The sequence below is a fragment of the Propionimicrobium lymphophilum DSM 4903 genome, assembly GCF_000423485.1.
GTDB classification, from domain to species: Bacteria; Actinomycetota; Actinomycetes; order Propionibacteriales; family Propionibacteriaceae; genus Propionimicrobium; species Propionimicrobium lymphophilum.
This window is the reverse complement of sequence record NZ_KE384026.1, coordinates 286,926-344,596: the sequence shown is the minus strand read 5'-3', so window position 1 is coordinate 344,596 and position 57,671 is coordinate 286,926. Positions and strand designations below refer to the sequence as shown.

Annotated in this window: 45 protein-coding genes (2 of these 45 cut by a window edge); 16 read left to right on the top strand and 29 right to left on the bottom strand. The window is 51.6% G+C overall.

Translation table 11 applies throughout. The features are described from left to right. The 3 genes in view from recD to G556_RS0109025 are tightly spaced (each overlapping or abutting the next) and all read right to left on the bottom strand, a layout consistent with a single transcriptional unit that may run on beyond the window. Positions 1-1,766, bottom strand: the 5' portion of a protein-coding gene (recD, locus tag G556_RS0109035) for an exodeoxyribonuclease V subunit alpha (RefSeq protein ID WP_028822549.1). It extends 79 nt beyond the left edge of the window; the window shows 1,766 of its 1,845 coding nt (coding positions 1-1,766); the start codon lies at positions 1,764-1,766; the stop codon falls past the left edge of the window. Further along, a complete protein-coding gene (locus G556_RS11150; RefSeq protein WP_051176823.1) occupies positions 1,763-4,957 on the bottom strand; it encodes a UvrD-helicase domain-containing protein in 3,195 nt (1,064 codons plus the stop codon). Before G556_RS11150 ends, recD begins: the two co-directional genes overlap by 4 nt. Beyond that, positions 4,954-8,136, bottom strand: coding sequence for an exodeoxyribonuclease V subunit gamma (locus G556_RS0109025; RefSeq protein WP_081675573.1), 3,183 nt, complete (start codon positions 8,134-8,136; stop codon positions 4,954-4,956). The genes G556_RS11150 and G556_RS0109025 overlap by 4 nt, the downstream gene beginning before the upstream one ends. A 72-nt stretch (positions 8,137-8,208) precedes the next feature. Here G556_RS0109025 and G556_RS0109020 point away from each other — a divergent pair, with 72 nt between their 5' ends. Next, the gene (locus G556_RS0109020; RefSeq protein WP_233418212.1) at positions 8,209-10,254 is read left to right on the top strand and encodes an ATP-dependent DNA helicase UvrD2; all 2,046 of its coding nucleotides are present in this window, start codon (positions 8,209-8,211) and stop codon (positions 10,252-10,254) included. A gap of 51 nt (positions 10,255-10,305) precedes the next feature. Here G556_RS0109020 and G556_RS11580 read toward each other — a convergent pair whose 3' ends face one another. The 3 genes from G556_RS11580 to G556_RS0109005 form a co-directional block, all read right to left on the bottom strand. Then, positions 10,306-10,467: a DUF5679 domain-containing protein gene (locus G556_RS11580; RefSeq protein WP_016456182.1), complete on the bottom strand. Its 162-nt coding sequence runs from the start codon at positions 10,465-10,467 to the stop codon at positions 10,306-10,308. A 164-nt stretch (positions 10,468-10,631) separates the two neighbouring features. Next, positions 10,632-11,873, bottom strand: coding sequence for a S49 family peptidase (locus G556_RS0109010; protein WP_028822546.1), 1,242 nt, complete (start codon positions 11,871-11,873; stop codon positions 10,632-10,634). A gap of 9 nt (positions 11,874-11,882) precedes the next feature. Beyond that, positions 11,883-13,220 carry a zinc-dependent metalloprotease gene (locus tag G556_RS0109005; protein WP_036916269.1) on the bottom strand — a complete coding sequence of 446 codons (1,338 nt, stop codon included), beginning with the start codon at positions 13,218-13,220 and terminating at the stop codon, positions 11,883-11,885. Positions 13,221-13,436: 216 nt separating this feature from the next. On the opposite strand from G556_RS0109005, the gene G556_RS0109000 reads away from it, so the two are divergent. Genes G556_RS0109000 through G556_RS0108990 form a run of 3 tightly spaced genes read left to right on the top strand, consistent with a single transcriptional unit; the run spans position 13,437 to position 17,828 of the window. Continuing rightward, positions 13,437-14,411, top strand: a complete 975-nt coding sequence (locus tag G556_RS0109000) for a YlbL family protein (protein ID WP_162139778.1) — start codon at positions 13,437-13,439, stop codon at positions 14,409-14,411. Continuing rightward, complete coding sequence (locus tag G556_RS0108995) at positions 14,405-14,917, top strand: PPA1309 family protein (protein WP_028822543.1); 513 nt, start codon at positions 14,405-14,407, stop codon at positions 14,915-14,917. The genes G556_RS0109000 and G556_RS0108995 overlap by 7 nt, the downstream gene beginning before the upstream one ends. A 55-nt stretch (positions 14,918-14,972) precedes the next feature. Next, positions 14,973-17,828: a UPF0182 family membrane protein gene (locus G556_RS0108990; RefSeq protein ID WP_028822542.1), complete on the top strand. Its 2,856-nt coding sequence runs from the start codon at positions 14,973-14,975 to the stop codon at positions 17,826-17,828. 61 nt (positions 17,829-17,889) lie between these two features. Here the strand turns inward: G556_RS0108990 and G556_RS0108985 are convergent, their stop codons facing one another. From G556_RS0108985 to G556_RS0108960, 6 genes are all read right to left on the bottom strand, one after another. Next, on the bottom strand, positions 17,890-19,224 hold the full coding sequence (locus tag G556_RS0108985; protein WP_081675572.1) for a M16 family metallopeptidase: 1,335 nt from the start codon (positions 19,222-19,224) through the stop codon (positions 17,890-17,892). 1 nt (position 19,225) lies between these two features. After that, a complete protein-coding gene (locus G556_RS0108980) occupies positions 19,226-20,497 on the bottom strand; it encodes a M16 family metallopeptidase (protein WP_028822540.1) in 1,272 nt (423 codons plus the stop codon). Next, positions 20,479-21,297 carry a PP2C family protein-serine/threonine phosphatase gene (locus G556_RS10820; protein ID WP_051176820.1) on the bottom strand — a complete coding sequence of 273 codons (819 nt, stop codon included), beginning with the start codon at positions 21,295-21,297 and terminating at the stop codon, positions 20,479-20,481. The genes G556_RS0108980 and G556_RS10820 overlap by 19 nt, the downstream gene beginning before the upstream one ends. A gap of 85 nt (positions 21,298-21,382) precedes the next feature. Further along, complete coding sequence (locus tag G556_RS0108970; RefSeq protein WP_028822539.1) at positions 21,383-22,282, bottom strand: hypothetical protein; 900 nt, start codon at positions 22,280-22,282, stop codon at positions 21,383-21,385. 4 nt (positions 22,283-22,286) lie between these two features. Next, on the bottom strand, positions 22,287-22,886 hold the full coding sequence (locus tag G556_RS0108965; protein WP_028822538.1) for a rhomboid family intramembrane serine protease: 600 nt from the start codon (positions 22,884-22,886) through the stop codon (positions 22,287-22,289). A gap of 228 nt (positions 22,887-23,114) precedes the next feature. Continuing rightward, a complete protein-coding gene (locus G556_RS0108960) occupies positions 23,115-24,581 on the bottom strand; it encodes an Hsp70 family protein (protein ID WP_028822537.1) in 1,467 nt (488 codons plus the stop codon). A 48-nt stretch (positions 24,582-24,629) separates the two neighbouring features. Between G556_RS0108960 and G556_RS0108955 the strand changes: the two genes are divergently transcribed. Continuing rightward, positions 24,630-26,939: an HAD-IC family P-type ATPase gene (locus G556_RS0108955; RefSeq protein WP_036916268.1), complete on the top strand. Its 2,310-nt coding sequence runs from the start codon at positions 24,630-24,632 to the stop codon at positions 26,937-26,939. A 134-nt stretch (positions 26,940-27,073) separates the two neighbouring features. Beyond that, positions 27,074-27,829 carry a DUF981 family protein gene (locus G556_RS0108950; RefSeq protein WP_016456169.1) on the top strand — a complete coding sequence of 252 codons (756 nt, stop codon included), beginning with the start codon at positions 27,074-27,076 and terminating at the stop codon, positions 27,827-27,829. Positions 27,830-27,874: 45 nt separating this feature from the next. On the opposite strand, the gene G556_RS0108945 is transcribed toward G556_RS0108950, so the two are convergent. The 9 genes from G556_RS0108945 to G556_RS11790 form a co-directional block, all read right to left on the bottom strand. After that, the gene (locus G556_RS0108945; RefSeq protein ID WP_028822535.1) at positions 27,875-28,642 is read right to left on the bottom strand and encodes a sulfite exporter TauE/SafE family protein; all 768 of its coding nucleotides are present in this window, start codon (positions 28,640-28,642) and stop codon (positions 27,875-27,877) included. Continuing rightward, positions 28,643-29,296 carry a GDSL-type esterase/lipase family protein gene (locus tag G556_RS0108940; protein WP_028822534.1) on the bottom strand — a complete coding sequence of 218 codons (654 nt, stop codon included), beginning with the start codon at positions 29,294-29,296 and terminating at the stop codon, positions 28,643-28,645. 34 nt (positions 29,297-29,330) lie between these two features. Beyond that, on the bottom strand, positions 29,331-32,129 hold the full coding sequence (locus G556_RS0108935; RefSeq protein WP_036916267.1) for a DNA methyltransferase: 2,799 nt from the start codon (positions 32,127-32,129) through the stop codon (positions 29,331-29,333). 73 nt (positions 32,130-32,202) lie between these two features. Then, the gene (locus G556_RS0108930; RefSeq protein WP_233418211.1) at positions 32,203-32,553 is read right to left on the bottom strand and encodes a hypothetical protein; all 351 of its coding nucleotides are present in this window, start codon (positions 32,551-32,553) and stop codon (positions 32,203-32,205) included. A 213-nt stretch (positions 32,554-32,766) separates the two neighbouring features. Next, a complete protein-coding gene (locus tag G556_RS0108925; RefSeq protein WP_028822531.1) occupies positions 32,767-33,921 on the bottom strand; it encodes a glycosyltransferase family 4 protein in 1,155 nt (384 codons plus the stop codon). Next, positions 33,921-35,141, bottom strand: a complete 1,221-nt coding sequence (locus tag G556_RS0108920; protein WP_028822530.1) for an NAD-dependent epimerase/dehydratase family protein — start codon at positions 35,139-35,141, stop codon at positions 33,921-33,923. Before G556_RS0108920 ends, G556_RS0108925 begins: the two co-directional genes overlap by 1 nt. A 37-nt stretch (positions 35,142-35,178) precedes the next feature. Beyond that, the gene (locus G556_RS10815; protein ID WP_016456162.1) at positions 35,179-36,147 is read right to left on the bottom strand and encodes a PAC2 family protein; all 969 of its coding nucleotides are present in this window, start codon (positions 36,145-36,147) and stop codon (positions 35,179-35,181) included. A gap of 60 nt (positions 36,148-36,207) precedes the next feature. Further along, positions 36,208-36,744 (bottom strand): DUF421 domain-containing protein, encoded by a 537-nt coding sequence (locus G556_RS0108910; RefSeq protein WP_028822529.1) that lies wholly within the window; start codon positions 36,742-36,744, stop codon positions 36,208-36,210. A 10-nt stretch (positions 36,745-36,754) separates the two neighbouring features. Beyond that, positions 36,755-38,146: a peptidoglycan DD-metalloendopeptidase family protein gene (locus G556_RS11790; protein WP_028822528.1), complete on the bottom strand. Its 1,392-nt coding sequence runs from the start codon at positions 38,144-38,146 to the stop codon at positions 36,755-36,757. A gap of 167 nt (positions 38,147-38,313) precedes the next feature. Here G556_RS11790 and G556_RS0108900 point away from each other — a divergent pair, with 167 nt between their 5' ends. After that, positions 38,314-39,828 (top strand): DUF1846 domain-containing protein, encoded by a 1,515-nt coding sequence (locus G556_RS0108900; RefSeq protein WP_028822527.1) that lies wholly within the window; start codon positions 38,314-38,316, stop codon positions 39,826-39,828. A gap of 648 nt (positions 39,829-40,476) precedes the next feature. On the opposite strand, the gene G556_RS0108890 is transcribed toward G556_RS0108900, so the two are convergent. Next, positions 40,477-41,682, bottom strand: a complete 1,206-nt coding sequence (locus G556_RS0108890) for an alpha-amylase family glycosyl hydrolase (protein ID WP_028822525.1) — start codon at positions 41,680-41,682, stop codon at positions 40,477-40,479. 566 nt (positions 41,683-42,248) lie between these two features. Further along, positions 42,249-43,160 carry a cation diffusion facilitator family transporter gene (locus G556_RS0108880; RefSeq protein ID WP_028822523.1) on the bottom strand — a complete coding sequence of 304 codons (912 nt, stop codon included), beginning with the start codon at positions 43,158-43,160 and terminating at the stop codon, positions 42,249-42,251. 185 nt (positions 43,161-43,345) lie between these two features. Between G556_RS0108880 and ahpC the strand changes: the two genes are divergently transcribed. From ahpC to G556_RS10795, 6 genes are all read left to right on the top strand, one after another. Beyond that, a complete protein-coding gene (gene ahpC, locus G556_RS0108875; protein ID WP_028822522.1) occupies positions 43,346-43,915 on the top strand; it encodes an alkyl hydroperoxide reductase subunit C in 570 nt (189 codons plus the stop codon). A gap of 3 nt (positions 43,916-43,918) precedes the next feature. Then, positions 43,919-45,487, top strand: coding sequence for an alkyl hydroperoxide reductase subunit F (gene ahpF, locus G556_RS0108870; protein WP_028822521.1), 1,569 nt, complete (start codon positions 43,919-43,921; stop codon positions 45,485-45,487). A gap of 218 nt (positions 45,488-45,705) precedes the next feature. Continuing rightward, the gene (locus tag G556_RS10800) at positions 45,706-46,395 is read left to right on the top strand and encodes a methionine ABC transporter ATP-binding protein (protein ID WP_051176819.1); all 690 of its coding nucleotides are present in this window, start codon (positions 45,706-45,708) and stop codon (positions 46,393-46,395) included. Next, entirely contained in the window at positions 46,392-47,048 is a 657-nt protein-coding gene (locus G556_RS0108860) for a methionine ABC transporter permease (RefSeq protein ID WP_028822520.1), read from the top strand. The genes G556_RS10800 and G556_RS0108860 overlap by 4 nt, the downstream gene beginning before the upstream one ends. A gap of 89 nt (positions 47,049-47,137) precedes the next feature. Beyond that, entirely contained in the window at positions 47,138-47,974 is an 837-nt protein-coding gene (locus tag G556_RS0108855) for a MetQ/NlpA family ABC transporter substrate-binding protein (RefSeq protein WP_028822519.1), read from the top strand. Between the two features lie 74 nt (positions 47,975-48,048). Continuing rightward, the gene (locus G556_RS10795) at positions 48,049-48,705 is read left to right on the top strand and encodes a YigZ family protein (protein WP_036916266.1); all 657 of its coding nucleotides are present in this window, start codon (positions 48,049-48,051) and stop codon (positions 48,703-48,705) included. A gap of 45 nt (positions 48,706-48,750) precedes the next feature. Here the strand turns inward: G556_RS10795 and lpdA are convergent, their stop codons facing one another. Beyond that, positions 48,751-50,151 carry a dihydrolipoyl dehydrogenase gene (gene lpdA / locus G556_RS0108845; RefSeq protein ID WP_028822518.1) on the bottom strand — a complete coding sequence of 467 codons (1,401 nt, stop codon included), beginning with the start codon at positions 50,149-50,151 and terminating at the stop codon, positions 48,751-48,753. Positions 50,152-50,227: 76 nt separating this feature from the next. Between lpdA and G556_RS0108840 the strand changes: the two genes are divergently transcribed. Continuing rightward, positions 50,228-51,769 carry a helix-turn-helix domain-containing protein gene (locus tag G556_RS0108840; RefSeq protein ID WP_036916264.1) on the top strand — a complete coding sequence of 514 codons (1,542 nt, stop codon included), beginning with the start codon at positions 50,228-50,230 and terminating at the stop codon, positions 51,767-51,769. 3 nt (positions 51,770-51,772) lie between these two features. Here G556_RS0108840 and pdxY read toward each other — a convergent pair whose 3' ends face one another. Beyond that, positions 51,773-52,594 carry a pyridoxal kinase gene (gene pdxY / locus G556_RS0108835; protein ID WP_028822516.1) on the bottom strand — a complete coding sequence of 274 codons (822 nt, stop codon included), beginning with the start codon at positions 52,592-52,594 and terminating at the stop codon, positions 51,773-51,775. A 23-nt stretch (positions 52,595-52,617) separates the two neighbouring features. On the opposite strand from pdxY, the gene G556_RS0108830 reads away from it, so the two are divergent. Together G556_RS0108830 and G556_RS0108825 are read left to right on the top strand one after the other, a co-directional pair. After that, entirely contained in the window at positions 52,618-53,424 is an 807-nt protein-coding gene (locus G556_RS0108830) for a glycerophosphodiester phosphodiesterase family protein (RefSeq protein ID WP_028822515.1), read from the top strand. A gap of 74 nt (positions 53,425-53,498) precedes the next feature. Next, the gene (locus tag G556_RS0108825) at positions 53,499-53,837 is read left to right on the top strand and encodes an RNA polymerase-binding protein RbpA (protein WP_016456141.1); all 339 of its coding nucleotides are present in this window, start codon (positions 53,499-53,501) and stop codon (positions 53,835-53,837) included. Positions 53,838-53,889: 52 nt separating this feature from the next. Here the strand turns inward: G556_RS0108825 and G556_RS10790 are convergent, their stop codons facing one another. The 4 genes in view from G556_RS10790 to metX are tightly spaced (at most 2 nt apart) and all read right to left on the bottom strand, a layout consistent with a single transcriptional unit that may run on beyond the window. Further along, positions 53,890-54,642, bottom strand: a complete 753-nt coding sequence (locus tag G556_RS10790) for a polyprenol monophosphomannose synthase (protein WP_036916263.1) — start codon at positions 54,640-54,642, stop codon at positions 53,890-53,892. Next, entirely contained in the window at positions 54,635-56,173 is a 1,539-nt protein-coding gene (lnt, locus tag G556_RS0108815) for an apolipoprotein N-acyltransferase (protein WP_155941793.1), read from the bottom strand. The genes G556_RS10790 and lnt overlap by 8 nt, the downstream gene beginning before the upstream one ends. Positions 56,174-56,175: 2 nt before the next feature. Further along, positions 56,176-56,781: a methionine biosynthesis protein MetW gene (gene metW / locus G556_RS0108810; RefSeq protein ID WP_028822513.1), complete on the bottom strand. Its 606-nt coding sequence runs from the start codon at positions 56,779-56,781 to the stop codon at positions 56,176-56,178. Continuing rightward, a protein-coding gene (gene metX, locus G556_RS0108805; protein ID WP_028822512.1) for a homoserine O-acetyltransferase MetX crosses the window boundary here: on the bottom strand, positions 56,769-57,671 show its 3' portion. 291 nt of this gene lie beyond the right edge of the window; 903 of the gene's 1,194 nt are visible here — the last part of the coding sequence; its start codon lies off the right edge, out of view; it ends in the stop codon at positions 56,769-56,771. Before metX ends, metW begins: the two co-directional genes overlap by 13 nt.

Below are 57,671 nucleotides of genomic sequence, written 5' to 3'. Positions count from 1 at the left end.
ACCGCTTGCTGAGTGCCGATAATTCGGATAGCTTTCTTCGCCCTAGTCACTGCTGTATAAAGCAGTTCTCTGGTGAGAATCGGGGACTCATGGCTGGGGAGAATAAGAGTGACTTTTCCGTACTGACTTCCCTGAGATTTGTGAACAGTCATTGCGTGTACTAACTGATAAGAGTCCAACATCGATGGCGGTATCAGCTTGAAATCTTCCTTAGAACCTATTGCCGCCTGCAGCGTTCCGTCTTTGAGAACCACCACTCCAGTGTCGCCATTGAAAATCCCTAGATCTGGAGAATTCGAAGTAATTATCAAAGGCATTCCAGGATAAATCTCTTCTGTGCTGGACCAGCCAGCTAATTGGGTTCGCAAGAACGCATCGATAGTTGCCTGCCAATTGCTAGCTCCATAAATTCCATTTGCGTGTGCGCACAGTAACCTGTGCGAATCTAGGGCCTGTAGCGCCTCACTGACGAGCCCCGAATTAGCGCATTTGAGCATTTGTCGAGCAGAAACTAGCACGTCGCTAGCGGCGGATTCGTTTGTGCTAAATGAGATTTCGCTGGCATCGGTATCGATGTATTCGATCCCTCCCTCGTTCTTATTGAGGATCTCAATGGCACCCTCACAATCACCCAAGCGAATTCTCTCTGCGAGCTCAGGGATATTGCCCGAACTCCGTAAATTGATTTCTAGTCTCGAGACTAGGGGAATTTCATTGAATTTATTGCCTGGAACATCTGCATCCACGATGTCGGCAAGGACGGTTCCGACATCGATTGATGTCAGCTGATCTGGGTCTCCGATCAGGATCAGCCGGGTATTACTGCGTAGCGCAGACAGAAGCCGCTTCATCATCGGTAACGACAACATAGAAACTTCGTCAACGATGACTACATCATGAGGGAGCCGGTTAGTTGCATCGTACGTGAACCCGTTCAGCGTCCCTCTGGAGCCAAGAAGCTTATGGAGAGTAACGCCTCTATCTATCCGGATGTTAGCTAAACCGGTCGAAAGGACGTTCTGGGCTAACGACTCGTTCATACGTGCCGCCGCTTTACCACTGAACGACGTCAACGCGACGTGCAGTTTGGTAGGGCTAGAAGCTGATAGCGCAGATAACAGCGCTGCAAGAGTATGAGTTTTTCCAGTACCTGGGCCACCTGCGATTACTGATATCCAACTGGTAATGCAGTTTCTTACTGCATTGCGCTGATCGACGAGCGCACTGCGTAGGGGCTCAGGTTTCTCAGCTCCGTCGAATATTTCTTCTAACTCTTTTTCCAGAGCAGCCTCGTCGACCTCGGGCGGGGGAGTTTTAATTTTTTCTACCAGGTCGTCAACAACATCTGACTGATAAAGCCAGTTACTCTCTAAATACAAGTTGCTGTCAATAAAACGAAGAGGCAGTTGGTTAGGAGCGTCTTCTTGTGAAGTGGAGACTATCTTTGATGAGCAGAGAACTGCACGCCAACTAGAAAAATCGGGCCAGTCCAATTCGTAAAGAAGATTGAGGCGTTCCGGATCAGACAATTCTTCTTCGGAAAGCAATAAATCTCTTAGGGAGTCTTTAGATTCCATCGGCAAACATGCAGAGCCAAGTTGCGCTGCCTGGACACACAGGCTAGTGGCTAGCAGCACTAACTCGTCAGATTCTCCGTAGAGCAATTCGATCGAGCGTGAAGCGTGAACCGCGGCCTGCCCGATCAGTCCAGCGGAATTGAAGCGGGCCAGCAAGCCGCGTGCGATTACACTTTCTTTGTTTTTCATAATTGCGCTCCAGAGATTATTTCGGAAGCTCGTACAGCTATCTCGGGGTTGGGACGCCACGTGAAGACGCCGTAATGCATATCCGATTCAGTGCTCGATTGTCCCACCATTCCACGGACGAATAAGTAACCTGCGCCGCGAAGATGCTTTGCCGGATCGTACGAAGGAAGTCTCCAGCTAAGGAATCTGTGCAGAGCAACCATGTATATGAGTGCTTGAAGGGGATAGTGAGATTCGCGCATGATCTTCTCCATGCCAGCTGAATCGTATTTATCGGCTGTCAAAACTTCGTCGCCTTGCAAGGGAATGCGGTTCGTCTTGTAGTCAACCACCGCGAATGCGTCTTTCACCTTTAAAACCGCATCTATCGAACCTGTTAGGAAACCGTGCAGCGTGCTGCTCGCCGCGCTAGTCGCAGCAAGTTGTTTGCCATAGCCAACTAGCACTCCGCTAGGGTCTGCCAGAGACTCATCGTCGAAGAGCCCAGCCAACTGTTTTAGAGTCGAATAGCCTCTATCACTTCCCATAGACATCTCGAATTCCAATTCTGCGAGCCTGTTTTTTGCGCCGATGTCTCGGAGCGAAAAACCCTCAGTGAGATCTCCAAGTCCGGTTGTCACAACTTGGGATAGTCCCGCAGCTAGTGTGTCTGCGTCAACTCCTTCGATAGGGAGTCGGTTAAGAGCGGTGCTGCTTTTTTCAAGCAGATCCGCTTTCAGATCTTTGGCTGCAGGATCGTTCTTTTCAAGAATCGAGTGGACCAATGTGCCAAAGTTAACCCCACCCGGAAGACCAGCTAGGGCCGAGATAGGTTTATCGGTCTTTTCGTGCATAGCGGATTCCGCATTGACCACTTCTTCTAGTGGTTCATCAACATCTTCAAGTAGAGGTACGCCATGAATTTCTGCAGTTAACCCTGAGTACGAAGTTCTACGGAACGAATTATCGATGACGCGTGTGAACTGATTGACATGAAGAGATTTCTGGGTTCCCTCAGCTTGGTCGAATAAGACGCGTTTAGGGGGAGCGCTCGTAAAGGAATCACAGAAAAGAACATGTTTTCGATCGGTTCCGGGGCTTAGCTCGTACAGAAGTCGATGAAGCGGAGACTTGAGCGTGTTCGTCTTTGTAGATGAATACCAACATACGAGGAAGCTAGCCGCTCGCGTCGCAGAAACGTAGAACAGTCGTAAGCTCTCGGCTAGCTCTTCTTCGAAATAACTGGATGAGCGTTCAGATCCGAAGTCCAGATCGATTACCCTTTCGCCGTTCCAGTGGCCGGTGGAGAGCCTACCGGGCTGTGGCTTTCCAGACCAGTAATACTCGCTAGCTTCTGGAAGCAAGACAATCGGAAATTCGAGGCCTTTTGCTTGGTGGATTGTAGTTAAAGTGACAGTTGGCCTGTCGGTCTCCAACCTTCTAGTAATCTCGTCGCTTTGTTCCTTTGACTTGGTAATTTGCTCGCTTAGCCACGCTGATAGTCCTGCTGAGCCTAAATGATGTTTGCGTGCAGCCTCGTCTAATAATTCCGCTACATGCTGAAAGTCGGTAACTTGTCTTCTGCCGGAAGGCTCAGCTAAAAGACTTGAATAGAAGTCACTTTCTTCTACGATTTTCTCGAGAACCGCGATTGGTCCGAACTCATCCATCAGATTGGCATACTCGCGCATAAGCATGAATGCTCTAGTTCGACTTGTTTCGTCGTTGGCTAGCTCCACACTGGTTAGCCCGAAAAACGACGTTAGGGTCGCCCTCGTCATGTCCTGTGTACGCTGCGTGGCGAGAGCGGTCAGCAACGTGTTCCATTCGTAAGCAGCCGTAGATGCGTAGACACTGTCGGATCCGGAAAAGGTAGCCGGTATTCCTGCTTCTTGAAGAGAGCTAAGTATTTGCTCTCCTCGCTTATTCCTTCTCACTAATACCGCTATGTCGTTTAGCTTGATAGGCCTTAAAGAATCATTTGATTCGAGTTCATAGTTTTCGACCAGATCATAAATCTGGGCAATAACATCCCTATCGATAGCCTCTCTAGAATCCGAAGCAGAAAGACGAGAGCCCGGAATTCTACGTACTAGGACTGGTTTGTCTAGGCGTTCTGAAGATCGAAAAATACGGTTTGATTTCCGGTTAGCGGATACTGGAGGCAACTGAATTGGGGAGGAATCAACCCCAAGATTTGCCGAACCGAATAGTTCTAGAACTCCGTCTGCAACACCCGGATCCGATCGATAATTGACGCTCATCGTACGGATCGAAACTGGGACCCCGTCTTTTTGGGATTTTGCTTTTTGATAGGTTTCTACGTCGCCGCCACGGAACCCATAAATAGCCTGTTTTGGGTCACCGATAAGAATAACTCTGCAATGCTTGGCGAATGCTTTCTCAATAATTCGCCACTGCTGCGGATCTGTATCTTGGAACTCATCGACCATCACGATAGGGAATCTTTTTGATAGCACTCGAGCTGCCATGTTCCCGGTCTCTGGGTCATCAAGAGCATTCGTTAGCCGATCCACCATATCGTCGTAGCCATATATGCGCATGGAGCGCTTACGTCTGTCGAATTCCGAACGAACCTTATGAGCGAATATCCCCTCCTCAGTATCAGAGGGGATGATTTTGAAACTGGGTTTGAAGCAAACCTCTTTGCCGATTGTTTGTGCACGCTTCCAATCTCCCTTTGCTTTGTGCTCCCAAGAGGTCAGGTATGTGTCAGCTACCACATCTTCGATCAGCTCGCTCATGTCGTCAGCGAAAGTGCTCGAATCGTCGTGATCTACAAGAACACCGAGCTCGGCAATCATCCGAGAGCTATATTCGTGAATTGTCGCAATAGTGGCTTCGTCAATTTTTCCCAAAGCTGTATTTAACCGCTCACAAATTGATTCGACGTCACCTTCTGCAAGAGCCTTGTCTATTTCATCCTCAGGCTGCTTTCCGGTGCTAGAAAAAGACACCAAACTAGAAAGCGTGCTCGCCAACCTTTGGTGCACTCTCGATTTAAGCTCTCCAGCAGCGGCCCGGCTAAAAGTGACGATTAGAAGGGATTCAATGGGAAAATCTTCGGCAATGAATCTTGTGGCCAGCGCAGCAATTGCATAAGTCTTTCCAGTTCCGGCGCTCGCCTCCAGAATCGTTACTCCTTGATCTGGCAGGGGACCGGTTAACTCGAACTTTTCAGGCGTACTCATTTCAGCATCGCCCTCCTTATCGGTTGAAACAGCCAAGCAGCTAGCTGTTTAAATCTGCAATCGAAGTGGTCAGTATTGAAGGGGGTTGGGTCCAGCGGTTCTGGACGCGCTACGAAAAGTTCCTCGGGTGCGGAGAAGAAATGCTGCCAGGACGGATCGGAGTCATATTCTCCGAAGCCTTTGAAATTGTGCCATGCAGACTTCATCCTCCAGTCCGGAGAATCAGACGCTCTGCCTTTGAATATGGCCCCTGTGTAAGCAGCTGCCGTTTCGATGGGAAGCGGGATTAGTTTCTTCAAACCGTCCTCAACGAGAAGCACCAAATCGCTCAGCCAGTGCTCTGCACTGACTGAATCTGGGACAGAAAGCTTGACCGTTGAATCCGTGCACACGATTGTCGCGCCTTTAGCGCTTTCGCCGTTAACGGCCAATAGGCATAGCTGAATCCATGCCTCTATTAGAGTGATTGCTTTTAGCTTCCCTGCCCGAAAAATCACTACACGATCGTTCCAAGTCCTAATATCTGCGCTCAAGAATATAGATTCAGTTCTTCTTCCGGAGAAAGGCGTAGTCAGGTTAATGTCTTTACCGGAATCTGTTCCTCTGGCAGAAAGAACATCTTTTGCGATATCTGCGGCTTCATCGGCAATCGCATCGATCAGTTCTTTTCCTTGATCGTTGAGTAGCACTTTCCCGGAGAGCCCAGCGACGTATATCGAGGTGTTTATATCGACGCCAGACAGCAAATCGTCGATGATCTTTGAACGAATCGAATAAGTAGATAAGCCGTCGGGAGCTATCGGAAGCTCGTTTGCTGTCTCGTCTTCGTAGGTGTTTAAGTTTAAGTTACTCGCGCTCGACAGTAATTCGGCTGCAGGATTCCTCAAGAACTTGAGTATTCGCGGTAGAGAAAGCTCGCTGAGAATCTCATTTCCAAATTCAATTTTCCACAGTGCAGTTTCTTGATTCTGTTTCTCCAAGTCGGTTTCGATGTTCGCCCCAGAAAATGCAAGTTTGTCGAAACTCGCATTTGCGCCGTCGAAATTGGTTTTGCTTTGAGAAGAAAGCGGGTGGGAGATCAGGAGGCGTTCGTCCGGACTGTCCCAAAGCTCTTGCGGGTTATCGATACCGCAGGCTGCCAACAGATCGAGAATAGCGATCGGGGGAGCTAACTTTTGGCCCGTCCTCGGGCTAGCGGCTTGCGTTATAACCACGAATTTATCTTTTGCTGCTAGCAAAGCATCCAACAATTGCTGCCTAGACTTACGTTTTGCATCGTTTATGCTGCTTTTGCTCGTGACTAGATCGTCACCAAGCAGCTTGTTTCGTGCAGGAAAATCTGAATCGTTCAATCCGAGTACGCAAATAACTCTGTGCTCTACTGCCTGCAATTGGCCTAATTGCGCAACCAGCAATGAACCGTTACCAAAATTGGGGCGGGCTGAATAAGGCCTATTCGCCTCAGCAATCCAACCTTTCACGTCTGCCGCGGTTAATGTGAAGCTAGAGGAGCTATCTGGGCCACTAAGCGTGGATATTTTGCTGATTGCCTGTGACATCTGCCATTCATCAAGTGGGCCTACGAATGATAATTCGCGGGCTGCAGTTGTGAGCCGGTCGATCCAATCAGTTGTAGAGCCGGGCTGACCAAACAGGTAAATGCTCTTGCGTATCCTTGCCACGGCTTCTGCTAATTTTCCAATCGTTGAGAGCATGCTCGATTCGATCTGGGGCAGCGGAGCTACTTCTTTAACAGCGGTGGGAGGCTCGTCAGCGAATAAAACGCCCGTCAACATCCTCTGAACGCCGTTCCACCAGGTTCCGAGAGTCTGAGAGCTCAGCCCGTAGCGGCTTCTGTGCGGGGAGTCGATTCCCCAACTGACGTTTGCCTTTTCAAACAGCTCCTGAATTAGCTCGATTTCGTCAGCAGAAAAATCGAACAATGCCGAGACTGTAGGCAGCGTCAAGAAATCGAGTAGTTCTGAGACATGTCCTCGGCCCATGGACATAGCCAATAGCTGATCGATCATGTCGAGAATCGGATTCGTCTGCATTAGCGATGCTGTCGCCAGCTGGACCCTAAGTTGTTTTGCTGGATGACTCAGCTTTGTCGAGAAATCGTTCTGGAAAGCGGATTTCAGGTAGGTGGCGAACCTTTCGAGGTTGGGGACTAAAACCAGCACATCCCGAGGTTCCAGTGAACGGTCGTCTTCAAATATTTTTGAAAGCGCGTCCCTTAGCACCTCGACTTGTCGGTTAGGGCCGTGACTGGCGTGGATCTGGATCGTGCCATCCGCGGTTAAATCTCCGGGTCCGGAATCATTAAAAATGCTTGCCTGGACTGCTCGCAGCATGGTCGAGACGCCAGATTCCGGAGGGTCGATTTTTCCGTTTGGCCGTTCGACGCCATATCTAGCTAAGAAGTCATTATTAGCTGTAACAGGTAAGCCAAGCTGCCAGGTCATCAGGCCGGCATATTCTGACAGCGACTTCAGCAACTTTGAGTCAGATTCCGAAAGCGAGGTAATAATTCCAGCTAGGAAAGGTGCTGGGATATTTTCAGATATCTTTGGGATCGACTCGATCAAAGCGTCTTGACGCTCAAAAGGGTTAAGAACTTTTGTCGATTCGACAAGACGCCGCCAAATTTGTGGCTGCCATTCTTGATGATCGGGGACTGCCGATCCGTCGAAATCGGCATCTTCGTTTTTTTGCCATGATGCGAGCATTAGTGGCGCTTCTTCGCAGTAGTGAAGAAACAATCTGGCGATACGACGGGCTGTTGAACTTATCCGACCCGGCCGGGTAGCGGCGTCCCCTAGGTGCTTAGATAGCGGGGCAAACCAGCTTTGGCCATTACTTTTTTGAAGTATCTCAGCTATGCGCAAAGAAAGGTTTGATACAGACCAGGGGTCTGTATCAGGTGCTATGGCCAGGTAGTCTTCGTAAAGCTTACGCTTAAAACTATGTAGAGTAACGAAATCGATCCCAGAGCAAATACCGAAGCCGTTTTGCGTAGCGATTTTTTGCGACAATTTTCGGCCATGACCGACCGAAGGAACGATGACTAGAGCCTGCTGAAGAGGATCGGAAATCCCAGAATTAAGCTGAGAAAATATCGCGTCTTCTATCTGCGCCCATGTGGCGACTAGTCGTGATTGCGCTTCGATTTCATTCACGAATTACACCCTAGTGTCTGGCACTGACAAATTTAGGACGATGCATCCCGTAGCGTGGAAAAGAATGTGTCAGTGGCAAGACATATCCTTGGTGGCATGAGTATCGATCCGGATCAAATGCTGGCAGGACTGAACGACGAGCAGAGACAAGTAGCGACTACTTTCGGCGGGCCCGTGGCGGTTTTAGCAGGAGCAGGAAGTGGAAAAACCCGCGCCATTACGCATCGGATCGCATATGCAGTTGCTAGTGGAAGGCAAAAGGCAAACGCAAGTTTAGCCGTGACTTTTACCACCAGAGCAGCGGGGGAGCTTCGAGCTCGATTAGCTAAGTTAGGCCTTCCGCAGGTTTCCGCAAGGACTTTTCATTCTGCAGCGTTGAGACAACTCAGATACTTTTGGCCGATCGTGGAAAAAACCGAATTGCCCGAAGTGACGAGTAAAACTATCGGCATCGTTTCTCAGGCCTGCAAATATATGGGTTTAGGAGACGATCTATCTCTGCTCAGAGACCTAGCGGGCGAAATTAGTTGGGCGAAAGTATCAAACGTAACTGCAGAACGGTATCCACAAATTGCTGAAAAACTCTCGCGCAAAGTGGCCGACTTGGATCCCGAACAAGTTGCAACGGTCTTTAAAAACTACGAGATTTTCAAGCGCCGTCGTTCAGTGATTGATTTTGACGACATACTTCTATGCACGGTCGCAATGCTTCACGAACATCGAGAAGTCGCCGAGCAGGTTAGAGAGGGATACAAGCACTTTACGGTCGACGAATTCCAAGACGTAAGCCCTCTACAGCACACGCTTCTTGAACTATGGGTTGGTGACAGGCAGGATCTTTGCGTAGTAGGAGACCCTGATCAGTCAATTCACGCTTTTGCGGGGGCCGATAGAGGGTTATTAACAAATTTTAAAAAGTACTATCCGAATGCAGTTGTTTTGCATCTATCGAAGAATTACAGATCAACACCACAGATTCTTGAAACGGCTAATGGTCTCTTGGCTCACCAGAAGAACAGGGTTCCGCTAGTGGCAACTAAAGGCCCTGGGCATGTAGTTGAGTTGGTCAGTAATTCTGATGAGAGCGAGGAAGCTAGCCAGGTTGTTGAATGGCTCATCGAGAAACACCGCAACGGTCTTGATTGGAATCAATGCGCCATCCTATTCAGAATTAATGCGCAGTCCATGGCGCTTGAAACTTGCCTTAACGACGCAAGGGTTCCATATACCGTCAAAGATTCGGAAAATTTCTATGAACGGCCAGAGATCCTACGTGCTCTCAAGCTTTTGAAGAACAGCGGCGTGAAGTCGCCGGAACTAACGGGTGACGATGCCAAGAACCAAATAGCTGAGATTCTAGCTTCGCTTGGTTGGAAACCGCGAGCACCGGAAGGCGCAGGACTGGTTCGAGCGCGTTGGGAGGCTCTAAACGCTTTGCGTGATAGAGCCACACAGATTCTTGATGAAAAGAAATGTTCGTTCAGACAGCTAGTCGAAGAGCTCTTAAAACTTGCCAGTATCAAACAGATCCCGACCTCACAGGCTGTCACACTTTCGACAATGCATTCAGCTAAAGGGCTCGAATGGCCTGCGGTTGCCGTTATCGGTGTCCGAGAAGGCATGGTTCCATTTTCCATGGCTAAAACGCCAGCCCAGTTGGCTGAGGAACGAAGGCTGCTTTACGTAGCTCTGACCAGAGCAGAAGAATCTCTACGAATTTCTTGGACCGGGGCAAATAGAAAATCCAGGTTCCTGAATAATTTCCATTCCCAAAAACAAGATAAGAACCTTAAAAAAGAGAAAATGAAGAAAACCTCTCGCACATGTTACGTGTGTGGGAGGGCACTGACAGGTGGCAGCCAAAATAAACTTGGCAGACACGAATATTGCGAAGCGACCTTCGACGAAGAGTTTTTGGAAGAACTCAAAGAGTGGAGAAAAGCCCAGGCGGATTCAGAAAAAGTTCCTGCATTTGTAGTATTTACCGACAAAACGCTTCAGGCTATCGCCGAACGCAAACCTCAAAGCATGACTGAGCTTAAAAGAATCTCTGGAATCGGCCCAGTTAAGGCTGAAAAGTACGGGGAAAAGGTTTTAGACCTAGTAGCTCAAAACTAAAAAAGGAGGCGACGTGAATTATTACGTCGCCTCCGTAAAGAACTTAATAAATTAAGCGCGTCCAAGAATGCGGTTCAGGTTGGTGCCGCACTCAGGGCACTTCGACTTGGCCATCTTGGTGCCACGATCGTTAACAACAACGCGGCCCTCCGCCTGACGCTTCTGCTTGCACTTAACGCAGTAGAACTCGCCACTGTAAGTCTCGTCAGCCATGCTTCCTCCTAGTTACTTTCAAACTCGGTTGACATTAGCGACTCTTGTGGCTGCTGCCAACCCCTTGCATCTCATAAGCATATAGCCCATGACCCAGACCTACGAAAATTACCAGCTGTATATTTGCTCAACCTGGAATCCGAAGTCAAAGCCATATCGATCAATTATGCGCCACAGAGCGAAGTGATATTGCCCGCATACGCAACAATGCTTGGGGAACCGGAGCACAGCGAAGTAGTCGGCTTTAAGCCGTCATTTGTGCTTAACGGGATGCTGTGTCCGTACACTCGAGTCTTTACGCCCAATAGCGAAGCTAGTCCAGTTGGGGCAGAAGGCGTAATAACTTTTGTATCCTCGGGATCGACGTTATTGATCTCTGCGGCTTTTCGGAAGGCAGCTTCTCTTGGCATAACCTCGTCTATAAGTTTCTTTTCCACCGCACGATGCTCGTCGAACATGAATGCTCCCAAGTCGTTACGAATGGTTTCCGGATCGATTCCTCGTCCTTGGGAAACGATATTCACGAAATCGTCGTAAGCGAGTTCAAGATTGTGGGTGTAATTTGCCCGTTCTTCTTCAGACATCTCCCTGAAGGGGTTTCCAAAGTCTTTACCTTTGCCTTGAGTCAGGTATTCCTGAGTGATTCCACCAGAGGTTGTGACTCCAGATTCCAGGATGTTTCCAGTGGTCGCAGTCACGTCTTTGTAATGCATTATTGGGCCCATGATTACGCCTATGGAGCCGGTGAGTGTGCCGTAGTCGGCAGCAATGTAGTCCGCGCCGGCCATTGAGTACATACCGCCTGAAGCCGACATCGACTGGACATATGCGAAAACTTTACGGCCTGTGCGCTCTTGGTAGCGTGCGACTGCATCGTGGATCGCTCTGGAGCCCGTGATGGTGCCTCCGGGAGTGTCCATGAGGAGAACAAGGCCTGCGTAATCGTCTGCTTCGATCTGATCGATTTGCTTGGCGATCTCGTATCCGTATACGCCAGAATTGAAGGCGCTTGCCCCAGAATTCGTCATGATCGCGCCGTTAATAGCAATCGCGAAAAGAGTGTTCTTGGCGTTACTGGGGCCCCACACGTGAGTCGTGGCGCCCGTGTCGGCGGTTGTGCCGATGCTCTTCGCGACGCTAGCAGCGGTGACAATCAGGCCGAGCATCATGACTATAGACATGACGACGCTCAGTATCCCAAATCCGATTGATGCGCCAAGACCGACGCCAAATCCTTTGAAAAACGAGCTCTTGCGGGGTTTAGATGAGTTAGGCACCTGCGGGGAAACGAGAGGCGGGAGCTGAGTCGGCGGAATTTGAGTTGCGGTTTCCGGCGGATCCCACGATGGGGCGCCCTGAAGTTCTGGGCGCGCACCAGGAGTTTGTGCGTTTGTGTTTTCGTCCATATTTCCTACCTAGTTATTTTCGCTATCGTCGAGAATCTTTCGCAGCGCCTCATCAAGTTCGTCATCGGTGCTGGAAGAATGTTCGCCGTTTGCATAGCCGATTGGATCGTCCAGGTCTTCGGCGGTTGGGATTAGGTCTGGGTGAGACCAGGTCTGATCCCTCTTCTCCGCCCCCCTTTTCTCGGTGAGAGCCGCCCACAAGTTCGCTGCATCACGAATTCTGCGCGGGCTAATTTCCATGCCCACTAGATTAGAGAACGCCTCTGATGAAGGATCGTTTGTGACCCTTCTTCTTTTTATAGTCTCAGTGAGCTGATTGGCAGTTTCTTGCATCCAAGGGGTAGTTGCTCGCGAGGTGATTTCGTCCACCCACCCCTCGATGAGCGCCAGAAGCGTCTCTAGCCGTCCGAGAATCTCTTCCTGTTCAGGCGTTTTTGTGGGGGAGAAGAGCCGACCCTGCATTTTCTCGCCGATTTCAGCAAGCTTTTCTGGGTTCATTGTCTCTAAATCTTGTGGATCGAATTCTTGCGTCAGCGCAGAAGAGTCAATCTGAATTTCGCGGGCATAGTGTTCGAGCATCGTGAGCAGTTGTGGCCCGAGCCAGCCAACGGAACTAAACAGTCTTTGTCTGGCCGCTTCTCTCACGGTCAGATAGATGAGAATGTCTTCAGGGCTATTCTCTAAACCCTCAGAGAACTCTCCGATGTTCGTGGGGATCAGAGCAACCTGTGGTTTCTCCAAAAGCTGAAGCCCGATCTCGCTACCAGAAAGCGTGGAGGTCGCCAAATTACCGATTGCTTGAGAAAGCTGCATTGCATACATCGAAGCTGCAGCATTCCTAAGCAGCGGAGCCATCAACTTGTTCAACTGGGTAAGCTGATCGTCTCCGAACTCGTTTCCGGAGCCAAGCATTTTTCCCATCGCATCAGCCAATGCGGTGACAATTGGCGAGACTATCTTTCGCCAAGCTGGCATGGTCGATTCGACCCAGTCGGATCTGCTCATGGCCTTAGCTGGGTTTGCTGGCGGGGTCATAGCAGTGACTTCGTCCAACCATTGTTGGGCAAGCCGATCCGCCTCTCCTAAAGCTCTTTGGGTCTGATAATCGACACTTGGATCTGGACCAGATTGGGATACGACACGGTTAATAGCCATCTTCATGGCATTCCAGTTGACGTCTTCCACATCATCGGGGGTTGAACTCGCGGCCTGCTCGAAACTTTTTGCTATCTGGTCCAAAATCTCTGAGAAGCTGCCTCCGCTTACGCCGAATCCGGCAGATTCGAATATCTTTTTAAGGAACTCTTCCGGGCTCTCGTCGTCGCCGGGATTGTTCTGTTGCGACATATTGCTCCTTAGTCTCAGATTCAATTGAACCGCATGGCACCAAGTTATCTACAGCCTAATGCAGATGCTCGGCTACGCTTATTCTTGTAAGTCTTAAACGATTAGATGGGAAAGACCCGAGGAATGACTCGAAACAAACGGTTTTTCGTAACTTTAACGGCTGCTTTCCTGCTGGTCGTTTGTAGCCTGATTATTGGCCTAACTCCCATACCTTTCGTGAGTTGGCAGCCCGGCCAGACCATCGACGTTTTTGGCTCTGACAATAACGGGCGGCTCGTCCAGGTTGAGGGTACTAAGACCTATGACACCACTGGCGAGTTGATCGTTCCGACCGTATCGGTAACCAGCTCTCAAACGTTCCTTAGCCTTCCACAGGCTGTTATCTCTTATTTCAAAAAAGACAGTTCGGTGCTTCCGCGCGACTATGTTTATCCTCTTGAGCCTTCCAAATCTGGCAAAGACACCAAGAACCGTCTAGAGGATGAACGCAACAAACAGATGTCTGATTCCCAGGATGCAGCTTTGGTAGCTGCGTTGAGCCTTGCGGGGCAGCCGGTTCAGCAAACAGTTAAGGTCAAACGGGTCTCGAGTTCAGGGCCCGCCGCAGACAAACTAAATGCGGGCGACACGGTGAGAAGCCTGAATGGGATTGAGGTTAAGACAAAAACCGATTCCCAGGCCATTATCAAAGGTCTTCGTCCTGGCGATGAGTTAGAGATTGCCTTAACCAGACAGGGGGAGGCGCTTACCGTGAAGATTTCTACGGTTGCCGGGAACGAGAATCCTCAGGCTGCACGAATTGGGGCCGAGTTCGAAGACAGCTATCAGCATCCTGCGTCTGCAAAATACCGCATAAATAAAGACGTAACCGGACCTAGTGCGGGGCTATTGTTCGCCTTGGGGATCTACGATTCGATTACCCCCGAAGACATTATCGCAGGACGTAGCGTCTCAGGGACTGGCAAAATCTCTCCTTCAGGAGATGTCCGCGCGGTGGGTGGAATTCGTCAAAAAATATCTGCGGCGGAATCTGCCGGGGCTGAATATTTCCTTGTTCCTGCCGGCAACTGTGCGGATATCGACACAGAAACATCAATGAAATTAATAAAGGTTTCAAAGCTCGACGATGCCGTATCGAGTCTCAAACTATTAGAAGATCCGAATAACCTTGAGAAGGTGCCAACTTGCTAAATTCAGATAGCTCAGCTTCCCTAGAGGCTTGCCTACTAGAGATTGAACGATACGCGGGCAGATTTGGTTGGGATCAACCTGCCAGGCTGTTTGCACTTGTTCCGACGGCAGAATTGCTGGCTAGCTCACCAGAGCTGGCGGACCAGATCACAGAAAACTCTCCCGGGTCTTTTTCATCTGTGGAACAGGAAGATTTCCATTCGAGTACCGACCTGTTCAGCGACTTGATTAACCTGACCTGGCCATCTGCGGTAAAAGGTTGCGCTTTGGTAACAGAGAGGGCTTTTCTTTCGAGCGAATACGAGGGGCAGATTCCCGAAGACCCCGCACAAGCAGCTGATTTTGTGACTAACCATCCCGAGCGCCAAGATCTGAGGATCGTTGCAGGCGCTCTTAGAGACGGGACCTCAATCTGCATCGCAAGGCTGCGCAAGCAACCGGAGGAAATTCTGCATGGTGATCTCGTGCCAGCCCTGACGTCTGTCTTGAAACAGACTCTAAACTAATAAACTTGTAGGTAATTGTGCTTTGTGTAGTAAGTAACGAAAAGTAAAGGTAGAAATGACGACCCAACCGAATGCGCAACCGAGAAGGGGAGGCAGGGCACTAGCGCCAACGTTGGCTGTGCTCGCGGTCCTGATAATCGGTTTTTTATTGTTCTCTAGAATCTGGACCGATTTCTTGTGGTTCAGGTCGGTAGAGACTCCGCAGGTATTCACGATTAGGTGGACAAACACGATTCTTCTGTTTGCCGTTTTCTTCGCCCTAAGCGTCGCTGTGGTGCTGATTAACCTGCTGGTTGCAAGAAGGCTCGATGCAGGCAAAAGAGCCAAAAACAAGCAGCAGACTGGACTTTTTGTTCTTGTCTCGATAGCTGTCGGTGTGGTTAACGGACTTTCCGCGATAAACCAGCTGGACACGTTCCTGGGCTGGCGCAACAAAACAGATTTCGGCCGCCCCGCGCCTTTCTTTGAATCGCTTGATGCGTCGTTCTTCGTATTCGATATTCCCTGGTGGCGGTTTGTGGTTCAGCAAGTCGGCTGGATCTTTGTCTTTGGCTTGATGGCCGCAGCTGTCTATTACTTCATGAGGGCTAACTCGGGATCCATAAAGATTGATCCGATTCAGCTGCAGCGCGGTCAGATGCCTCAGATGCAGCTGAACAATCCGTTTAATGCGAAGGCTCAATCTCACTTGTCTGCGCTAGCGGGCATTCTCTTCCTAGTTTTGAGCGCCTGGATGGTGCTGCACAGACTGTCATTCGCATTCAGCGATAATGATGCGCTATTCACTGGTGTCGGCTATACCGATCACCACAGCAGGATCGTTGCCACGACGATCATGGCTGCAGTCTTGCTGGTCATCGCCATTGCGTTTTTCGCGAACATTAAGCTGCGGCGCTGGCTGATTCCTGGTGCCGGTATCGCTGTCGCTTTGGTGACCTCACTAATCGCGCAGATGATCGTTCCTGGGCTTATTCAGAGCCTGCGGGTTAACCCGAGCGAACCTGTTATGGAGCGGCCATACATTGAAAAGCAGATCGACGAAACTAGATTTGCTTATGGCATCGAGGACACTGAAGTTGTTGACTACCAGGCTAAAACCGACGTCAGCGCAGGTCAGCTACGTGCCGATGCCGTAGCACTTCCCGGCATTCGATTGATGGACCCCGAGGTCATCGCACCTACCTTCGAGCAGTTGCAGCAGGTTCGTGGTTACTACTCGTTCCCTGATGTCTTGGACGTTGACCGCTACACGATCGACGGTCAGGAGACTGACGCGATCGTTGCGGTACGCGAGATTGATCGCAAGGGCCTTCCTGAACAGAACCAGACATGGAACAACATCCACACGGTTTACACTCACGGTTACGCTCTAGTTGGCGCATACGGTAACCGTAGGCAGGCAAGTGGTGAGCCTGAATGGATCACTCGGGACATTCCTCCGGTTGGCGAGTTGGATCAGGATCAGGCGAGGGTCTACTTCGGTGAAAAGACCGATACATATTCGATCGTCGGTGCACATGAAGGAACCGAACCTGTTGAGCTCGATACTCCCGGTGGTAACGAGGAAAGCGGTGGCGAGACCTACACCACTTACAACGGTAAGGGCGGCGTGCCGATTGGTAACCTTCTAACACGAGCCGCGTACGCAGCTCGCTTTGGCGACATCAACATGCTGCTGAGCTCTCGAGTTAACTCCGAGTCTCAGATCCTTTACGACCGCACTCCCGCCGAGCGAGTTAGGCAGATCGCCCCTTGGCTCAACATTGACCAGGATCCTTACCCGGCCGTCGTCAATGGCAGGGTGGTCTGGCTACTCGATGGCTACACGACTTCGAACACCTTCCCGAACTCTCAGAGGGTGGATCTGCGCGATGCGACCTCCGATTCCAGCTCTAGCTGGAGTTCTACAGGAGTCGCCCGCGAAGACGTCAACTACATGAGGAATTCCGTTAAGGCCGTTGTGGATGCATACGACGGCACGGTCTCGCTGTACGCATGGGACGAGGAAGATCCGATTCTTCAGACCTGGAACAAAGCTTATCCGGGCATCTTGAAGAATAAGTCCGAGATCAGCGATGACATGCTGAACCACCTGCGCTACCCGCAGGACATGTTTAAGGTGCAGCGTCAGGTTCTTGGTCGCTACCACATGACCGACCCGATGGCCTGGTACCAGCAGTCCGATCTTTGGGTCATTCCTAACGATCCTCGTGCAAAAGACACCAAGGAACCGCCTTACTTCCTGTCCATTAAGTGGCCAGGCGAAGAAAAAGCAGTCTTCAGTCAGACTGCGGTTTTCGTTCCTAACGAACGAGAGAACCTTGGCGCTTACATGGCTGTAGTTGCAGATGCGGCGGACGAGGATTACGGAAAGATCCGTGTCTTGAGGCTTTCTGACACCCATCAGGTGCCCGGTCCTAACCAGACCTACAATGCGATCCAGACTGATCAACGCGTGCAGCAGGCTTTGCTGCCGTTCACCACTCAGGGTGCTGCAGAGGCAGTGTACGGCAATCTGCTAACGCTTCCGTTGGGCGGCGGTTTGATCTATGTCGAGCCGATTTATACCCGAGGCAAGACACAGGGCGCTTACCCTGTTCTAAGGTTCATCGCGGTTAGATTCGGCGACCATATCGGAATTGGTGAAACCCTTCAGGAATCCCTAGATATGGTTTTCGAGGGTGATGCTGGCGTCGATACCGGTGAGAAGATCACCCCGAGCGAGGGTAATGCCGGGCAGACGGAACAACCCAAGGTCGGCCGCGAAGCGTCTAAGGCTAAGTTGCAGGAAGCAGCCAGCGCATATCAGGCTGCTGACAAGGCCCTTAGGGATGGAAACCTAGGCGAATACCAAAAGCAGATCGGTATCGCCAGGCAAAGGATGGAAGAAGCCGATAAAGCGCTTGGCTAAAGCGGTTTGAATAAAATTTTTGGGCGGGTGGCCAGTTAGATCACCCGCCCAAAAAATATGCCTAGATAAGTTCAGCCTTGTAACCTATCTGAGCCATCGCGGGGACAATTTTTTCTGCATTTCCCACGATCACGATGTTGCAATCCTTCGGCGAAACCACGCTGGTAAATGCAGTGTTAGCAGCTGCTGGATTCACCTTTTGGATGAGCGAGTCGAACCGCGAAATATAGTCGGTTTCTAAGCCAGCTGCTATCAGAGCGCCAACCTGAGAAGCTATCGCGCCGGATGTGTTGTAGACCATGGGCGAGATTCCCAAGATGTAGTTTTTCGCGTCTTCTACTTCTTGTTCAGTCAGCGGGTTGGCTTCGATGCTCAGTTGTTTGAGCGTTTGGTCGATCGCGTCGGCAGTCACCTCAGTTCTAAAGCTAGAGGAAAAGTTGTACATTCCTCTGTCACCGACTGGAGCTGCGGACAGCCTTGCGCCGTAAGTGTATCCGAGGTCTTCTCTTAAAAGGCTGTTCAGGCGCGAGCCAAAGGAACCGCCTACGGCCAGACAAGCCACTGAGAACGCGGGCCAGCGCTTGTCGTCTCGGCCGATTCCCATTGCGCCAATTTGGACGTTCGCCTGCACGGCTTCGGGCCTATCTACCACCCAAATGAACGGACCGTCTGCACGTTCCTCGATTTTTTCAGGAGTCAGGGGACCGAGAGTTTTCTTTTGCCAGACAGAAAATGCTTTTTCAGCCACTTCCAACAGGTCGTCTGGCAATTCACCCGCTATGACGAGTGTCGAACCTGTAGGGGACCAGAGACCTTGGAAATCAACCACGTCATCGACGCTAATTCGATTTAACTGTTCCGCATCGCCTAGATTCGGTCGGCTCATCCTCATCTTTTCGGCTAAAAACGTCGAAGTGAACGTCTTTGAGCACAAATAACTCGGGTTAGAGTTCAGCTGGTCGATGTTGGCGAGTTGAAGTTTCCTCTGCCTTTCTACCTCTTGCGCAGCAGTTTCAGGAGCGCTCACTACCTCCGCGAAGAGGCCGAGCGCGGCTTCGAGACGGCTAGCGGCGAAATCAGCCTGGAAGAAGGTGGCGAAATGCCCAGGCTTAGAGCTCAAACTCATGCCTTGATCCTCGACCGCTTCGGCGAATGAGATACCGGGGTGCTGATTCGTTCCAGATAGAGCCACGTTCTGGGATAAAGCAGAAATTCCTTCTTTCCCGGTGGGCTCGGCGGATAAGGGAACAGGAACTACGAGCCTGCAGGAGATTATGTATTGTCCTGGCAGGTTAAAGCCCAACACTCGTATTCCGTTGCTAAGAGATTCATCAATGCACGGTTTGGGGAAAGAGTATGGAGTAGGTTTTGCCAATTCTGGGCGGGCGATAGGCATATTAGTCCTGCCTTTCGTAATGAAGCTCAGCTACATTTTCTGGCGATAGCCATTTGGCCGACGCGTCAGATATCTGTTCAGGAGTTATAGACAGAAGCTTCGGTAGCTGAGTATTGACGTGTTCTGGATCACCGTAAATCGTGGCTGCTTCGCCTAATTCGTCTGCCTTGCCCGAGACGGTACCCAATAGCGCTAGGGCACTATGTTCCAGGTTTGCCATGACCCGGGATAGTTCTTTTTCGGTTGGCCCATTTTCAATTATTTCGGAAACGTCGTTGAGCATCTTTTCTGCCAACGCGTCAGTATTGATTCCCAGAGGAGCTCCCGCGCTGATCATCGCCATAGAGGTGCCACGCACTAAATCAAAATCTGCTCCGCTAACGTATTCGGCAATTTGCTCATCACGCACCAACTTGCGTACGAGCCTTGAGGATTCTCCGGAGGCCAGCACGTCCAGCGCCAGCTGCACGGCGGGCGCGTCCTCGTGAGTGCAAGCTGGGGTTCGCCAAGTCAAGATGACTGCGTCTCTTGGGACGTCGCGGCTTACTCTTTGCGCGGGGTGCCCAGAATGCTTATCTAGGCGCTTAGGACGAGTTTGGCTGGGCACATTCCCGGCCTCGAGATGGCCGAAGTATTTTTCTACTAACTCGAAGCCCTCCTCAGGTTTAACCGGGCCAGCGATCGAAAGTACTAGTCCATCCGGGCGATACCAGCGATCAAAGAATGCCCGCACGTCGTCTAGGCTGGCCGCGTCGAGATCATCCATGGAGCCAATCGTCGGATGACCGTACGGATGTGCTGCAGGGAAATTTAGCTCTAACAAAAGCCGGAGCATGTCGCCGTAAGGAACATTGTCGTAACGCTGGCGCTTTTCTTCCTTAACGACTTCGCGTTGGTTATCCAGGTTTTCTTGGTTCACCTTTAGACTCGAAAGCCGATCGGATTCTAGCCAGAGAGCTAGCTCCAATGCCGTGGGAGGAACGGTCTCGAAATAGTTTGTTCGATCGAAGCTCGTCGTTGCGTTGCACTCTCCGCCGATGGCCTGAATTTGGGTCAAGTGCTCACCAGAAGAAACCTGCTGTGAGCCTTGGAACATGAGATGCTCGAATAGATGAGCAAAGCCTGTAGCACCTGGTTTTTCTTCACCCGAACCCACTCGATACCAAAGGTTTACGGCGGTAGAAGCCGCATTCGGATCGGGGCTTACTTGAACTTTTAGACCATTAGAGAGCGTATGGGTGTGTACCGGAACGCTCAGGCGCGAATCTCCCATGCCGGCCATGTTACTTGATTGGCAGCCGAGCCTATCAAAGTGCCATTTTGCGGAGAATCAATGTTGTCCTCTACATCTGCGACAATGACCGTGACGTTATCTCTTGTTTTAGATAGCGCCTTATCCATTAGCTCATCGACGCAATCTTGTGGTGCATTTTTAGCTCTAACCGCGTTGAGTATTTCACTGTATGTCAGATAGCTGCTCAACCCGTCCGTGGCAATTAGCCAGCGGTCACCAACTTTGCAGCTGATTGGAGCGATAGCTGCCAAAGAGGCGTCCTGAGGGGCTCCACTGATGGAATGCAGGAGCATGTTACGCATCGGGTGGGTTGCGATCTCTTCTTCGGTGAGCATGCCTTGCTCGATGAGCATCTGCACCCAGGTGTCGTCTCTTGTTATCTGCTCTAAACGCTCGCCTCGAAGCCGGTAGATCCTAGAGTCCCCGATGTGGACCGCGAATAGGGCTGTTCCGTTGTAGAAGAGGCCAGAAAACGTTGTGGCCATTCCTCGGTAATCTGGATTCTTGAATGCTATTTCTGAGAGTTCACGGTTTGCCTTCGTCAAGGCCGCGCGAAGGGTGCGCATATTTATTTTCTCTAATGCATTTGTGTACTCAGCCATCAGGGAGCAGATCGTCGAAGAAGCGACGTCTCCGGCGCTGCAGCCGCCAACTCCGTCAGCGATGAACGCACTTTTTGAACTGAAAAATCCAGAATCTTGGTTATCACGCCTGACAGGGCCAATCTCAGAGCGCCCGAAACTATGCAGTTGGAGCGCTTTAGGATCGACTTGATTCACGAGCAAGAGGTTATCTTAGTTAGTCTTATATAGCGCAATGGACGTCTAAACCTAAGGTTGAGACGTCCATTGCACTTAATTAATTTTAGGCGTCGACGAGGTGCTCACCTGCGTTATCGAACACCCTAGTTGTCCCGTCGGAGTGCTTAGCCGCAATGACGATTTTGTCTTGACCAGAGTCCTTATAGATAAGTAGCTGCACCGGGCCACCAGCTGCCTCTGCCTCGGAGCCATAAACCTTCGCGATAGCCTCTGCAGAGAGGTCAGAAGCCGAGAACTCGGGTCGTTTCTTATCCGAATCGACTTTCTTCAGGGAGAAGGCGCTTGTGGTGCCTACCGAGTAGCCGATGGAGAATTCGTTGGCGTATTCAACGTAAATTCCCTGCTTTCCTTCTTCTATCTGACCGATTCGTACACCGGTGAGGGGCTTATCAGTCAACGCGCTGAACTGCTGAATCAGGCCTGCAAATTGGGTGTGATCGTAAAAGTCTGTGCTCTTCGAGAGGTTCAAGTCGCCGATTTTTAGCTGATCATCGCTCAGCCCGCAGGTGCCGAGATAAATTTCTTGAGAGATTGCCTCATGAGCGTAGACACGAAGGTCTGGCTGAGCGCAGTTGTTTTTTGCGTCCGTTGCGAACGTAGCCAAATCGCTCGCATAATCCTGAAGCGATTTACTAAGGCTCTTGGATCCGCTAGCAGCCAGGTCTTCAGAAGCGGTCTTTACACGCTGGTTTTCGTCGATCTCAGCGGTATAGCTTTTGTCGGGGCCAGAGTAATTCGTAGACAGTTTATTGGAGCTCAACTGCACCTGCCATATGCTTGAGCCTTCTGCTACCTGGGGGGTGATCTGCTCGGCTAAGAAGACAGCGGTTTCGGAAGAATAAGCGTCCGAAGAAGGAGCCTTAGGCGAGCTAGAGCAGCCGGTTAACAAGGCGCCAGAAATGCACAGAGCCAGAAGCGAAAGTTTTTTTGAATTCTTGCTCATATTTTTAAAACCCTATCCGAAGCGTTACGTAAGACAGCGCTGCCAGAGCGATCACTAGCACGATAATTCCCGGCCAGGCCGTCTTTTTGCCAGATTTCATCTCGTAAAAAATCAATGCAGAGGCAAGTGCGCCACATATCAAACCGCCTAGATGTGCTTGCCAAGCGATTCCCGGCGAGATTAACGTAATAACCAGGTTAACCCCGAGTAAGGTCCAGATGCTGGTCATAGGCAGTTTCATGGCTCGATAAATCACTGCGTAAGTTCCGAACAAGCCGAAGATGGCGCCGGAAGCGCCTACTGCGAAACTCATCGGGCTCGCAAGAAGCAAGAAACAGACGGAACCGCCCAATGCCGAGACGAGATAGAGAGCTAAAAACTTTGCTCTGCCGAGCAGCGGTTCTAGATTCTTTCCCATTACCCACAGCGTAAGCATGTTACATGCGATGTGAGCCAGGCCACCATGTGCGAATGCGGAGGTAAGCAAACGCCAAGGCTGTCCTGCCGAAAGCGCTCTGTTGAGTGCGATGTCACCAGTGAAGGATGGAACGACCAGCTGGAGCAACCACACCACGAAACAAATCGAGATGATTGCAGTGGTCACCACAGGACGTGACTGTGTCGGGACATTACTGCGGGCTTGTCTCCAGAACCGTTCGTTTGTTTCCTGACGATCGCGCTGGTCGTGATAACTGCTTCGCTGGACCTCTTCGTCGTAATGAGGGTTATACGACTGCCCGGATAAGCCTCCTTGACTAGGCGGAAGGAAATCAGGCCAGGAATCACTTTGGTGGTTAGTCACAATTTCCACATTACCTAAGGTGTCTAAGCGCTACATGTGATGATGCTGTGAATAACCGGTGCTCAAGTCGGTTATCTGAAGCGAAATGATTCCATTGGAATCGATTCGGTAGAGCTCTTCGATCGTGTCCATCTCACTGATTCGCTCTATGTCCGTCTCGGATGAGTCTTTGCCCTGCAGACTGGCGTCGTACGGGAACGTCACGGTGGCGAACGGCATGATGTCGCCGATGGGCTGCCAATCGCGCAGCTTGCTGTATTCGACGAACCGGAATTTTCCGATGTTGTGAATGGGTCGGTAGGTCCTGCGTTTTTCTAATCCATTGGCTCCCAAAACTTCGTCCCTGCTGAAAATCGGGTCGAAGGTGACTTCCGTGCCCTCTTTACCCTCACGGAAAACTCCGAAACCTCTTGAGACTCGGTCGCGCAGGGCAAAACCGCTATCTGGGTCGGCAGCAATTGCAAGTCCTATCGCTGTCGATGCGCTGGGGTAGGGAGAGCGCTGAACGCGTCGTCCGAATTTATTTCTCAGGAGCCTCGGAACAATGGGCAGCGAGCTGGCACCGCCGACGAGGTATATGCCCGCTAAGTCATCTAGGTTTTCCAGTAGTGGGGCCATAGCTTCCAGTGTTCGCCCGACAAGGCCAGTTACCGCATCGTAGAAATCTTGAACGGCGATGATTACTGTTTCACCGGCAACGTCAATCGCGATTCGCCTGGATTGAGGCGCCAAGCCTTCCTTAGCGATCTGGGTGTCGGCGATCAACTCGCTTCGCTGGTGTTCGTCGAGTTCTGGATTGCCCGCGGCCTTCAAGGCTAGGTCTGCTAGAACCTCGTCAAAATCATCGCCGCCAATGTTGTTGATGCCGACTGTGTCCATCACGTTGTGGCTCAGATCTTCAACATCGATGCGGGAGGCGTCGAATGTGCCGCCCCCAAGATCGTAAACGACGACACGGTTGCGCCTGGAGGTGATCGTTTTCGGTTTTCTGTGCGTGTATTCGAAACCTGCTGCTGAAGGCTCGTTGAGTAACACGCTGACTGGCAAACCTGCCGTTTTGAATGCTTCGAGGGTCAAAAAACGCTGTGTGCTGCCTGCATGCGCGGGGACGGCCGCCACCACATTTTCGATTGGGTCGGTTTCCAACTGATCTGCAATATAGGAATCAGTATGGAGCGCCTCGACCAGGCCCTTAAGAAAGGTAGTAAACAACTCTAGGAGTGGGTATTTTCTGCCGGCGAATTCGATCTCGTCTTGAGTGGTCAGGTTCTCATCTGCGAAGTGTCGCTTCAAAGACCGAAGAACGGGCGCGCCTGATTGGGCAAGGTCCATTGCCTCGAAACCTGTCACTAGTTCACCGTCGTTAAAAGCTATTACCGACGGAAAAAACTCGTGAACATCTCCGCTGGTGTCGCAAAAGGTAACCACGGGATAGTTTCCGCGGTCGGCATATACGACGACTGTTCGAGTCGTACCTAGATCAATACCCACATGCATGCCTTAAACTTACCGGGGAAACACCGCCTTGTTGTGAAAGGGGCACGCGTGATTGCAAATCTTGATGGTCTAACTAGGCGAGAAGTTGCTGAGCGCTTGGGAAAAGGGCTTTCAAATGACTTGCCGAGCAACAGTGGTAAAAGCGTCGGGGACATTCTTAGAAGCAACATTTTCACTCGCATTAATGCGATCCTCGGTGTGCTTTTAGTGATTGTCGCCCTGACTGGCTCATGGATGAACTGCGCATTCGGTTTACTCATCATCGCCAACTCGATCATCGGCATAATCCAAGAACTTCGCGCTAAAAAGACTCTGGACAAACTTGCGGTTGTAGCTGACACGAAACCAATGGTTAGGCGAGCAGAGGCAACCCGGAGGATAGATAAGACAGCCGTCGTGGTCGACGACATAATCGAAGTCGGTCCCGGAGATCAGATCGTTGTCGACGGAGTACTCGTAGAATCAGAAAACCTGAACATCGACGAATCTCTGCTGACTGGGGAGTCCGAGCCTGAATCTAAAGCTCTCGGTGACGAAGTACTTTCTGGTAGCTACGTCATATCCGGTTCTGGAGCTTACAGAGCCACAAAAGTTGGTAGCGCGTCTTATGCGGCTCAGATTACCGAACAGGCCGCTAAATTCTCGTTAGCTCATTCAGAATTACAGGCCGGAATCAACAAAATTCTTAGGGTGATCACCTGGATCCTAATTCCGGTGGGCATCGCGACGATCGCTGTCCAGCTGATGCAGACCACCAGTGGCTGGCGATCCGCTGTTCTCCGAATGGCCGGAGCCATCGTTCCCATGGTTCCGGAGGGTCTAGTGCTCATAACAGCGACCGCCTTCGCCTTGGGAATCATTCGACTGGGAAAGAGGAAGTGCCTGGTTCAGGAACTACCAGCCATCGAAGGTCTAGCGCGAGTGGACGTTCTTTGTGCCGACAAGACTGGCACTCTAACTGACAACAAGATGAGCCTGCGAAGCATCGAGATTCTAGGCAACTTCGATGAGTTGCTCGTAAACGATGTATTGGCGACTATGGCTGCGGCGGATCCTTACCCGAACTCATCTATGCAGGCGATCAAGAATGCGGTTGGTATCCCATCTGATCAGCTTGAAGTCGTCAGCAGGATTCCGTTCAGTTCCGTAAACAAGTTCTCTGGAATCGAACTTTCAAACGGCGAAAGCTGGATACTTGGTGCCCCAGACATTCTTGCTGATGGGCCAGCAGAGATCCGCGCTGAGGAGTGGGGGAAAACTGGCTTGAGGGTGTTGCTGCTCGGGATGGGGTCTCCAGCACGGTGTGAACCGGCCGCGCTCGTCGTGCTTAGCCAAACGATTCGGTCTGACGCGCAAGAGACCCTCGACTACTTCGCCGATCAGGGTGTGGAGGTAAAAGTGATCTCCGGTGATAACGCCAGGGCAGTAGGTGCGGTCACCAATGAGCTGGGAATAGATGAGGAAAATCCGCTAGATCTGGCGGAAGTCAAAGACGATGATTTGGTCGAAGCAGCCACCTCCCACAAGGTTTTTGGCCGTGTTAAGCCTCAGCAGAAGCGCATGCTAGTCAAAGCTCTCCAAAAAGCAGGGCACACCGTCGCAATGACAGGTGACGGAGTTAACGATATCCTCGCGCTAAAAGATTCGGACCTTGGCATCGCCATGGGCTCGGGTGCGCCGGCAACGCGTTCCGCCGCAAAGATAGTTCTTCTTGACGACAAATTTTCGACTCTTCCACACGTCGTCGGCGAGGGGAGAAGGGTAATAGGAAATATCGAGAGAGTGGCGAAGCTCTTCCTCACAAAGACCGTATACTCAGCGATTTTGGCGCTCTTAGTGGTTATCTGGCGGCTACCGTTTCCGTTCCAACCGATTCACATCACCATCACAGGTTGGTTCACTATCGGAATTCCGGCTTTCTTGCTTTCGCTTGCGCCTAATAACGACCGAGCTCGGCCTGGTTTCGTAAAACGCGTTCTTGCGTTCGGGCTGCCAGCCGGCTGCATTGTAGGGGCGGCCACATTCGTCACTTATCTGTTGGGGCGTCACTTTTTCCCGCAGCAGGCGAATCAACTGACTATTTCGACTGGTGCGCTTGTGTGCCTCATTTTCTCCGCCACATGGCTACTCGCGGTTGTAGCTCGTCCGTATAACTGGTGGCGAATTTGTCTTATCCTTGCCGCCTATTTTGCTTACGGCGCAATTTTTGCTCTTCGAGTTCTGCATTCATTGTTCAAGCTCGACACGAGCAATATTCAGATGATTATTCTTGGAACGGTTGTCGGGGCTATCGGTGCCGGGTTGATCGAGGTCACCTGGAGGCTTCTTCAAAGATTCAGAAAGCGACAGCAGGCTTAGTAAATTTTTCTTCTCTCTTTTCTCTAGGCACTGATCATTCATAGTGCATTCATAGTTTTGAATTTTTCGGGATAGTATCAAACTGTGACCGTGGTGGTCATTCGTTTAATAGACGTTTTTTAGTAGGAGGCGTCATGGAAGAGTTCTTTAAGGGCGTTGAGAGCCCTGGCATGATCGATTGGTCGGTTATGCCGACATATAACACGATTATGGCGGTGGCAGCAGGTGCTGCGCTGATTGCTTTGGCGATGATGCTGGGGGATCTGAGGAAGTCGCTGGAGGGCAAGCCGTTTAAGGCTGATGGCTACTCGATGGCGTTCGGTGCTCTCGGGCTGATTCTGTTGACCACTGGTTTCCACATGACCACTACTTGGCCACTAGCAGCTGGCGGCTTCCCGTACGACAACATCATCTTCGGTGAGACCTGCCTCGGTTTCGGTGCGTTGTTGATTTTCGCTTGTTTTTACCTTTGGAAGCGTCGCAGTGACCTTCTGGAGTCTGAGGACGCTTACTCAGATCTGTTGAGCACCGCTAAGCCGCTTTCTATCTTCGCAGGTGGCTTGGGCTTGGGCCTTTGGGGCTGCTCCTTGGCCGGCGTCATGTATAGACTGTTCACCGCACCGCCTCAGGAACCAATCTCCGGTTTCTTCGCTACCTGGCCCTGGTTTGAGGCAATCTTCATGTCGGCCTTCTTCTTCGTCATCGGCCTGGCTTGCCTGTTGTTCCCGTTCGGCGTTTTCCGCGCCTCGAATGAGGCCAACAGCGAGGCTAAGGGCGGCGGCCTAATGGCTCTCGTGATGCGTTTCTGGATGGTTTGTGGAATTCTGATCGGCCTGTTCGGCTGCCTGAACTTCTACACGCACATCGGACTCATCATGAACACTATGTAGTATTTCGTAACTTCAAAAATGCGGGGGCTTTAGCTCCCGCATTTTTTATGGCAGGACGGAGTAGAGAGTCCCCGTCGAGACGCCCAGAAGCAGCAACGCGAAGATTCTGGTGAGTATATTTTCCTTGACCTTTCGAGACGCCGGAGCTCCAACCAGCCCGCCCACCATTGATGCCAGGGCGAAGGCGATGATGATCGGCCATTCCATGGTGAAATCTGCCCCGATACGCGAGATCAAACCTGTTGCAGATGAGATAACCATGACCAGAAGAGAGGTGCCTGAAGCGTCTCTGATGTTGAAGCCGAGCGCTAGGATCAGCATGGGAACGACGACGAACCCTCCGCCCACACCGAAGAAACCGGTCAACAGCCCTGTCAGGCTTGCGCACGCGATGAGAGCCAAAACGCTCTTTTTAGCTTTGCCTTTCATCGAATCGTCTGCCGGCTTCTTGTTTTTGAAAGTGCTGCGGAAAAGGATGATTCCGACCACGGCTAGGAGAATCCCCAGTGCTAGCATCAGAAGATCCGCGCTGACAAGTAACGAAAGCCTGGAACCGAAAAAGGTTGCGACGGTAGATAGGGCTCCAAAGGTGATGCCCTCTTTCCATCGCACCTGATTGTCCATGGACCTGGGAATTAGCGATATCAGCGAGGTGGTTCCCACGATGATCAAAGAACCAACTGATGCCTCATGCGGAGGTTGCCCCAGCAGGAAAACAAGCGCGGGTATCGAAAGGATTCCGCCGCCAGCGCCCAGGGCACCGACGACCAGGCCGATGACCAGGCCGATGACGAGCGCAAAGACGATAGACATCTACAGAATCTCTCGCACTTTCTGTGCGAGGAAGTCGGCGACCGCGCTGTGTCCTTCAGGAGTCAGGTGAATGCCGTCTACATTATTGGTTGGGAATCGTTCATCGTCGCAGACGCTCGCGAAATGTGTGTTGGTGTATTGCGCGGTCCACATCAGCACCTCGGAAAGCTCAACATTCTTTCCGGTCATGTCCTGAACGGAATTCGTCGACCAAGGCCAATACGGGTCGCTTTCCATCTCGACTCGTTTGCCCTCGACGGGAGCGACTAGGAGAATCTCGGGCTCGCCGCTTCGGCCACATTCACTGTTTTGGATCAGCTTTACCGCTCGTTGAGCAGCTCTTCCAACCTCTCCGGGGCTCATGCTGAAGCGATTTTTCAGGTCGTTGGTGCCCAGCATGAAGATCACAAGGTCGATTGGCCTATGCGATTCTAGGCATGCAGGTAGATATGAGATACCGGACATCCTGCCGGTCACCGGATCGTCATTGACGATCGTCCTGCCCGAGAGGCCTTCCTCAATGACGAAGTAGTCGTCGCCGAGCAGCTTTTGAAGCCTTCCGGTCCAGCGCACGTCTCGGGGGAACCTGGCTCCCTCGTTCTCACCGTCGTAGCCAAAGGTGTTTGAATCTCCGAAGCACAGGATGTTTTTCATGGGATCCAGGCTACCGTTGTGTGCGCAATATCGGTTATTCGGCGGTTGCCTTTGCATACAGCGAGAAGAGGTGAGCAACGATTGCCGTCTCGTCACCGTCGAAGTCGACTCCGTAGGCCGCCTCGACGGCACGATCCAGGCGTTTGTGGGCAGAAGTCAGCTCTGGATATAGCCAGTCGCTGTCGGGATCGTAAAGGTCTGCCAGCGTGGCCGGTGAGTACTTCTCCCTGGCTTCCAGCACGGCGGTTGCCGCGGACTCGATCTCGTTTCGCTGAGCAGGCGTGGGGGAGGGCCAGACGAACGTGTTGTAGACGGTGGTGTTGCCGTATCTATAGCGCATCTCGAGTCTTCCCGCGACAGTTCGCATCCAGGCGTTGTGGAACTGAGAACTAATAACGCCGAAAAAATAGATCTCGCCTGTCGGTATGAAATAGAGCTGATTTCCAGGGATCATGCCGTTGTCGACAAAGCCGATAGGAACGTACTCTCGGCGTTCTGAAGAAACTACAGGGAAGCCGATGTAGGTTCCATCCCTGAACTTCCCGCATGGCCTTAGCAGGTGTGGTCGATCAGCAAGCTTGAACGCGTCGCCTGTTGGTGTCTGCTGTAGACGCCACTCACGACAGGCGTCAACGTGCTTGCGAACCTCAGGAACTTTCTGCAATTCAGCGCCTATTATCTCGGGTAGCCACAAACAGTATCGGTCGACCCCTTTAATGAATTCGGCGCCCATCGAGAATGGTCTGACCCATTTTTCTGCCTCAGGTTCTTTCGCCAGCAGCTCGTCTTTCTGCTCGGAAGTGAGGAGCAGATTTTGGCCGTCTGCCGGTTTAAACCCCTGGGCCATAGCCGGAACGTCAGATAAAGGTTTTGTTTGTTTATCCACGAACACATCAGGCGCCTCTGCCAGATATCCGTTGATGTGGCTCACCTGGCGACGAATCTCCTTCTCGCCCTTGGGGTAGGCGAACAGGTATTTAGGAGTCACGTCGTCGTAGGAGAAGCCGATGATTACCACGTGCACGTGCGCCTGATCTTCGGCCTCGTTGCCCCACACAAAACTGCGGTGGGCGAAGTTGAAGCGGATTCCCTGATCGAATAGCAGCCGCCAGAGTGGCGTTACCTGTTGGCCCTGGCAGATGCTGTTGGTGGACACCAGTGCGGCGCGGATGTGAGTGCCTTGCATGTAATCGGCGGCCTTCTTGTACCAGCAGGCCACGTAGTCGAGCACGCCACCGCCTTTGCCGAACAGCTCGGCGCGATCCTTTTTCTGCTCGGCCGAGTGATTCGAATAACCGATAAACGGTGGGTTCCCGATTATGTAATTGCACTCTTTGACGGGCAGAATATCGGCCCAATCGACCCGTAGCGCGTTTGCGCGAGTCACTCGGGCGTTGTCTTTGAGCGGTAGATCCTCGATGTCTTGGGTCACCACCACCTGGGCCTCCGCATTTGCTTGAAGCTCGGCGATCCACAGCGCGGTGTTCGAAACCTGAACCGCGAAATCATTTATCTCGATGCCGTGGAATTGACTCAGCGAAACCTTCAGCGGCGAATGGCTCTCATCGAAGACCATCGAGGTCTGGCCGTGGCTCAATTCGCTTAGAACCTTGGTCTCGAGCCTGCGCAGAGAGATGTAAGTCTCCGAAAGAAAATTTCCGGATCCACATGCTGGATCGAAAAACGTTAGCGACGCCAACTTGTCGTGGTACTTTTCCAGCCTGTTCCTTCGAGCCCTCTCACCCAATGAAGAATCATTGAGGATGCCGGCAAGCTCACCTTTCAGATCGTCCAAGAAAAGAGGGTCGATGACCTTGTGGATGTTCTCCGGAGACGTGTAGTGCATTCCACCGCTGCGGCGCGTCTCGGGGTTGAGGGTGGACTCGAATACGCCACCGAAAATCGTGGGGGAGATTTGTGACCAGTTCGTGCCTTCGCTCACCTCGTTGAGCAGTACGCCCAAGATCTCTTCGGTGAACTGCGGTATCTCCACATCTTGCGCGAAAAGACCGCCGTTTACGTAAGGGAAGCGTTTTAGCTCTTCGGAAACGTACGGGTCGCGATCTTCCGGCTTTGTGTCCAAGTATCTGAACAATTCCTTCAGGGCTACCCGCACCTGTCTGGCAGGCAGGCCCTGGAGATAGTTGTAGAAAGCATCCTTAGGAAAGATCTCCGCGTCCTCGGCAAACAAGCAAAAGACCAGGCGCACGCAGAGCACGTTAAGGCTGTGCTGGCTTTCCGGCGTGTCCGGGTCGTGGTATTGCCCACGCAGCATCTCGTAGATCTTACCGATTAGGGCGCCTGCATCTAACGAAACCTTCTCTTCGCGCTTACGACGTGAACGCTGCGGATCGATTAGGAAATCGAGCAGGTAGATCTGCTCGGGAAGCTCGGAAAGCTGGAATTCGACGTATTCGTTCGCCGGGTCCTCGCTCTCGAGACTGTGGATTCTGAAGGTCTCGAAGTTGCAGACGATGATGGTGTCGGGGCGCTGCGAGTTCGGCATGGAGTCGGCGTAGGCCTTTGCCTGCTCAAAAGGCGTGACCAGGCGGCCCTGCCGCTCTTCTGGCCTATCGAGATCGACTCCTAAGGACTTCTGCTCGATGAAAGTTTTGGCGTCGGGGACTATGACGTCCACAAAGCCTTTTTTGGAGGTGCGGTGCTCGAAATGGACGTTCGAGGTAACGTCCTCCATGCCGATGACGTCTCCGAGGAGTTCTAGCCAAAAAGAACCCGTATCGCCCTTCTCGTAGCCCCTGTCAGCCCACTTATCAGCAAATTCCTTAGCGGTCAGCTTTCTGTTTCTCGCCGCCACATTCCACGAAACATCCACCCTGTGTACCTTAGCGGTTGTAGCGGCGAATAGTCGTTAGCAAAAAGGCTTTATTTATTGCGCTTGGTCAGCTCTATGAGCGACGGTACGTTAGGGACTTGACCAAGAAAAAGCCACCAGCACAAGCCAGCGCCGCTCCCAGCCCTGTATAGAAGAACGAAACGAAAGTGTCTGGCAGCACTCCTGCACCGCGAAGCCCGAAGCCAGCCGTCATCATGATTGCCATGATCAAGTAGGCGCGAGCATCAAAGAAATGCCAAAAGGGTCTTGCCTTGGCAGGGTTCGATCGGATCCGGTTCACGTGCTTGCCCGCTGACTTTGTGAACATCGCCCCGAACGCCGCAAACACCACAACTGGCATGAGACAAATCCACGGGGCCGGCAACGTGCTGCTGGACAGCGCTGAAACGCCGATCCGAGTCACATTGAAGCCCGCAATACACCAGACAATTCCTGCTAGTGCAATTAGAAAGGGCTTAGAGATACGAAAATGTGGGCAATCGTTCATTACAGACTCGCTAAAGTAGTGGATAATTCGCTTAAACAATCCTAGCGCGACACCCTGTCTCATCAATAAAACAAGCTCTGAATTATCAGTTATTTAGTGACAAAATCAGCCCTAGCAAGGTCCAGCACTTTACTCGGGTAAAGCCTGCTTGTAACTGCCATGACGATCGATCGCCAAGCGGTAGAACTCGACGAGCTTTTCCGTGGCACCGCGCCACGAGTGACGTTCGGCCTCTGCACGGGCGAGCTTAGACATTTCTGCCCTCTTGCCAGGATCTTCGATTAACTGATTCAGCCGATCAACATAGGCATTAGTTTTTTCTTCGCCCTCGGGCGGGACGAGAAAACCGGTCACGCCTTCATCGATGAGATCGGGAATCCCACCCGCGTTAGCGCCGATGACGGGAACGCCGGAAGCCATGGACTCCAGACCCGCAAAACCGAGAGTCTCGGTGGTCGACGGAAACAAAAAGACGTCGGCGCTGGCATAGGCCGCCGCTAGCTCGTGGCCGCGCAGATAGCCGGTGAAGACGGTCTTGGTGCCGCTAAACATCGATTTCAGACGGTCGGAGGCCGGGCCGGAACCTATGAAAGCGAATCGAACATTCGGCATCTGGTGAACGACTGGCAAAAGGTCTTCAAGATTTTTCTCGCTGGACAAGCGGCCAGCGTAAATAGCCAGGGGCTCATCCGGATGCCCATCGGTCAGGCGACGGCGCATCTTCTTCGAAAACGCGTCGGGGCTATAGGTCTTAGTGTCCACGCCCTTGGGCCAAAGATCCACCCGCTCCACGCCTATCTGTTGGGCGCGCTCCACCATTTGAGGAGACGTGCAGAGATTGACCTCGGCCTTATTGTGCAAATACCTGGTCCACTTAGTGGCGGTATTTGTGAGCAATCCAAGATGCAGCTTCTTCGTATAGCTGCTCAGCTGGGTGTGATAACTGGCTAGGAGAGGTATATCCCTTCGCTTTGCAGATAGCACACCATACGCTGCTAAAGCAGCTGGATTTACTGCGTGCACTACGTCGGGGGCGAACTTGACCATCTTCCGTGCGGTATTCGGGGTTGGCAGACCAACCTTGATCTCCGGATACCACGGTCTAAAAGAGAACGACCTAACCCTGACTATCTTGAACCCTTTGTATGACGGGGGAGGGGAGCCGGGCGCGAAGACAATAGCTTCGTGTCCCAGCTCAGCCAACTCGTCGAGAGTTCTAACTACTCGAGTCACTACACCGTCGATCTTCGGCAGGAAGACCTCGGTGAAAATCGCTATCCGCATTAACCCAGATTGTCGGGAACGCCGGCCTTTTGATTCTTGGTCCACAAAGACCGAGCAGGAATCTTTCTTAGATCCGCACGATCCTTGTACTTCATGGCGATCTCGTTGATCTCCATGAGCAGACCCTCGGAAAGAGTCGTCGGGTTGAGGCCAAGAGCCAAGAAGTTGTCATTCTTAACGTGGAGCTCATTTTCCTGAGCCTCGTTGCGCGGATCCGGAACGTTAGCGATCTTCGCGCCTGTCAGTTTTGAAACCAGCGCAGCAAGATCGCGAACCCTGTGAGTCTCGGTCATCTGGTTGAAGATCTTGACTCGGTCCCCACGCTGGGGCGGGTTGTTAATAGCTAGTTCTATGCATCGAACGCTGTCTTGCAGGTGAATGAACGCCCTGGTCTGGCCGCCCGTCCCATGGACGGTCAAGGGGTAGCCCACCGCGGCCTGCATTAGGAACCTGTTCAAAACAGTTCCGTAATCGCCGTCGTAGTCGAAGCGGTTGATGAGACGATCATCCAGCTGGGTCTCTTCGGTGTGGGTGCCCCAGATGATGCCCTGGTGAAGGTCGGTAATGCGCAGCGAATCGTTTTTGGCATAGTACGCGAATAGCGTCTGATCCAGCACCTTGGTCATGTGGTAGATAGACCCCGGGTTAGTGGGGTAGAGGATCTGGGTTTCGATGACGTGAGGCTCAACCTGGTTGCCGTGCTCATCCTCATCGCTCATGACCTGAATGTCGAGGTAGCCTTCGGGGATCTTCATGCCGGCAGTGCCATAACCGTAGACACCCATCGTGCCCAAGTGAACTAGGTGAATGTCGAGGCCTGACTCTACAATCGCGCAGAGCGTGTTGCTGGTTGCATTGGTGTTGTTGTCCACCGTGTAGCGCTTCTGCTTGCTGCCCTTCATCGAATAAGGGGCTGCTCGCTGCTCGGCAAAGTGGATGATGACATCGGGGCGCTCGTCGATAAGCAGCTTAAGGAACCTGTCGTATTCCTTGGCTACGTTCAGCGTCACAACATTCAGATCTTTGCCGCTAACTTCCTTCCAGGCCTTCTTGCGCTCGACCATGGAACGGATAGGGGTAAGAGACTGCACACCTAATTCCTCGTCGATTACCCGGCGAGAAAAGTTATCTACGATCGTGATGTCGTGACCAATCGCTGAAAGATGCAACGCCGCGGGCCAGCCGCAGAATCCGTCGCCACCGAGCACGAAGATCTTCATAGTGCGCAACTCCTAACTGAAAGTCTCTCAAACCACCTTAGCCGGTATCGGAGTCGCTTTTACCCTCAAAGTCTTCAGAATCCGCATCGTTAAGCGAAGATTCATCTTCAGTTATCTGACGCAAGAATTCCTCGACCTCAGCTCCGATCTGATCGGCCGTCGGAATCTCGTCACCTGATTCGGTTAGTGTGCGCCTGGCAACGAACTCGTCGTAGCGGCGTTCTAACTGTTCGATGACCTCTCTAAGCTCTTCGGAGCTTTCCACCTGAGAATCGATGGCGGCATGGGTAGTCTCCGAGATCTTGTGCAGCTCGCCCTCCGGCAAATCGAGCTCCTCCATCTTTCGAAGAGTTTTGATTAGCGCTAGCGGACCATCGACGAATTCGAGGTCTGCCAGATAGTGCGGGATGTGAGCAACCAATCCCAAAACGTCTTGGGAAGCCTCGCCAAGGCGCACAGCCAACATGGCAGTAAAGGAAGACTGAAGCTGAATGGTTGCGGGTAGCTTGTCCCAGTCCGATATCAGGCCAGGCCTAGAAGCGTACGCGTTAATGAAGACAGGACGTGTGTGAGGCGTGGGCGCGGGTATAGCCTGCAGAAAGATCGTCTGCTCTATACCTAGCTGCTCATTGAGCGCCTCGATACTAGAGGCCATCCGTTCCCAACGGAGGGAGGGCTCTGGACCAGTTAAAAGCAAAAATGGGACGCCCTGATCGTCAGTGACCTCATGTAGCACTATTTGCGGAGTCTGGTAGTCGGTAAAATGATCAAACTCAAAAACAATTCCTGGACGGTTATCCGTGTAATCGTGCAGCTGGTCGAAATCGAACTTGCCGACCTCATGATTAGGCAAAGAGTTCAATATGTGATTGTTCAGAAGTCGCTGGGTATGACCCGTATCTCCGAAAGCGTTTAGGGTTACGACCAACGTTTTCAGGCGCTCATCAGCAGCCAACTCTGACTGACTGATGTGATCAGCGAATTCAAACAAGTTATAACCAGACATACTCACCTCCTGATAGTTACTTACATCAACGTAAGATGCGAGTTAACTATTCCAGAGAGCCTAGTTGATCAAACCCTCGTCGTCGCGGATATCCACTTTCAACGAATCATCCAAGTCGCCCTTAACGACTGACAGGTGGCCGCTCGGCTCGAGCAAAATGAAGTTCACCTCAGACAAGTCGTGGATGCCTTTTTCGCGAAGGTTGGAGCGAAGCTGGCTGGGCGTGATGTGGTAGCGACGCATAGTGCGATCTACCGGCTCGCCGTTCGCATAAATAATTTCTGCTCTGCGAGCCCTACGCCTGAAACCAAGAAGGTGACGTACACCGAATATGCTTTCCATGATGATCACTATGGTTAGTGCCACCATCCACCCGAATAGGGTAGGGGCATTTCCCAGCATGGCACGGGCGGAGATAGAGCCCAAGACGAGAGTTACGACAAGGCCACTGCTTCGCCTGTTGGCGTAAAACCGCTGGCCAAGCGTGTAAAGCAATGCGGTAATCGCTAAGTAGATGACCACCGTAGCCACAGCCACACCCAGCAGCTGTGCAGGAGAAATACCGACTTGATGCCAAAACTGTCCCCAAAAACTCATGATTTGTATTTTAGAAAATTGTCGTCGGATCTGTTATTTGGCCGTTTACCCAGGTTGAAAAGTGCAGGTGGCATCCGGTGGACCAACCTGTTGTGCCAACCGTTCCAATTAGCTGGCCAGCCTTTACCGTTTGGCCCGGCTGCACGGCGAATCCAGAAAGGTGATTGTATGTGGCCTTATACATACCGGAATCCACGAGAACCCTATTTCCGTAGCCTCTTTGATAGCGAGCGCTGATGACGACACCCGGCCATGCAGACTGGACCGGCGCACCACAGGGGGCGCCGATGTCGGTGCCGTCGTGAAGTTCTGAAAAACCGACTACGGGGTTAACCCGGTAGCCAAATGGCGAAGTGAGGGGGCCACTCGCTGGCCAGATTCCCTGCCCCTTTCCTGTAGGTAAGCCGGTTACTCCGCTAAGATCGAAATTTCCCTCGGCAAGCGAGCCCTCTAGAAGCTTGGAAGTCCTGTTCTTAATGGTCGTATCGTTAAGCTTCTTTAACAGATCCAATTGGCCCGGCGAGAGCTTTTCTAGCACTTCTTCGGCCTGTTTAATCTTTGCCTCGTGCTCAGCCTTCAAAGCCTTCTGCCGGTTAACCTCATCGGCGGCTTTCTGAGTGAGCTCTTTTCGAATTGTCTTAAGGTCAGCGAGCCTTTCGCATTCAGACAGGCCTCGACGAAGCTGCTCATTGGTGATGTCGCCCACGTTGCGCATGGTGGCCAACTTTGACAGGAATCCTTGCGCGTCTTCGCTCTTAAGTAAGACGTTTGCCGTCGCCATAGTCTCGTGCCCTTGCTGCTGGGACATTGCAATCAGTCCGAGTGAGACTTTCGCATCATCGACTTTCTTTTGCTGAATTGAAAGCTGATCTTCTGCTTGAGAAAGCTTCTTTTCGGCCTCCTCCTGAGCCTTCTTAGACTTTTCGAGATTCTGCGTTACTCGCATCGCACGTCCCTGAATCTCGAGGATCTCATTCAAGGCATCGATGACCTTTTTATCCGTTGTTACGGAAGCAGCGTCTGCGAGTGTAATTTTGTCGAATCCGTCCACCGGTTTGATATCTGAGGAACCTTTAGAGCCAGAAGCTGATTCAGAATTTTTTGTGTTTTCTTTCTTTTCATCCTTGTTGGTTGTTCCGGAATCAGGTTTTGTCGTTTCTTCGTCTTGATTCGGCTTATTTGGGTGTCCAGAAGAATCAGTGCCATCATGATCTTTGGAGTTGTTGGCTGAATCATTGTTGTCCGGGGCTGGGACGATAGGCTCTTGCGGTGCCGCAGAAGGGGCTGCAGGAGCTGGGGTGTCTGGTTGAGCTGTTTCATTAGCCCACGAAACTGAAGTTAGCCCCGAAACTAAAAGAGCGATCGAAGCGACGCCTGAAACAAATCTGATTCCCCTAGCCATATCTGCAATTATAGAGTGAGAACTTATTAGTGGCGAAACGTCCCAATCCGCTCGTGTACTCATCAATAAATGATTAGGGGCCAAGGCGGATTGACTTGGCAACAGGCATCGAACTATTATCCTGCGCTTGTTAATAACGCGGATCGCAATCTTTTAGGAGATTCATTATGGAATCTAAGGTGCAGTTACTAGCTAGAGAGATCGGCTTCGACCGCGAAAAGTACATAAAGCTTCAAACCGAAAAGATCCTTAAGAGAAGGTCGAAGTTTGGTGGCAAACTGTACCTAGAATTTGGCGGCAAGCTATTCGATGATATGCATGCATCTCGGGTTCTCCCGGGATTCACGCCGGATAACAAGATTAAGATGCTCGAGCAGGTCGCCGAAGACGTCGAAATAGTCATCGTCATCAGCGCAAACGATCTTGGGAACAACAAGGTTCGCGCAGACCTCGGAATCTCCTACGAAGAAGACGTGCTCAGGCTAATCGATGCCTTCCGTGGCAAAGGCCTCTACGTGGGTAGCGTGGTGATCAGCCACATAACTCCGGACAATCGTGATGCCAAGACCTTCAAGAGAAAGCTCGAAAGGGCAGGCATCAAGGTATACCGTCATTTCTTGATAAAGGGATACCCCTCAAACGTTGATAAAATCGTAAGTGACGAGGGCTATGGCAAGAACGAGTACATCGAAACAACTCGGAATCTTGTTGTCGTGACAGCTCCTGGCCCCGGTAGCGGCAAAATGGCGACTTGTCTGTCGCAGATCTATCACGACTACAAGCGTGGAATCACTTCTGGCTACGCAAAGTTTGAGACATTTCCGATCTGGAATCTCTCGCTTAACCACCCCGTGAACATGGCCTATGAGGCAGCCACAGCGGATCTCGACGACGTCAACATGATCGACCCGTATCACCTGGCCGCTTACGGCGAACAAGTGGTCAACTACAACAGGGACGTCGAGATTTTCCCTGTGCTGAATAGGCTCTTCGAGAAGATTCTTGGCGCCTCTCCATACAAGTCGCCAACCGACATGGGCGTTAACATGGCGGGCTACTGCATCAGCGATGATCGGGTCTGCCAAGACGCCGCGAAACAGGAGATAATTCGTCGCTACTACAAGACGCTTGTCCAGGAGAGGCAGAACCTCTCTGGCTCTGAGCAGTCCGACAAGATAGCTTTGCTCATGTCCTCCTTGGGCATTAGCGGCATAGACAGGCCGGTCGTGCAACCCGCCCTAGATACGCAAAAACGAACGAAAGGCCCGTCCTCAGCTATCCAGTTGCCAGATGGAAAGATCATTACTGGCAAGACTTCGGAGCTACTTGGTTGCTGCTCTGCGATGCTTCTGGATTCGCTGAAATATCTCGCTGGCATCGATGATTCGGTAAAACTGCTTGCCTCCGAGAATATTGAGCCCATCCAAATGCTTAAAACGCAGCATCTAGGTTCCAAGAACCCTAGGCTGCACACCGACGAGGTCCTGATTGCTCTGGCGGTTAGCGCAAATAGGGACGATAATGCGCGCAGAGCGCTCGATCAGCTCTCTGGACTCAACGGGTGCGATGCACACTCCACGGTTATCCTGGGCAGCGTCGATACGAACATTCTGCGTAACCTCGGAGTACAGATCACCTGCGAGCCGGTTTACCAGTCAAAGTCTTTGTACAAAAAGCACTAGGGTGGACTTACTGCTCGCATCCTGATCGGTGGGGGAGACGCGCTCGTTTGGATGTCTGCTTTCCGTCTGATTCCAGGCATGTTCCAGTTTTGACTCAGATAAGTTCGATGTTCGGCCAATTGGGGCAGTTGGCGTCGGCTGTTGCGTTAGTGAAAATCCTTGCTTACGAAGGCTGGACTTCTTCTTTTCTAACTATCGCGGCAGTAGCTATCGTTGCGATGATTTGTAGCGCAGCGATTATCAAAGATTTTCCGACGGGCCAGGTAACCCGAAGCGACGTTCGACTTTCAAGAGATGATCTACGAATAGTTATACGAAATCCTGGGGCCTGGCTTGGTTTTTTCGTGTACATGTCAGGAGCATAAACATTGCTGATGTTTGCGCTGATGTGGGGATGTAACTATTTGGAGCAAGGTCAAGCAAGGACACCGCAACAGGCAAGTGGCTTATTTACCGTCTTGGTGATTTCAAGCTTAATCGTTAGCCCGATTATCGGTGTTTTTACTTCATGCGTGGGTAATCACCGCAGTGAGCTAGCGCTAATAGGAAACAGCCCCACCAGCTGGCGTGCAGCAATGAGCTGCACGCTACCAGTTATGTGCTTATCAGTCTTAAGGATTTGTGGTGCCAGAGCCAAAGCTCTTTCTGTCAGATGAGTTCTTGCGGAACTCCATTTATCTTCACGTCTACGCTGGCCTCAGGGGATAACTGAATATGCGCCACGAGCGAATTATTACCATTCTCGACCCGGTAGGAAATCCATTCGTTCTGCTTGTCTAAGACACTCAGTTTTCCGTTAGAAAGCCACGTGTTCGCGTTTCTCATCGACGTGCATTTTTTGTAGGTCGAATAGATTCCTTGCTGCTCTCCAGTTACCTCGATGGAATCGGGGAGGGGAGGGCGAAGTGCGTCGTCGGCTGAAAGATCGTCACCCTTGGCTCCGACGTAGCCAACTTCGTCTCCGTAGTAGATGCTCGGGCACCCCGGAAGCGTGAAGAGCAACACCGCGGCCACGTTAGCTAATTCGCCAACTTGGCTAGCGATGCGTGTCACATCATGGTTTCCGATGAAAGTTTGGGGGATGAAACTCTCGCAGAACTGCTGATGGCGCTCTAATGCGTGGGCCAGCTCCCACATATTTGTTTCTTTTAGGCTGCTCCAGATTGCCTTCCAAAGCTCATACTGAGTTAGTGAGTCGATTGTGGTTTCTTCGACGATCTTCGGATAGTCCCCGTGAATCACTTCGCCGATGAATAGCGCGTCTGGATATTCCTTACGTACCTCAGAAAGGGTCTCGCGCCAAAAGTCTGCGGGGACGCTATAGGCGGCATCTAGGCGCCAAGCATCTGCACCCAAAGCTAGCCAATGCTTCATTACAGAGATGATCAGCTCTTTAACCTCGGGGGAGTCGTGGTCCAAAACGGCGAGGTCTAGATTGCCTTCCCAGTGCTGCGGGTTAGGGCCGGCTAGCTTCACTAAGCCATGACCTGCGCTCAGAGACTCGCTAACTAGTTTGTTTTGTACGCCTACGTGGTTGAAAACGCCGTCCAAGCAAATCTTTAGGCCAAGTGTTTTTGCCTCCGAGACGAAAACCTGCCAATCTTTTGCATCTCCGAGCCTGGGGTCTAGTTCGAAGTAATCGAGCGTGTCGTATCCGTGAGCCGTTGATGTGAAGATGGGGCCTAAAAGAATTCCTGAGCAGCCAAGTTCTTTTGCGTAGCTCAACCAGGGAATCAGCTTGAGGAGACGATGTCCTGAATCGTCTCCTTGACGGTCGCGAATGGGAGCGCCAACGGCGCCTAATGGATAAAGGTGCCACCAGGTGGTTTCCGTAAGGATCTGCTGAGCTGTCATCCAAATTCCTTTGTCGTTGGGTCAAACAAGTCTACTTGCAAAGCGACGCCTAGGTTGCTCGTTGATGCCAACTGGAAGTTGGGGAAGAGGTGCTGAAGCTGATTTGCCGGGCAGAACCGGAAAACCACCTTAAAATGACATAATGTACATTATCGGACAAAGATACGTGTTCGCGAAAGCGGTAGATCTACGCCCTTGTGCTGTTGGAATGGAATATAACCCTCACGGTCCCTGTCTCGTCTTTGTACACCTCGGCGTCTACCTCAAAAACCTTTTTGATTATCTGAGGCGTAATAACTTGCTCCGGCGTGCCTGACATCTCCACTCGTCCGTTTATTCTCAGGTCCTCGGCATTGTCTCGCTGGAGGGTCTTCGTGTACGGCTCACGCCCCATAAGGACAATGTCTCGCACCGTAAAATCGAGACTATGTGAATTGTGCTGAGCTAAAAATGCAAGATGCTGTGCAGATTCATTGTAGGACAATTGCGGAACATGAATATTTTTCTGCCGACAAAAGATTAATGGGCCGAGGCGATTACTTTCCTTGGCCCAATAATCCTTCTGATTACCAAGACAAGTGGCAGTACTCAGTAGGTGAAGTCTCGGTCTGCAAAGTTGCGTGCTCGATTGAGTGTTTAGACTGAAGTACCTTTTGCGCCATCTCGAGACTGTCTTGGGGGTCAGCGGAACCATCAATCAAGAGGTGTGCGGTCGCCACGTTCATTCCGCTGGTTAGAGTCCAAACGTGCAGGTCGTGTACTCCTTCGACGCCGGGGACTGTCTCGAGATCAGTAATCACGGATTCGATTGCGATGTCTTCCGGCGCCTGCTGGCCTAGAACAGCCAAGACGTGTTTCCCAAGAATTAGCGCTCTGGCGGCAACGAAAATTCCTATCGCCAAGGCGACAATAACATCCCATAGTCCGTTTCCAGTGAGCTTAATTAATACTCCAGCAAGAATCACTCCGACGCTTCCTGCGGCGTCAGAAATTACTTCCAAATAAGCGCCTTTGACATTCAAGGATTCTTTAGAACCGGAATGTAAAATGAAAATTGAAATCACATTAATAGCCAGGCCGAGAACGCCGACCACCATCATCTGGCCAGTGGCAATTTCTGCGGGATGTCCGATGCGCTGAATGGCTTCCACCACAACGTAAACAGAGACGGCTAGCATCACTAAAACCGTGAACCCGGATGCAAAAACTTCAGCCCTGAATGAGCCGTAAGTTTTCCGCCCCGTTTTATCTGTTCTAGTGGCGATGACTGTTGCTAATAAAGCAACTCCGAGGGTGATTGAATCTGCGCTCATGTGTCCGGCGTCGGAAATTAGAGCTAAAGACCCAGATAAAAATCCGAATACAAATTCGACAATCATGAAAGAAACGACCAGCGAAAATGTTATCGCCAATCGAGTTCTGTATTTGCTTCCTACGTGCCCTTTGGGTACGGAATGAGAATGATTATGATGACCCATTTATCTATTTTCCTTTACGTTTTTTTAAAACTCTAAAAGCCAGAATATAAATAATCAACACGTTAATTAGATTCATTTTCAATATCACTTTTCCGGATCAATAAACCCGTGCTCTGACTTGAAAATTTCAAAACAGCAACTAGTCTCTTTGACCGGATGAGTCATCGACAAAGAAAGGTCTAACCATGTCTCTGATAAATACTGAAATAGTGCCGTTCACGGCGCAGGCCTACCACGCTGGTGAGTGTGAGTTCTGCGAGGTTTCCTCCGATGATCTTGCCGGAAAATGGTCAATTTTCTTCTTCTACCCCGGTGATTTCACATTCGTCTGCCCCACCGAGCTTGGCGATTTGGCGGACCACTATGACGAGTTCAAAAAGCTCGGTGTTGAGATCTACTCCGTTTCCACCGACTCGCACTTCGTGCACAAGGCTTGGCGTGACGACTCTGAAGAGGTCGGCAAGGTGCAGTACTTCATGCTTGGCGATTCCAACGGCGAACTGACCAATAATTTCCAGGTCATGCGCGAAGGCCAGGGCCAGGCAGACCGTGCTACGTTCCTGGTGGACCCGAACGGAGTCATCCAGTACATCGAACAGACTGCCGAGGGCATTGGCCGTAGCGCTTCCGAACTACTGCGCAAGGTTAAGGCTGCTCAGTACGTTTACGCGCACCCGGGCGAAGTCTGCCCGGCCAAGTGGGAGCAAGGTGAAGACACTCTGACCCCAGGCATCGATCTGGTCGGCAAGATCTAGAAGATGACCAAAAAACTTCTAGACAAAAACCTCTCGGCGCAACTTTCGGCTCTCGTCCCCCGGATAGTTCACGACGTTGAATTTGTCGTTTCCTTGGACGAAAGGGAAGCCTCGGCAGAGCTCGAGCTACTTCTTGAAGATGTAGCCTCGCTGTCGAATAAAATTTCCGTTCGCCGTGATGACGAAGCTAATCAGCGCAAGCCTGGGTTTCAGATTAGGCGTGTCAACTCCGAAATAGCCGTCACCTTTGCCGGCATACCGATGGGACACGAGTTCAGCTCGTTTGTTCTGGCTCTTCTACAAGTGGGCGGAAACCCAATTAAAGAAGATCCAGAAGTTATCGAACGGGTTAAAAACTTGCCCGGCGACTTCAACTTCGTGACTTACATGTCGTTGAGTTGTCAGAATTGCCCGACGGTGGTTCAAGCTCTGAACACCATGAGCATCATTAACCCTCGGATCAAGCACACTGCAGTTGAGGGGTCTTTATTCCAAGACGAGATTGATGAGCACAAGATCCTCTCAGTTCCTGCCCTCTATCTTGATGGTGAGCTATTCAGTTCTGGACGGGCGACAATTGAGGATTTCTTGGCGAAATTGGATGAGAACGATTCGACTATTGCCGCGGAGAAGCTCTCTTCTTTGGAGCCCTTCGATGTTCTCGTTGTGGGCCAGGGGCCAGCGGGTGCGTCTGCTGCAATCTATTCGGCTCGTAAAGGGCTCAGGACTGGCATAATCGGCGACCGATTTGGCGGTCAGGTTAACGACACTATGGCAATCGAGAACTACATTTCTCAGCCGTACACTGAAGGCCCGAAGCTGGCTCGAGAACTGCAGGCGCACGTCGCTTCCTACCCGATCGAAATTATCAACTCGCAGACTGCTACAGGCTTGATTCCTGCAGGCACTCCCGACAGTAACCACACCGTTGAGGTGGGAGAAGCGAAGCTTTCGGCAAAGCAGGTGATCCTTGCCACTGGCGCTAATTGGCGTCTGCTGAATGTGCCAGGAGAAGAGGAGTACCGCAATAACGGGGTTACTTTCTGCCCTCATTGCGACGCTCCCCTATTCAAGGGCAAACCGGTCGCGGTAGTTGGAGGAGGAAACTCTGGGATCGAGGCCGCTATCGATATCGCTGTATATGCGAGCCACGTCACGGTCGTCGAGTTCATGCCAGAATGCCGAGCAGACGAGGTTCTTCTCGAAAAGCTAAATGCGCTGCCCAACACATCCGTTGTTACGAATGCTGCCACTAAGGAAATCGCTGGTGACGGCCACCAGGTTACCGGTCTCGTGTATACAGACCGTTCTACCGGCGAACCGAAGAGGATCGACGTCTCTGGCGTTTTCATCCAAATCGGTCTGCTGCCAAACACCGCATGGCTTGCAGAAACTTGTGAGCTGAACAGTAAAAAAGAGATCGTTACGGACGGTTGTGGCAGGACTTCCATCCCCGGCATATATGCTGCTGGTGATTGTGCAGATACTGCATACAAGCAGATTGTTGTCGCCCAATCTTCGGGAGCCACTGCTGCACTAGCAGCTTGGGATGACCTAGTCAGAGCAGGATAGAATAACCGTCGGCCAGAAAATCGACTCTCGAAGAATCGTTGCATAAAACATGAGAGTCGAATTTTCTGGCTGATACGTGTATTCTCAGCCGTAGCGTTTTAAAGAATTCTTTGGAGGATCGATGCGGCGAATGCTCAGCGCGGGATGGGCTATCTCTCGATAGCGTCATGCCGCACGTGTAGCCATGCTTCGTAGGTCCTATCAACAAAGAGTTCAAAGTGATTGAAATATCTAATCTTACAAAGGTTTACCCGGCAGCTAGCCGTGACGAAGAACCCGTAACAGCGCTAGACAACATCTCTCTTACCGTCGATCACGGCAATGTCATGGGCATCATTGGCCCTTCTGGTGCAGGTAAGAGCACGCTGGGCCGCTGCCTAACTCTTCTTACCAAGCCAACTTCCGGAACAATCACTGTTGACGGCATCGTTATGACCTCGCTTCATGGTGCCAAACTCAGAGAAGCTCGTCGTCGTATCGGGGTTATCTTTCAGTCCTTCAATTTGCTTGATTCTCGCAGTGCTCTCGGAAACGTCGAACTGCCACTCCAGCTGTCTGGCGTTGCTAAGGAAGAACGCCGTGACAAGGCGATGGAGATGCTTGAGCGAGTTGGGCTTGCAGATAAGGCGAAAGTTCATCCGGCCCATTTATCAGGTGGCCAGCAACAGCGTGTGGCAATTGCTCGCGCCGTAGTTTCCAGGCCAAGCGTCCTAATCAGTGACGAAGCGACCAGCGCGCTCGACCCTGCGACGACAGACTCAATAATCAAATTGATTCGTGACTTGACCGACGAGTATTCGCTAACCACGATCTTAATTTCCCACCAGATGGAAGTCATAACGAAGGTGGCTGATCAGGTCAGCGAGATCCGAGCTGGAAAGATCGTGACTAAAGGAGGTCTAGCATGACCGGCGAACAAATGCTTAGCCTTCTCGGCCAAGGAACATTAGACACCTTGGTCATGGTCTTGCCGTCGCTAGTTTTGGCGACTTTGCTCGGACTCCCCCTCGGCGTCGGTGCTTACCTGACTGCTCCCGGGTCTCTTCGGCCTAATCTTGTTGTTAACAAGGTGCTCGGCGCAATAATTGACATGGGGCGTTCTCTTCCATTCATCATCATGCTGGTCATCGTCACGCCGTTAACAAAACTGCTGACTGGAACTTCTATTGGACCCATCGCAGCCATAGTTCCTTTGACTATTGCAGCTGCCCCGTTCGTCGCCAGGCTTTTTGAAACTTCGCTACGTGAGGTAGCCAAAGGCAAGATCGACGCGGGCGAAGTCATGGGGGCATCATTGTGGCAGTTGATCTGGCATGTTTTGCTGCCTGAAGCATTGCCCAGCCTGGTCAGCAATGTGACGGTTCTGTATGTGTCTTTGATTAGCTACTCCGCGATGGCCGGCGCAATCGGTGGCGGCGGTCTCGGTGACATCGCCATGCGCTATGGCTACCAGAGAAACGAATGGACGATCACCTATATCGCGGTAGTAATTTTGCTCGTGCTTACCATGGGCATGCAGTGGGTCGGCGATCGATGCGCCCGCGCACTAGCCCACCGCTGACGCTGATCCCCGGCCCTTACCAACCCTCTTCTATGGGCTGGCCATGAAGTTTTATATCTTCTTAGACTTATTTTTGAAAGGAACTCGAAATGAAAATCAACAAACTAATTGCAGCAGGTTCGGTAATCGTTCTTGCATTAGCGGGATGCTCCTCTTCTGGCGACGCAGAAGAAAAAGAATTCCCCACTAACGCCGAAGGCCTAACCACTCTGGTTGTCGGCGCCACTCCTACCCCGCACGGAGAAATTCTCCAGCACATCATCGACACCCAGGCAAAGGACGCGGGGCTGGACATCCAAATCAAGGAGTTCAACGACTACGTTCAGCCTAATGCTGCTTTGTCCGACGGTTCTATCGATGCTAACTACTTCCAGCACAAGCCCTACCTAGATGAGGACTCAAAAAAGAAGGGCTACGATCTGACCTCGCTGGCAGCCGTGCACTTAGAGCCGCTGGGCGCCTACTCGCAGAAGGTCAAGAGCCTTAAAGATCTACCGGAAGGCGCTAAGGTTGGCGTACCGAACGATCCCACAAACGAGGCGCGCGCACTAAAGCTTCTGGTTAACGAGGGCGTAATCGAGTTGAAGGATCCGGAGGACCTGAACGCAACTCCGATCGACATCACTTCCAACCCCAAGAACATCGAAATCGTAGAGCTCGAGGCTCCGCAGGTTGCCCGTTCGCTTGGCGATCTTGACGCAGCCATTATCAACTCTAACTTCGCGCTGATCAATGGCCTAGATCCCGTAAATGGTACCATCGCGACCGAAAAGGTCGAGGGCAACCCTTATGCAAACATTCTCGTCGTTCGCACCAAGGACAAGGACAACGAGAAACTCCTCAAGCTCAAGGATCTGCTCTGCAGCACTGACACCCAAAATTGGACCAAGGACAAGTACCAAGGCACCGTGGTACCTGCTTGCTAATTTGTGATAGCTAATATTTTGGTGGTTAGCCCCAGCTGGGGCTAACCACCATTATTTTTTGTTAGATTTTTTTAATGGACACCTACGTAGTTCCGGCAAAGATGAAACATCGGCCAGTCGAGGTTGAGATAAAACGTTCTCGATTCATTGGTTTTGTGGCTCGAGTAGAAGACGAAGAAGACGCCAGGCAATTCCTCTCTAATATCCGCAACGAGCATCCACAGGCCAGGCACGTTTGCCATGCTTTCGTGATCGGAGCAGATAGGCGAACCCAGCGATTCAGCGATGACGGAGAACCATCCGGAACCGCAGGAACGCCCATCTTAGAAGCGATAACTCATCGTCAAACTAGTGAGGGGAAGACGGAGCTATCCGATGTGGCAGTGGCGGTCGTGAGATATTTTGGTGGAATCAAATTGGGCGCGGGTGGGCTCGTCCAGGCTTATTCGGATTCCACCGCAAGAGCGCTTGATTCTGCGAAATTGGTGAAGCGGGCGAAACTAGGCATCGTCAGTTTGACCGTTCCTTACGAGGATGCAGGAAGACTCGAAACAGATCTGAGAAACAACTTCACTTTGCGGCAAACCCAATATGGTGCCTCCGGTGCGATCCTGACCATCTGCTATCCCTCTGGAACTTACGAAAAACTTCAAACCAAGATTGCGGAGCTCTCAGCGGGTAAAGCCATGCTCGAAAAACAGGGTTTCGAATGGGTGGAATACGAAAAATAAAAGTCTGGCTCGAGAATTCTCGAGCCAGACTTTAATTTGACCAGCTTAGAGGTTGATCATGTGTCCTTCGATGCCCTCCGCGGCTTCCTTCATGGCTTCGGAAAGAGTCGGGTGAGCGTGGATCACGCGCGCAATCTCTGCGGTAGTCAGATCCCACTGCTGAGCTAGCTGGAATTCTGGAAGAAGTTCGGTGACGTCGGGTCCGATCATCGTCAGACCCAGAATTTCGTTGTAGGTGCCATCTGCGATCACCTTGACGAAACCAGTAGCCTCCCCCAGGCCCCATGCCTTGCCGTTGGCACTGAACGGGAATTTAGACACCTTGACGTCGTAGCCGAGTTCTTTAGCCTGCTCCTCTGAGTAACCGAACGTGCCGATCTGCGGCTGACAGTAGGTTGCCCTCGGAATCATGGCGTAATTAACCGGCATGGTGTCGTGACCGGCGATAGTTTCGGCAGCGACGACGCCCTGCGCTTCCGCAGTGTGCGCGAGCATGATCTTTGCAGTCACGTCACCGATCGCGTAGACCCCGTCGACGTTCGTGCGGCAGTAGTCGTCGATATCGATTGCGCCACGTTCGGTTAGCTTTACACCAGTGTTCTCAAGTCCGTAGCCCTGAGTGCGAGGAGCGAAGCCCATAGCCTGCAGCATCTTATCTGCCTCAAGCACCTGCGGCTCGCCACCTCCAGCGGGTTCTACAGTTACTCGGACACCAGAACCCATGTCCTCTACAGTCTTTACCGCGGTGCTGGTCAGAACCTTAATACCTAGCTTCTTGTAAGCCTTAAGCAGCTCCGCGGATACTTCTTTATCTTCGGTCGGAACCATGCGATCGAGAAACTCGACGATAGTCACGTCCACTCCGTAGTTGGCCAGAACATAGGCGAACTCGGTGCCAATTGCACCAGAACCACCGATGATGATCGAGCCGGGAAGTTCCCTAGCGAGGATCAACTCTTCGAAGGTAAAGACGTTCTGGGATTTGCTGGTGCCGGGAAGTATCTTCGCGGTTGCGCCTGCTGCAATGATCACGTTGTCTGCAGTAACGGTCTGCGTCGATCCGTCTTCGGCCGTAACATTGATCGTTTTCGCGTCGGAGAAAACACCAGTTCCGTGGATTTCAGTGATCTTGTTCTTCTTCATCAAGAAGTGAATGCCGTTGGTCATCCGTTCAGAAACAGACCGACTGCGATCGAAAGCAACGCCGTAATCCATAGTTACGTCGCCGTTGATTCCGAAAACGTCCTTCTTAGTGCGCAGAATGTTATAGATTTCTGCGTTACGGAGCAGTGATTTTGTGGGAATGCACCCGACGTTGAGGCAGACACCGCCCCACCACTGCTTTTCGATAATTGCGGTCTTCTTGCCTAGCTGCGCGGCGCGGATTGCTGCTACATAGCCACCTGGGCCGGCGCCTAGCACAACTACATCGTAGTGAGAGCTCATGGAATCAACTCTAGAACAAATGACCGCTGATGACAGAGGGAGTTGTTAAATATCTTATATGAGTTAAACTGGCACAATGACTAACGACTTTTCGGGTGAAGCATCTCCGGCCAACGTCGGACGTCTGATTCGGGACGCTCGTAAACAGCGCGGCCTTACCCAGTCTCAACTTTCCAAGGTTCTAGGTACCAGCCAGTCTGCAATTCATCGCATCGAGTCTGGTCACCAGAACCTGTCTCTAGACTTGATAAATCGGATCGCGAATGCATTGGAATCCCAAATAATTGTTTCCGGTGATCGCGGCACTATGAACTTCAGGATTACCGGTCAGAGAAATCTCTCTGGCGAGATCATGGTTCGTTCCTCCAAGAACGCTGCGGTCTCCTTGCTGTGCGCAAGCTTGCTGAATAAAGGAACAACCGTTCTGCGCGGCATAGCACACATCGAGGAAGTCAATCGTCTCCTTGAGGTGCTAGACAGCATTGGCGTCGATGCACAGTGGTCCGAAGATCGTAAGGATCTGACCATCAAGCGTCCGGATGTCTTAGATCTTGACAACATGAATGAAGAAGCTGCTCGAAGGACCCGCAGCATCATCATGTTCATGGGCCCGCTGATGCATTTCGCTAAGGAATTCAAGCTCCCCTATGCGGGTGGTTGCAACCTGGGCAACAGAACGGTCCAGCCTCACATGCAAGCGCTGAGGGCATTAGGGCTGGATATTGTTGCGACTGAGGGCGCCTACAGGGCAAGCGTTAAACCGGTTAATAACAAGTCTCGCAGCATCGTTCTGACTGAGCGCGGAGACACCGTAACAGAAAATGCGCTCATGGCTGCCGCTATGACTCCGGGCGTGACCACAATCCGCAACGCTTCTCCTAACTATATGGTTCAGGACTTGTGCGTATTTCTGCAGATGGTCGGCGTAAAAATCGAAGGTATCGGGTCTACGACTCTTCACGTAACCGGCGTTGACGAGATAAACAAAAACGTCGAATACGTCATTTCCGAAGATCCGATTGAAGCGATGAGCCTCATCACGGCCGGCATAGTTACTAAATCTGAGATCACCGTCACCAGGGCGCCGATCGAATTTCTGGAGATCGAGCTCGCTGTTCTAGAAGCGATGAACCAGAAGTACACGATTAGTCCCGAGTATTTCTCAGGAAATGGCTACACGCGGCTCGTCGACATTACGGTACACCCTAGCGAGCTAACTGCCGCGGTCGATAAGATTCATCCGATGCCATTCCCAGGGCTGAATATCGATAACCTGCCGTTCTTCACCGTGATTGCGGCGATGGCAAACGGCAGCACGTTGATTCACGACTGGGTATACGAGACTCGATCAATTCATTTGCTCGAGTTGGCGAAGCTTGGCGCAAACGTTCACCTTCTAGACACACACAGGTTGAACGTTACAGGGCCCACGCGTTGGCGTTCGCGAGACATGTTCTGCCCGCCAGCCTTGCGTCCAGCAGTCTGCATCATGATTGCCATGCTCGCGGCTAGCGGCACGTCGACACTAAGAGATGTTTACGTGATCAACCGCGGCTACGAAGACCTGCCGCACAGGCTGAACGCCCTGGGCGCTGAAGTCGAGATCTTCCATGAGTAATCACTAAATCGCAGTGGCCTCGAAGCGTATGCTCGGGGCCACTATTTCGTTCTGAGCCTGAACCAAAGCCAACTGTCGGCCCGAAGTGTTCCGGAGTATCCCATATACAGCTGAAGCGGTATGGGAAAGCGCTGCAGATAGATCGTCGCCGTTTTGCAATCGTGCTAAAAGAATCGCAGTAGTTACGTCCCCGCAACCAGAAAACTTTCTGTTTAGCTTGGGAGTGCTAACCATCCACTGGCCGCTCGCATCTACCGCGATCATTCTTGCGTCTTTAGTTCCGCCAGCAGAAGTTACTACGACCGCCTCTGGCCCGAGCGCCAGAAGAGATCTAGCTGCATTAACCACTTCGGATACAGACTGCGGTTTGGTGTTCGTCATGGTGCCAAGCTCAAATAAATTTGGAGTCAGGACATTGAACTTTTCTACATTCCGGCAGAAAAAGTCTTTGACCTCGGACTTGCAATAGAAACCTGTGTCTAGATCCCCCATCACAGGGTCAACGCAAAGAAATGCTTTCGGGTTATACCTGTGTACTTTTTCTATCGTTTCTAATACGGCATTACCCATCTCCGCTGTTCCAAGGTAACCAGACAATACTGCGTTCACCGATGCTAAAACACCTATCTCGTCGAGTCCCGAAACTATGTCAGTGATTTGGGCGGCATCTAGAACCATGCCATGGACGCTTGGGTAAGAGGTGTCATTAGAAAAAACCACTGTTGGGATCTGAATCACCTCAAATCCGAGCCGCTGTAACGGGAAGACTGCGGATGAATTGCCTGCGTGTCCGTATGAAACAAGCGATTGGACGGAGAGGATCATGACTAAATTTTAGCTGCCTGTAGATGACGAGGGAACATACGGTAGCTGCGGCTAAAGTTGTTTACATGGCATTCTTTGAATCCTTTGTAGCTATGGCGCATCGGGGTGGATATGTGGATCCCGCTGATAAAGATAGAGAGAATTCTCTGTTCGCCTTCAACGCCGCAGTAGAACTAGGTTTTAAATATCTGGAAACCGATGTTCATGCCACCAGAGACGGGAAACTTATCGCTTTTCACGATGATCGTCTTGATCGCGTCACTGACCGTCATGGGTTTGTCGCAAAGCTTCCATTCAGAGAAGTGAGAAAGGCAAAGATAGCGGGAATCGACCAGATTCCGACCCTAGATGAAGTTCTAGAGGCTTTCCCAAAGACAAGGTTCAACATTGACATAAAGGCTCCCCAAGCAATTTGGCCGCTAGCGGAGACCCTTAAGAAGCACAATGCCCGAAACCGAGTATGCGTTGCTTCGTTCAGCCAGCGAAGACTCAACAGGTTCAAGAGGCTGATGCCTGACGTGGCGACTTCGTTTAGCACGCTGGCTGTTGTCTGGAACGGCTTCGTGCCTATTTTGCCTAAGCTCCTAAGCTTTAAGGGTGAGGCTTTCCAGGTTCCGGTAAGCCAGTACGTGGCCGGAATGGACATAACGGTCACAAGCAAGAGGCTCGTAGAAACAGCCAAGAGGGCTAACAAGATGGTCCACGTCTGGACGATCAACGATGCAGATATGATTAGGAAGCTGATTGATTTAGGCGTTAATGGAATTATTTCCGATAGGCCAGATTTGTTGAAACAAATCGCAATTGAAAAGGGCGTTTGGCGCGCCTAGGCAAGATATGGAAGAAAAAGCCGTTCTACGGCGTTAAATGACTTGACGGATGTTTTTATTAGGAGGCAGGACGGATGTCAGATCGCGCATTACGCGGAATGGGTTTGGGCGCTAAGAGTTTCGAAGACGAAGAGGGCGTTGAGTTCGCCAGCCGACAGGTGCTTGGTTTTATATGCAAGAACGACCACGAATTTGAGATTACTTTTTCAGTAGAGGCCGACCTCCCCGCAGAATGGGAATGCCCCCGCTGCGGCGAAATTGCCTTACGCACGGATGGCACTAAACCCGAAGAGAAGAAGACGAAACCTGTTCGTACTCACTGGGACATGCTACGGGAACGCAGAAGCATCCCTGAGCTAGAAGAACTGCTCCAAGAACGTCTTGAAGCGGTCCGAAACGAATTCCACTATTAAAAATATTGGCCACAGGTTCAAACCTGAACTGTGGCCAATATTTGTACTCATTTTATTTGTTAAATAGATGAGTTAGCTGATTCCAGCGGCGTTTAGCGCCCCAACCAGCGGTTTTTATTAGTGCCTCTAGGATGATGTTTCCGCTCATCTTGGAGTCTCCAAATTCGCGATCGGGGAAATAGATAGGCACCTCTGACACCTTGCCCCCAGCAGCTATAACGCGACGAGTCATGTCGACCTGGAAGGTATAGCCCTTGGACTCAATCGAGTCCAAATCGATTTTGCGCAGGATGCTTGACCTGAAGGCGTTGTATCCACCTGTAGAGTCTCTGACTGGCAGATCCATGGCCATCTGGACCCAAATATTTGCAGCCCGACTAAGTAATTCCCTGGACTTTGTCTGGAAAGTAGAGCCGCCCTTAACCCACCGCGAACCTTTGACCATGTCTGCGTCTTTGAGCGCCTCCAGAATGTTCGAAAGCAGCTCGGGCTGGTGTGAGCCGTCGGCATCCATTTCGACGATCACGTCGTAGTCGTGACCCAGAGCCCACTTAAAACCAGCGATGTAGGCAGCACTTAATCCGTCTTTGGATTTCCTGTGCATTACGTGGACATTCTCGTCCTCGGAGGCTAGCCGATCAGCGATCTGGCCTGTGCCATCGGGAGAATTGTCATCAGCGATGAGGGCATGCGCACTCGGCACAGCTGAACGCAGCCTAGCTATGATGGCCTCGATATTTTCGGCCTCATTGTAGGTAGGGATAATAACCAATACGCTTTTTAATTCATCGGCACAGTCAGTCATGAAAATTGATTTTAGTATGACGAGGACGCCTTTTTACCACTGTTGCCCCAATAGACAGCAAAGTCACAGTTAGGCATAGGTAATCGACTACTTTTCCTACGTAAACCGCAGGAGTCTTCACCGTTCCAATCGGAACCTTATAAATTCTTGAAGCTGATGTTGCCTCTTCGGTTCGATCGATGACCCGGCCATGCTCGTCTATATGTCCAGAGAACGAACTGGTAGTAGACACGACGATTGGCTGTGCCAGTTCCATTGCCCTAACCCTGGTTATTTGAAACTGCTGCTTTGGTTGAAAAGTGCCTGTGTATGTCGAATTGTTCGATTGAACGACAATCAGCTGTGCGTCGTTTTTTGCTAGATCGTAGATGGTGTCATCGAATGCGAGCTCGAAACAAATGATCGTTCCGACTTTTAGCGGTTTTTCGTTTATAAAAACGTCTAGGACTCCTGGCTGGGAGCCTTCGACAGTTTGTCTACCAACCATTTTGGCCATCGGAACCAACTTGAACACCAAGTCTTTAAACGGCGTGTACTCGCCGAATGGAACAGCGTTTCTCTTGTCGTGCCTGCCGATTATGGCCCCGTCAGCGTCATACCAGAGGCTCGTGGTTTGCCTCTCGTCTTCTCCGGGGCCCTCCATCACGGCACCCATGAAAAGAGGACTCTGACCCAGCTCGATGGTCTTTTGAACCATCTGTTCGGTTTTAACGTCGACTGTTGGATCGTGGTCAGAAGAGTTCTCAGGCCACAAAATAAAGTCTATTGGGATGTTCTCGGAACGTGCTTTCGCCAGCAACAAAACGGTCTCGGAAAAATGATTGTTGGTTACGGATCTTGCGTATCCAAGAGCCCTTGGGCCAGCAGAACCAGCTACGTCGCCCTGGACCATCCCTACAGATACCTGCTGTTCCCCGTCCTTAGAGGGAATGAACGTTTGGCCTATCACACCAGCAACGAAGATAGCTGATACCGGAATAAGCCAAAGGACAGACCGGTGCTTTCCCAGGGCTAGCTTAGAAACCATCGCAGCCAGACAAGAGGCGCAAAAAGCGATCAGATAGCCGATCCCTGAGGCAGCTAGCAGCCAGAGAAGACCGCCAATGGGTTGATCAGGCGAGGTGAAAGCTAATCGAACCCAGCCGAATCCACCGAGCGGGAAGCGCGACCAGCAGAATTCCATCGCGACCCAAGCTGCCGGCACCAGCAGTGGCCATATCTTAAAGCGTTGAATCTTGTTTTGGACTATGCCGTAAATCGCTGTGTAGAGGCTTAGCACCGCCACGAGCGCCACGCCTATCCATATACCCATGACAGATACGTAAGAAACCGTCACACCGAATAGGCCTATCCCGAAGGAATAGCCTGCTAGAGCGCTCATGCGGCCAGAACAACGAATAGTAAAAACCATGAAAGCAGCGAGCCCGGCTATCGTCATCGGCCAGATGCCGAATGGGACGAAACCAAGACTTGCGATTAGCCCGAAACAAAACCCAAATAAGGCAGTTACGAGCACTCTCAAGGTTCTCACGATCAAGAGCCGATTCGCTCGAGAACGTATATCGCAGAACCAGCACGCAGATTCGGGAAAACGCTACCTAAGGGAAGAATCTTTCCGCTTTCTGCAAGTGGTACTCGCCCTGCTACTCTCAAGTGGGCCACTTCGAATAGAGGGGGCATGTCCACCAAAGTTGAGTGGTGAAGGTTAGGGGTTTCGTACCAATTGAACGGAAGATCCTTAGACTGAGGCATGTGACCACTCAGCAGCCTTGTGCGGTTACGCCAAAAACCGAAATTAGGCATGGTGACGATCAAACGAGGAGCGATCTTTCGCATCTGCTTCAGTGCGATATCAGGTCTACGTATCGCCTGCAGAGTTCGGCTTAAGACCACATAGTCGTATGAATCCGGGGCAAACAGATCCAGCTGCGTATCAATATCGAGGTCCAGCACCGGAACCCCAGATTCCATCGCCTTAAGTACGGAGCCGGGCTCGTGCTCGACGCCAGTACCGCTGCAGGCCCTATTCGTGAATAGCCAACGCAGTAATTCCCCTTCCCCGCAGCCCAAGTCGAGGACGTGGGACCCGAGCGGAATCCGGTTAGCGACCTGGTAGAGATCGTTCCTCACGCGCGACATTTTGCACCTCGATTCCTATCTTCCCACTGTGATGTGGAGCCGTGATCAGCCTCTACGAAAGCCTTGACGGTGCTCAAATAAGGCTTGATATCAAGCAAGAATGAATCGTGGCCCCAGGGCGAAGCGATTTCTCGGAAGTTTACGGGGACCTGCGCGCCTAGCAATTTTTGAACTATCCACAGGCTCTGCTGCGTGCTGAAACGCCAGTCTGTGCTGAAGCTTAGAACCAAGAAATTTACTGGGCTAGCGTGCAATTTTTTGGTCGCCTTCGAATCGCTGAAGGGATCGAAATAATCCATTACGCGAGTCAGATATAGATAGCTGAGCGCATCAAAACGAGTCAGAAACGAAGTGCCCTGGTAATCCAGGTAGCTTTCGACGGCAAAGTCGATTCCGAACCCTGGCTCGCGGTCTTCGAACTGAGGACGCCTGCCGAACTTTTCTTGGAATCCTACTTCCGAAGTGTAGGTGATGTGCGCCATCATCCTAGCGATGGCCAGACCGACATCTGGATTCTTACCGTGCGAAACAAACTCCCCGTCGTCGAAATTTTCGTCGCGCATAATCGCTTCGCGGCCTACGGCAGAAAAAGCGATGTTTTGAGCTGTGAGTCTGCTGGACGTGGCAGCGAGCACGGCGTTGCTCATTTCTTCGGGATAATCCAGCGCCCAAGCCAATACCTGCATTCCGCCGAGAGACCCGCCTACCGCCGCGTGGAGACGTTCGATGCCCAGATGTTTCAGCAATGCCCTGTGGGCCTTAACGAAGTCCCGCATGTCTAGTAGCGGGAAATCGAGCCCCCAGGGATTTCCGGTATCTGGGTTGATAGAACTTGGGCCAGTGCTGCCCTGGCATCCGCCTAAAAGATTGGAACAGATGACAAACCAGCG

Bases quoted from the DNA above. Each gene is read 5' to 3' on its own strand.
- G556_RS11150 (WP_051176823.1), bottom strand. From the start codon at position 4,957: ATGAGTACGCCTGAAAAGTTCGAGTTAACCGGTCCCCTGCCAGATCAA.
- G556_RS11580 (WP_016456182.1), bottom strand. From the start codon at position 10,467: ATGGCTGACGAGACTTACAGTGGCGAGTTCTACTGCGTTAAGTGCAAG.
- G556_RS0109010 (WP_028822546.1), bottom strand. From the start codon at position 11,873: ATGGACGAAAACACAAACGCACAAACTCCTGGTGCGCGCCCAGAACTT.
- G556_RS0109005 (WP_036916269.1), bottom strand. From the start codon at position 13,220: ATGTCGCAACAGAACAATCCCGGCGACGACGAGAGCCCGGAAGAGTTC.
- G556_RS0108990 (WP_028822542.1), top strand. From the start codon at position 14,973: ATGACGACCCAACCGAATGCGCAACCGAGAAGGGGAGGCAGGGCACTA.
- G556_RS0108985 (WP_081675572.1), bottom strand. From the start codon at position 19,224: ATGCCTATCGCCCGCCCAGAATTGGCAAAACCTACTCCATACTCTTTC.
- G556_RS0108980 (WP_028822540.1), bottom strand. From the start codon at position 20,497: ATGGGAGATTCGCGCCTGAGCGTTCCGGTACACACCCATACGCTCTCT.
- G556_RS0108970 (WP_028822539.1), bottom strand. From the start codon at position 22,282: ATGAGCAAGAATTCAAAAAAACTTTCGCTTCTGGCTCTGTGCATTTCT.
- G556_RS0108960 (WP_028822537.1), bottom strand. From the start codon at position 24,581: ATGCATGTGGGTATTGATCTAGGTACGACTCGAACAGTCGTCGTATAT.
- G556_RS0108950 (WP_016456169.1), top strand. From the start codon at position 27,074: ATGGAAGAGTTCTTTAAGGGCGTTGAGAGCCCTGGCATGATCGATTGG.
- G556_RS0108945 (WP_028822535.1), bottom strand. From the start codon at position 28,642: ATGTCTATCGTCTTTGCGCTCGTCATCGGCCTGGTCATCGGCCTGGTC.
- G556_RS0108940 (WP_028822534.1), bottom strand. From the start codon at position 29,296: ATGAAAAACATCCTGTGCTTCGGAGATTCAAACACCTTTGGCTACGAC.
- G556_RS0108925 (WP_028822531.1), bottom strand. From the start codon at position 33,921: ATGCGGATAGCGATTTTCACCGAGGTCTTCCTGCCGAAGATCGACGGT.
- G556_RS0108920 (WP_028822530.1), bottom strand. From the start codon at position 35,141: ATGAAGATCTTCGTGCTCGGTGGCGACGGATTCTGCGGCTGGCCCGCG.
- G556_RS10815 (WP_016456162.1), bottom strand. From the start codon at position 36,147: ATGTCTGGTTATAACTTGTTTGAATTCGCTGATCACATCAGTCAGTCA.
- G556_RS0108910 (WP_028822529.1), bottom strand. From the start codon at position 36,744: ATGAGTTTTTGGGGACAGTTTTGGCATCAAGTCGGTATTTCTCCTGCA.
- G556_RS11790 (WP_028822528.1), bottom strand. From the start codon at position 38,146: ATGGCTAGGGGAATCAGATTTGTTTCAGGCGTCGCTTCGATCGCTCTT.
- G556_RS0108900 (WP_028822527.1), top strand. From the start codon at position 38,314: ATGGAATCTAAGGTGCAGTTACTAGCTAGAGAGATCGGCTTCGACCGC.
- G556_RS0108890 (WP_028822525.1), bottom strand. From the start codon at position 41,682: ATGACAGCTCAGCAGATCCTTACGGAAACCACCTGGTGGCACCTTTAT.
- G556_RS0108880 (WP_028822523.1), bottom strand. From the start codon at position 43,160: ATGGGTCATCATAATCATTCTCATTCCGTACCCAAAGGGCACGTAGGA.
- ahpC (WP_028822522.1), top strand. From the start codon at position 43,346: ATGTCTCTGATAAATACTGAAATAGTGCCGTTCACGGCGCAGGCCTAC.
- ahpF (WP_028822521.1), top strand. From the start codon at position 43,919: ATGACCAAAAAACTTCTAGACAAAAACCTCTCGGCGCAACTTTCGGCT.
- G556_RS0108860 (WP_028822520.1), top strand. From the start codon at position 46,392: ATGACCGGCGAACAAATGCTTAGCCTTCTCGGCCAAGGAACATTAGAC.
- G556_RS0108855 (WP_028822519.1), top strand. From the start codon at position 47,138: ATGAAAATCAACAAACTAATTGCAGCAGGTTCGGTAATCGTTCTTGCA.
- G556_RS10795 (WP_036916266.1), top strand. From the start codon at position 48,049: ATGGACACCTACGTAGTTCCGGCAAAGATGAAACATCGGCCAGTCGAG.
- lpdA (WP_028822518.1), bottom strand. From the start codon at position 50,151: ATGAGCTCTCACTACGATGTAGTTGTGCTAGGCGCCGGCCCAGGTGGC.
- G556_RS0108840 (WP_036916264.1), top strand. From the start codon at position 50,228: ATGACTAACGACTTTTCGGGTGAAGCATCTCCGGCCAACGTCGGACGT.
- pdxY (WP_028822516.1), bottom strand. From the start codon at position 52,594: ATGATCCTCTCCGTCCAATCGCTTGTTTCATACGGACACGCAGGCAAT.
- G556_RS0108830 (WP_028822515.1), top strand. From the start codon at position 52,618: ATGACGAGGGAACATACGGTAGCTGCGGCTAAAGTTGTTTACATGGCA.
- G556_RS0108825 (WP_016456141.1), top strand. From the start codon at position 53,499: ATGTCAGATCGCGCATTACGCGGAATGGGTTTGGGCGCTAAGAGTTTC.
- G556_RS10790 (WP_036916263.1), bottom strand. From the start codon at position 54,642: ATGACTGACTGTGCCGATGAATTAAAAAGCGTATTGGTTATTATCCCT.
- metW (WP_028822513.1), bottom strand. From the start codon at position 56,781: ATGTCGCGCGTGAGGAACGATCTCTACCAGGTCGCTAACCGGATTCCG.